At 54.8% G+C, this 57037-nt stretch carries 55 protein-coding genes (1 of these 55 only partly in view); 25 read left to right on the top strand and 30 right to left on the bottom strand.

All coding sequences use genetic code 11. The features are described from left to right. Positions 1 to 154 precede the first annotated feature (154 nt). The 9 genes from FIV00_RS19260 to FIV00_RS19220 all read left to right on the top strand — a co-directional run bounded on the left by FIV00_RS19260 (position 155) and on the right by FIV00_RS19220 (position 8771). Positions 155 to 1000 carry a metal ABC transporter ATP-binding protein gene (locus tag FIV00_RS19260; protein ID WP_152502275.1) on the top strand — a complete coding sequence of 282 codons (846 nt, stop codon included), beginning with the start codon at positions 155 to 157 and terminating at the stop codon, positions 998 to 1000. Next, positions 939 to 1817, top strand: coding sequence for a metal ABC transporter permease (locus FIV00_RS19255; RefSeq protein WP_371419539.1), 879 nt, complete (start codon positions 939 to 941; stop codon positions 1815 to 1817). The genes FIV00_RS19260 and FIV00_RS19255 overlap by 62 nt, the downstream gene beginning before the upstream one ends. After that, on the top strand, positions 1814 to 2221 hold the full coding sequence (locus tag FIV00_RS19250) for a Fur family transcriptional regulator (protein ID WP_152502273.1): 408 nt from the start codon (positions 1814 to 1816) through the stop codon (positions 2219 to 2221). Before FIV00_RS19255 ends, FIV00_RS19250 begins: the two co-directional genes overlap by 4 nt. A gap of 134 nt (positions 2222 to 2355) precedes the next feature. Continuing rightward, on the top strand, positions 2356 to 3489 hold the full coding sequence (locus FIV00_RS19245) for a Gfo/Idh/MocA family protein (protein ID WP_152502272.1): 1134 nt from the start codon (positions 2356 to 2358) through the stop codon (positions 3487 to 3489). A 103-nt stretch (positions 3490 to 3592) separates the two neighbouring features. Continuing rightward, a complete protein-coding gene (locus tag FIV00_RS19240) occupies positions 3593 to 4174 on the top strand; it encodes an NnrU family protein (RefSeq protein WP_152502271.1) in 582 nt (193 codons plus the stop codon). 201 nt (positions 4175 to 4375) lie between these two features. After that, positions 4376 to 5059, top strand: coding sequence for a tetratricopeptide repeat protein (locus FIV00_RS19235; protein WP_152502270.1), 684 nt, complete (start codon positions 4376 to 4378; stop codon positions 5057 to 5059). Continuing rightward, entirely contained in the window at positions 5056 to 6408 is a 1353-nt protein-coding gene (locus tag FIV00_RS19230) for a PQQ-binding-like beta-propeller repeat protein (RefSeq protein ID WP_209006620.1), read from the top strand. The genes FIV00_RS19235 and FIV00_RS19230 overlap by 4 nt, the downstream gene beginning before the upstream one ends. Positions 6409 to 6458: 50 nt before the next feature. Continuing rightward, the gene (gene der, locus FIV00_RS19225) at positions 6459 to 7886 is read left to right on the top strand and encodes a ribosome biogenesis GTPase Der (protein ID WP_152502269.1); all 1428 of its coding nucleotides are present in this window, start codon (positions 6459 to 6461) and stop codon (positions 7884 to 7886) included. Between the two features lie 87 nt (positions 7887 to 7973). Beyond that, on the top strand, positions 7974 to 8771 hold the full coding sequence (locus FIV00_RS19220; RefSeq protein WP_152502268.1) for an inositol monophosphatase family protein: 798 nt from the start codon (positions 7974 to 7976) through the stop codon (positions 8769 to 8771). A 77-nt stretch (positions 8772 to 8848) separates the two neighbouring features. On the opposite strand, the gene FIV00_RS19215 is transcribed toward FIV00_RS19220, so the two are convergent. The 12 genes from FIV00_RS19215 to rpsF all read right to left on the bottom strand — a co-directional run bounded on the left by FIV00_RS19215 (position 8849) and on the right by rpsF (position 19306). After that, positions 8849 to 9220 carry a VOC family protein gene (locus FIV00_RS19215; RefSeq protein WP_152502267.1) on the bottom strand — a complete coding sequence of 124 codons (372 nt, stop codon included), beginning with the start codon at positions 9218 to 9220 and terminating at the stop codon, positions 8849 to 8851. A 44-nt stretch (positions 9221 to 9264) separates the two neighbouring features. Then, complete coding sequence (locus tag FIV00_RS19210) at positions 9265 to 9879, bottom strand: HAD family hydrolase (RefSeq protein WP_152502266.1); 615 nt, start codon at positions 9877 to 9879, stop codon at positions 9265 to 9267. 75 nt (positions 9880 to 9954) lie between these two features. After that, on the bottom strand, positions 9955 to 10677 hold the full coding sequence (locus tag FIV00_RS19205) for an SDR family NAD(P)-dependent oxidoreductase (RefSeq protein WP_152502265.1): 723 nt from the start codon (positions 10675 to 10677) through the stop codon (positions 9955 to 9957). Positions 10678 to 10686: 9 nt separating this feature from the next. Next, complete coding sequence (gene purF / locus FIV00_RS19200) at positions 10687 to 12159, bottom strand: amidophosphoribosyltransferase (RefSeq protein WP_152502264.1); 1473 nt, start codon at positions 12157 to 12159, stop codon at positions 10687 to 10689. A gap of 76 nt (positions 12160 to 12235) precedes the next feature. Continuing rightward, positions 12236 to 12853: a CvpA family protein gene (locus FIV00_RS19195; RefSeq protein ID WP_152502263.1), complete on the bottom strand. Its 618-nt coding sequence runs from the start codon at positions 12851 to 12853 to the stop codon at positions 12236 to 12238. Between the two features lie 72 nt (positions 12854 to 12925). Then, on the bottom strand, positions 12926 to 14320 hold the full coding sequence (radA, locus tag FIV00_RS19190; protein WP_152502262.1) for a DNA repair protein RadA: 1395 nt from the start codon (positions 14318 to 14320) through the stop codon (positions 12926 to 12928). A gap of 20 nt (positions 14321 to 14340) precedes the next feature. Then, on the bottom strand, positions 14341 to 15483 hold the full coding sequence (alr, locus tag FIV00_RS19185; protein ID WP_209006619.1) for an alanine racemase: 1143 nt from the start codon (positions 15481 to 15483) through the stop codon (positions 14341 to 14343). A 109-nt stretch (positions 15484 to 15592) separates the two neighbouring features. Then, a complete protein-coding gene (locus FIV00_RS30570; protein ID WP_152502260.1) occupies positions 15593 to 15889 on the bottom strand; it encodes a PilZ domain-containing protein in 297 nt (98 codons plus the stop codon). Positions 15890 to 16067: 178 nt separating this feature from the next. Next, entirely contained in the window at positions 16068 to 17552 is a 1485-nt protein-coding gene (locus FIV00_RS19175) for a replicative DNA helicase (protein ID WP_152502259.1), read from the bottom strand. 367 nt (positions 17553 to 17919) lie between these two features. Further along, a complete protein-coding gene (rplI, locus tag FIV00_RS19170; RefSeq protein WP_152502258.1) occupies positions 17920 to 18513 on the bottom strand; it encodes a 50S ribosomal protein L9 in 594 nt (197 codons plus the stop codon). Between the two features lie 118 nt (positions 18514 to 18631). Further along, positions 18632 to 18880: a 30S ribosomal protein S18 gene (gene rpsR, locus FIV00_RS19165; RefSeq protein WP_029066450.1), complete on the bottom strand. Its 249-nt coding sequence runs from the start codon at positions 18878 to 18880 to the stop codon at positions 18632 to 18634. A 6-nt stretch (positions 18881 to 18886) separates the two neighbouring features. Then, positions 18887 to 19306, bottom strand: a complete 420-nt coding sequence (rpsF, locus tag FIV00_RS19160; RefSeq protein ID WP_152502257.1) for a 30S ribosomal protein S6 — start codon at positions 19304 to 19306, stop codon at positions 18887 to 18889. A 524-nt stretch (positions 19307 to 19830) separates the two neighbouring features. On the opposite strand from rpsF, the gene fabD reads away from it, so the two are divergent. From fabD to gmk, 7 genes are all read left to right on the top strand, one after another. Next, entirely contained in the window at positions 19831 to 20775 is a 945-nt protein-coding gene (gene fabD / locus FIV00_RS19155) for an ACP S-malonyltransferase (protein WP_152502256.1), read from the top strand. Positions 20776 to 20846: 71 nt separating this feature from the next. Next, complete coding sequence (gene fabG / locus FIV00_RS19150) at positions 20847 to 21584, top strand: 3-oxoacyl-[acyl-carrier-protein] reductase (RefSeq protein WP_152502255.1); 738 nt, start codon at positions 20847 to 20849, stop codon at positions 21582 to 21584. Positions 21585 to 21830: 246 nt separating this feature from the next. Next, complete coding sequence (locus FIV00_RS19145; RefSeq protein WP_008194310.1) at positions 21831 to 22064, top strand: acyl carrier protein; 234 nt, start codon at positions 21831 to 21833, stop codon at positions 22062 to 22064. 87 nt (positions 22065 to 22151) lie between these two features. Next, entirely contained in the window at positions 22152 to 23417 is a 1266-nt protein-coding gene (gene fabF, locus FIV00_RS19140) for a beta-ketoacyl-ACP synthase II (protein ID WP_152502254.1), read from the top strand. Between the two features lie 128 nt (positions 23418 to 23545). Then, positions 23546 to 24676, top strand: a complete 1131-nt coding sequence (mltG, locus tag FIV00_RS19135; RefSeq protein WP_152502253.1) for an endolytic transglycosylase MltG — start codon at positions 23546 to 23548, stop codon at positions 24674 to 24676. Positions 24677 to 24717: 41 nt separating this feature from the next. Then, complete coding sequence (locus tag FIV00_RS19130) at positions 24718 to 25611, top strand: YicC/YloC family endoribonuclease (RefSeq protein ID WP_152502252.1); 894 nt, start codon at positions 24718 to 24720, stop codon at positions 25609 to 25611. 5 nt (positions 25612 to 25616) lie between these two features. Further along, the gene (gmk, locus tag FIV00_RS19125) at positions 25617 to 26327 is read left to right on the top strand and encodes a guanylate kinase (protein WP_152502251.1); all 711 of its coding nucleotides are present in this window, start codon (positions 25617 to 25619) and stop codon (positions 26325 to 26327) included. A 12-nt stretch (positions 26328 to 26339) separates the two neighbouring features. On the opposite strand, the gene FIV00_RS19120 is transcribed toward gmk, so the two are convergent. The 7 genes from FIV00_RS19120 to lptF all read right to left on the bottom strand — a co-directional run bounded on the left by FIV00_RS19120 (position 26340) and on the right by lptF (position 35255). Next, positions 26340 to 27293, bottom strand: a complete 954-nt coding sequence (locus FIV00_RS19120; RefSeq protein WP_152502250.1) for a LysR family transcriptional regulator — start codon at positions 27291 to 27293, stop codon at positions 26340 to 26342. A gap of 264 nt (positions 27294 to 27557) precedes the next feature. Continuing rightward, positions 27558 to 28412 (bottom strand): 16S rRNA (adenine(1518)-N(6)/adenine(1519)-N(6))-dimethyltransferase RsmA, encoded by an 855-nt coding sequence (rsmA, locus tag FIV00_RS19115; RefSeq protein ID WP_152502249.1) that lies wholly within the window; start codon positions 28410 to 28412, stop codon positions 27558 to 27560. 17 nt (positions 28413 to 28429) lie between these two features. Next, positions 28430 to 29449: a 4-hydroxythreonine-4-phosphate dehydrogenase PdxA gene (gene pdxA, locus FIV00_RS19110; protein ID WP_152502248.1), complete on the bottom strand. Its 1020-nt coding sequence runs from the start codon at positions 29447 to 29449 to the stop codon at positions 28430 to 28432. A gap of 6 nt (positions 29450 to 29455) precedes the next feature. Next, on the bottom strand, positions 29456 to 30376 hold the full coding sequence (locus tag FIV00_RS19105; RefSeq protein WP_152502247.1) for a SurA N-terminal domain-containing protein: 921 nt from the start codon (positions 30374 to 30376) through the stop codon (positions 29456 to 29458). Positions 30377 to 30596: 220 nt separating this feature from the next. After that, on the bottom strand, positions 30597 to 32972 hold the full coding sequence (locus FIV00_RS19100) for an LPS-assembly protein LptD (protein ID WP_152502246.1): 2376 nt from the start codon (positions 32970 to 32972) through the stop codon (positions 30597 to 30599). A 4-nt stretch (positions 32973 to 32976) separates the two neighbouring features. Next, the gene (gene lptG / locus FIV00_RS19095; RefSeq protein ID WP_152502245.1) at positions 32977 to 34071 is read right to left on the bottom strand and encodes an LPS export ABC transporter permease LptG; all 1095 of its coding nucleotides are present in this window, start codon (positions 34069 to 34071) and stop codon (positions 32977 to 32979) included. Continuing rightward, positions 34068 to 35255, bottom strand: a complete 1188-nt coding sequence (lptF, locus tag FIV00_RS19090; RefSeq protein ID WP_152502244.1) for an LPS export ABC transporter permease LptF — start codon at positions 35253 to 35255, stop codon at positions 34068 to 34070. Before lptF ends, lptG begins: the two co-directional genes overlap by 4 nt. A gap of 256 nt (positions 35256 to 35511) precedes the next feature. On the opposite strand from lptF, the gene FIV00_RS19085 reads away from it, so the two are divergent. Beyond that, positions 35512 to 37011, top strand: coding sequence for a leucyl aminopeptidase (locus FIV00_RS19085; RefSeq protein WP_152502243.1), 1500 nt, complete (start codon positions 35512 to 35514; stop codon positions 37009 to 37011). A gap of 452 nt (positions 37012 to 37463) precedes the next feature. Next, positions 37464 to 37916 (top strand): DNA polymerase III subunit chi, encoded by a 453-nt coding sequence (locus FIV00_RS19080; protein ID WP_152502242.1) that lies wholly within the window; start codon positions 37464 to 37466, stop codon positions 37914 to 37916. Positions 37917 to 37952: 36 nt separating this feature from the next. Here FIV00_RS19080 and FIV00_RS19075 read toward each other — a convergent pair whose 3' ends face one another. The 3 genes from FIV00_RS19075 to FIV00_RS19065 form a co-directional block, all read right to left on the bottom strand. After that, complete coding sequence (locus tag FIV00_RS19075) at positions 37953 to 38651, bottom strand: HAD family hydrolase (protein WP_152502241.1); 699 nt, start codon at positions 38649 to 38651, stop codon at positions 37953 to 37955. Beyond that, positions 38651 to 40537: an ABC-F family ATP-binding cassette domain-containing protein gene (locus FIV00_RS19070; RefSeq protein ID WP_152502240.1), complete on the bottom strand. Its 1887-nt coding sequence runs from the start codon at positions 40535 to 40537 to the stop codon at positions 38651 to 38653. Before FIV00_RS19070 ends, FIV00_RS19075 begins: the two co-directional genes overlap by 1 nt. Positions 40538 to 40647: 110 nt before the next feature. Continuing rightward, on the bottom strand, positions 40648 to 41730 hold the full coding sequence (locus FIV00_RS19065; protein ID WP_152502239.1) for a prolyl oligopeptidase family serine peptidase: 1083 nt from the start codon (positions 41728 to 41730) through the stop codon (positions 40648 to 40650). A gap of 337 nt (positions 41731 to 42067) precedes the next feature. On the opposite strand from FIV00_RS19065, the gene FIV00_RS19060 reads away from it, so the two are divergent. Then, on the top strand, positions 42068 to 42481 hold the full coding sequence (locus tag FIV00_RS19060; RefSeq protein ID WP_173006056.1) for a hypothetical protein: 414 nt from the start codon (positions 42068 to 42070) through the stop codon (positions 42479 to 42481). 42 nt (positions 42482 to 42523) lie between these two features. Next, positions 42524 to 43117, top strand: coding sequence for an AraC family transcriptional regulator (locus tag FIV00_RS19055; protein ID WP_209006617.1), 594 nt, complete (start codon positions 42524 to 42526; stop codon positions 43115 to 43117). Here FIV00_RS19055 and FIV00_RS19050 read toward each other — a convergent pair. After that, a complete protein-coding gene (locus FIV00_RS19050; protein ID WP_152502236.1) occupies positions 43078 to 43986 on the bottom strand; it encodes a DUF4344 domain-containing metallopeptidase in 909 nt (302 codons plus the stop codon). The genes FIV00_RS19055 and FIV00_RS19050 overlap by 40 nt on opposite strands. 237 nt (positions 43987 to 44223) lie before the next feature. On the opposite strand from FIV00_RS19050, the gene ndk reads away from it, so the two are divergent. The 3 genes from ndk to FIV00_RS19035 all read left to right on the top strand — a co-directional run bounded on the left by ndk (position 44224) and on the right by FIV00_RS19035 (position 48147). After that, positions 44224 to 44646, top strand: coding sequence for a nucleoside-diphosphate kinase (gene ndk, locus FIV00_RS19045; RefSeq protein ID WP_152502235.1), 423 nt, complete (start codon positions 44224 to 44226; stop codon positions 44644 to 44646). Positions 44647 to 44820: 174 nt separating this feature from the next. Further along, positions 44821 to 45945 (top strand): YHYH protein, encoded by a 1125-nt coding sequence (locus FIV00_RS19040; RefSeq protein WP_152502234.1) that lies wholly within the window; start codon positions 44821 to 44823, stop codon positions 45943 to 45945. Positions 45946 to 46047: 102 nt separating this feature from the next. Beyond that, positions 46048 to 48147 carry a molybdopterin-dependent oxidoreductase gene (locus FIV00_RS19035; RefSeq protein ID WP_152502233.1) on the top strand — a complete coding sequence of 700 codons (2100 nt, stop codon included), beginning with the start codon at positions 46048 to 46050 and terminating at the stop codon, positions 48145 to 48147. A gap of 84 nt (positions 48148 to 48231) precedes the next feature. On the opposite strand, the gene FIV00_RS19030 is transcribed toward FIV00_RS19035, so the two are convergent. Beyond that, positions 48232 to 48639: a DUF983 domain-containing protein gene (locus tag FIV00_RS19030; RefSeq protein ID WP_152502232.1), complete on the bottom strand. Its 408-nt coding sequence runs from the start codon at positions 48637 to 48639 to the stop codon at positions 48232 to 48234. Positions 48640 to 48796: 157 nt separating this feature from the next. After that, complete coding sequence (locus tag FIV00_RS19025; protein ID WP_152502231.1) at positions 48797 to 50191, bottom strand: PLP-dependent aminotransferase family protein; 1395 nt, start codon at positions 50189 to 50191, stop codon at positions 48797 to 48799. A 204-nt stretch (positions 50192 to 50395) separates the two neighbouring features. Here FIV00_RS19025 and FIV00_RS19020 point away from each other — a divergent pair, with 204 nt between their 5' ends. After that, the gene (locus FIV00_RS19020) at positions 50396 to 51004 is read left to right on the top strand and encodes a nucleoside deaminase (protein WP_152502230.1); all 609 of its coding nucleotides are present in this window, start codon (positions 50396 to 50398) and stop codon (positions 51002 to 51004) included. 340 nt (positions 51005 to 51344) lie between these two features. Next, a complete protein-coding gene (hdcA, locus tag FIV00_RS19015) occupies positions 51345 to 52214 on the top strand; it encodes a histidine decarboxylase, pyruvoyl type (protein WP_152502229.1) in 870 nt (289 codons plus the stop codon). Between the two features lie 19 nt (positions 52215 to 52233). Here hdcA and FIV00_RS19010 read toward each other — a convergent pair whose 3' ends face one another. The 5 genes from FIV00_RS19010 to FIV00_RS18990 all read right to left on the bottom strand — a co-directional run. Beyond that, positions 52234 to 52905 carry an aspartate/glutamate racemase family protein gene (locus FIV00_RS19010; protein WP_152502228.1) on the bottom strand — a complete coding sequence of 224 codons (672 nt, stop codon included), beginning with the start codon at positions 52903 to 52905 and terminating at the stop codon, positions 52234 to 52236. Between the two features lie 7 nt (positions 52906 to 52912). After that, positions 52913 to 53752: an ABC transporter permease gene (locus FIV00_RS19005; protein ID WP_152502227.1), complete on the bottom strand. Its 840-nt coding sequence runs from the start codon at positions 53750 to 53752 to the stop codon at positions 52913 to 52915. A 4-nt stretch (positions 53753 to 53756) separates the two neighbouring features. Further along, on the bottom strand, positions 53757 to 54686 hold the full coding sequence (locus tag FIV00_RS19000; RefSeq protein WP_209006616.1) for an ABC transporter permease: 930 nt from the start codon (positions 54684 to 54686) through the stop codon (positions 53757 to 53759). 68 nt (positions 54687 to 54754) lie between these two features. Beyond that, positions 54755 to 56047, bottom strand: coding sequence for a PotD/PotF family extracellular solute-binding protein (locus FIV00_RS18995; RefSeq protein ID WP_152502226.1), 1293 nt, complete (start codon positions 56045 to 56047; stop codon positions 54755 to 54757). A gap of 67 nt (positions 56048 to 56114) precedes the next feature. Then, on the bottom strand, positions 56115 to 57037 hold the 3' portion of the coding sequence (locus FIV00_RS18990; protein ID WP_152502225.1) for an ABC transporter ATP-binding protein. 70 nt of this gene lie beyond the right edge of the window; 923 of the gene's 993 nt are visible here — the last part of the coding sequence; its start codon lies beyond the right edge, outside the window — the gene reads right to left on this strand; its stop codon occupies positions 56115 to 56117.

Genomic DNA, 57037 nt, shown 5'->3' with positions numbered 1-57037 from the left:
GGCCATGCCTTGGCTAATCACGGCAAATCATCAATTTGACTGGATTGTTAAACAGCGGAGGTTGAAGTTGCAAGCAATGGGGTTGACGGGTAATTGTGTTATAAAGTAACGCCCGAGGGCGATGCACCTATTGAGATGAACTGGCCTTCAAAACATGACAAAATCAGCAACCAGTCTTGTGAGGCTAGACCGTGCGGGGATTCGGAAGGGCACTGATTGGCTGGTAAGGGGTGTTGATCTGTCTGTTGAGCCAGGCGAGATCGTGACCCTGATCGGGCCAAACGGGTCAGGCAAGTCAACGACTGCCAAAATGGCGCTTGGCATTATGAAGCCGAGCGAAGGCAGCGCAGTGCGAAACCGCGGGCTTACGGTAGGGTATGTTCCGCAGAAGCTTTCAATTGACTGGACGTTGCCATTGAGCGTTCGCCGTTTTCTGCGCCTGACGAACCCTTTAACTGACGCAGAATGCGATGAAGCTCTTGAAAAAACTGGAGCGAAACGGCTCATCAATGCAGAGATGCGCTCATTGTCAGGCGGGGAGTTGCAACGAGTTATGCTGGCCCGCGCCATCGCCCGGGCGCCCGGTCTGCTTGTTCTCGATGAACCCGTACAAGGCGTCGACTATGTCGGCGAAATTGCAATCTATGATCTGATATCCGAAATCCGAAGCGCACTGGGGTGCGGCATCTTGATGATCTCGCACGATCTCCATGTGGTTATGGCGGCGGCAGACCAGGTCATTTGTCTGAACGGGCATGTCTGTTGCCGCGGAACGCCTTCCGATGTCAGTCAGAATGTCAATTACCAGGCCCTCTTCGGGGCGCGGTCTGGAACGGCGCTGGCCGTCTACGAACATCATCATGATCACGTGCATCTGCCAGACGGCAAGGTGCAGCACGACGACGGCTCACTTTGCTCTGACTGTCTGGGTGAGCATCATGAACACGATCATGGCAGCGATGGTGCTGAAGTGCAGTTGGAGCATCAAAATGCTCGATGATTTTTTCACAAGAGCGCTTGTGGCCGGAATAGGTGTCGCCCTTGTTGCTGGCCCGCTTGGCTGTTTCATAGTCTGGCGCCGGATGGCCTATTTTGGCGATACGCTCTCACATGCAGCTCTTCTGGGTGTGGCCCTGTCGTTGTTGCTCAATATCAACACAACACTTGCGGTGGGGGCGGTTTCTGTTGTGATCGCAACGCTCCTGGTATTATTGCGCCGAAACGACACCTTTTCATCGGACGCCCTGCTGGGTTTGCTCTCACATTCAGCCTTGGCACTCGGACTGGTTTGCCTAGCATTCATGACCTGGGTCAGGGTCGATCTGCTTGGATTGCTGTTTGGCGATATTCTGGCTGTTACACGCATCGACATTGCACTGATCTATGCAGGGGGCGGCATTGTGCTCTTGGTTCTGGCACTTATCTGGAGGCAACTATTTGCTGCGACCGTAAGCCCGGATCTTGCTGCCGGTGAGGGGCTGCGGCCCGAGCGTACGGAATTGATCTTCATGATCCTGACTGCAATCGTTATCGCTATTTCTCTCAAGATCATCGGAGCGTTGCTGATTACGGCGCTGTTGATCATTCCTGCGGCAGCAGCGCGCAGGCTCTCTACGTCGCCGGAGCAAATGGCGGCACTTGCGGCCATTATCGGAAGCGCATCGGTTGTGGGGGGGCTTTATGCCTCCCTTAATTATGACACACCTTCCGGCCCTTCGATCGTCGTGGCAGCAGTGGTCCTGTTTACACTAAGCCTTGTTCCTGGCGGGCTTCTTGTTAGGTGGATGAGAACAAATAGAAGTGGAGACCGGCCGTGAGTGCTGAAACGCATCCTGACTTGACCAAGAACCAGGCACTAGTCTTTGGATCTCTATCGGACGCAGGCGGTCCGTTAACAGCTTATGCCATTCTGGATCAGCTGCGCGGCGACGGGTTCCGCGCACCGCTTCAGGTTTACAGAGCGCTGGACAAGCTGGTCGAATACGGCATGGTACACAGGCTGGAAAGCCTCAACGCATTTGTGGCCTGTGCTCATACAGGATGCGCGGCCCACGGGGCTGCAGCGTTCGCTATTTGCGAAAACTGTGGTGATGTGTCTGAATTTACACCGGAAAAAGCAATGGACCTGCTGCGCACCTGGACGGAGCAGCAGGGGTTCCAATTGTCTCGAACCACGATTGAACTGCGCGGCACCTGCAAAGGATGCGCTTCAAACAATTGAACCGCATCTTTGGTTTTCAACCAGAAGTATGGCCAACCGGATTAGTCGAAATTTCAACTTAAACGGTTGATGCTTGTCAGATACACGGCGTACTCTCTTTCGCGACAGTCAATCGCGGAAAGTGAGAGGCACCTGTGACTGACCGAATTGGTATTGGCATCATCGGCTGCGGAACTATCTCAAAAACCTATTTTGAGTTGGCTCCTAAATTTGCCGGGCTCGATATACGGGCATGTGCCGATCTGAGCAGGGAAGCTGCCGAGATCAAGGCGGACGATTACGGTATACGTGCTTTGACGGTGCACGATTTGTTGCTGGCTGACGACATCGATCTGATAGTCAATCTCACCGTGCCCGACGCACATTATCTTGTCTCTCATGAGATACTGGTTCACGACAAACACGTTTATTCCGAAAAGCCCTTGGCGCTGACCATCAAGGATGGAAAGGCTTTGGGAGACTTGGCAAAGAAGAAACGCCTGAAAGTTGGATGTGCACCCGACACATTCCTTGGCGGGGCGCAACAAATAGCCAGAAAGGCACTGGACGACGGGTTGATCGGAGATGTGATTGGCGGCACTTGTCACGTTCTCAGTCATGGCAAGGAAAGCTGGCATCCCAATCCTGACTTTTTCTATAAATCTGGTAGTGGACCCTTAGTTGATCTCGGGCCCTATTATATTGCGGCACTGGTCAATCTAATCGGTCCCGTGAAGCGTGTTGGGGCACTTTCGTCCTCCGCCTTCAACATGCGAACCATCGAAACCGGACCGAGGTCTGGCGAACGCATTCGAGTGGAAACACCCACCACTGTCCATTCTCTTCTCGAATTTGAAAATGAAGCATCGGTGACACTGTCGGTCAGTTGGGATGTCTGGGCCCATCGTCACCCTCCCATCGAAATATATGGCACAAAGGGTTCACTCTTTTTGCCGGATCCAAACCGTTTTGGCGGAGAAGTTGAATGGGCAGGGCCCGATGGCCAGATCAGACGTCTGGACCAAACCGGACATCCATTCGCAGTGGCCAACGTGCAGCAAAACAGAACCGAATATGCCAATTATCGGTCAGCCGGCCTTGCCGACATGGTTCAATCCATTCTTCACGGGGGTGACTTCCGTTGCTCCTTAGACCGCGCTTTGCACGCGGTCGATGTCATGGCCTCAATTCTAAAATCCGGGGAAACGGGTGCTTTCGTTGACATTGAGCACTCGGCCAAACGTCCCGACCCTCTGTCCGCCGCGGCTGCAAACCAACTCTTGCAATAGCGGCGGTTGCAGTGGCTATGCGGTGCTCTTATGTTCCGCCAGAGGTCCTGTCACTTTTGCCGATCGGACCAGCCAATTGCCGGTGGTTCGAGGGAGAGAATTTATGGCGATCTTGATAACAGGACTCGTTCTGTTTTTCGCAATACACGTGTTGCCAATGGTTCCTGCCACGCGGGCGGGATTGATCTCGAAACTCGGCGAAAATGCCTACAAGGGCCTCTTCACGCTAATCTCGATTGCCGGCTTCGCACTGATAATTTACGGCTATGGCGTTGCCAGGTTTGAAGGTCCGCCGCTGCTATATGATCCGCCGCTCTGGTTGCGTCATGTGACCATGCTGCTCATGGTGCCGGTCTTCATTTTTCTGGTGGCAGCGTACGTGCCGTGCAGGATCAGACGCGCCTTGAAGCACCCGATGCTTGTTGCGATCAAACTCTGGGCGCTCTCACACCTACTCGCAAATGGTGATCTGGCCTCGGTTCTTCTGTTTGGCACTTTCTTTCTCTGGGCAGTCGCAGACCGGATCTCCGTGAAACGTCGCGGGCCTGGTGCGGGGCAAATTGCCGGTGCGACGGCCGAGCCGGGTAGACACACCGACATCGTGGTGATTCTGATCGGCATTGTTCTCTACGGACTTTTTGTCTGGAAGTTGCACGGTTGGCTTTTCGGCGTCCCGATAGTCTGATAAACGCGGGCAGCTGATGAAAAACCTCTGCGGATTTGTCAATTCATCGAGGTTTGCCCCACTTGCGCCACGAAAAGAATGTTAAGCGCGTCCTGGGAATTGCCCGAGACGGATCAAATGGATAATGTGCGCCCCGCGCAATGGGGTGTTGATCCGGTCATGGCGCCGGGCCGGTAGAGTGAATGCAGGAACACGACACGTATGTCTGATATTTTTCGTGAAGTCGATGAAGATATCCGCCAGGAGAAATACCGTCGGCTTTGGGATCGGTTTGGCCCGTGGGTAATCGGTGTCGCAGTTCTGATTGTTGTTGGTACTGGTGGCTATCGCGGTTGGCTCTATTGGCAGGAAACGCAGGCCCAAAGTGCTGGCGACAAGTTCTTTGAAGCCGTTCGGTTGTCCGAGGCCGAAAATTACCAGGAAGCCGCAGCGCTCTATGGAGAACTGGAATCGGCTCTTGGCGGGTATCCGGCTCTTGCAAAACTGCGTAAGGCGACCGACTTGGCAAATTCCGGACAGGCAGCTGATGCTCTGGCGCAATTTGATGCGCTTTCCAGGGATGCCGGCTTGACCGATGCCTTGAAGGATGTTGCTGCTCTGCGAGCAGGTTACATTGCCGTCGACAGCGAAGATTATACCGGTGTCGCAGATAGGGTTGAGAGACTGACATCCGACACAGGCCCTTTTCGGGCTGCCGCACGCGAACTTCTCGCGCTAAGCGCCTGGAAAAGCGGCGAGATTGAAACAGCACAACAATGGATTACTGCGCTTGAGGACGACCCGGAGACACCGGCTGAAGTCAGTCAGCGGGTTTCTTTGTTGAGCGATGTCATTCGTGCCAGCGGTGGCGCTGCATCCCCTGAAAGTGAAGGAACTGGCCAGTGACACGAGCAGTCGTTTCTTCAATGGGGCGCGGGCCGCTGGCTGTTATCGCACTGTCTCTTGCGTTGACAGGATGCGGTTCGGTGAGCGATTTCACGCAGAACGTAAACCCGTTCAACCGCGAGAAAATACTGTCTGGCGACCGTCAGCCGGTGTTTGACGGTGCTGATCCTGCATCTGAAGCCCTTGGACAATCTGCGAAAGTCGGGCCTGCAACCGGCGGGCAGAGCTGGACCACCGCCGGTGGCGGGCTGACAAATGATCCGGGCAACATCGCTATTTCCGTTTCCGGAAACAGAGCCTGGCGGACGCAAGTCGGCACTTCAGGTCGCGGACTCACCTCGTCCGCCCTCAGGATCTCTTCAAGACCTGTGAGCGATGGCAGCAGAATCTATCTTTATAAGCCGAACGGCGAGGTCGTCGCGCTCTCAACCGGGGGCGGCCGGCAGTGGACAGCGAATCTGCGCCCGGAGGGCGAGCGTGACGTTGGACCCGGTGGTGGCGTGACGGTTGCCGGCGGCATTGTTTATGCCGCTACGAGTTACCGCCAGCTGGTTGCACTGGAAGCCGGCTCGGGCCGCGAAATCTGGCGTGCGGATCTGGATACACCGGCACGTGGTGCTCCCGTTGCGGGGGCAGGACACGTCTTTGTCGTTTCCCAGTCAAACGAAGTCTATGCGCTGTCTCAGTCCGACGGTTCGGTTGCGTGGAGCTATGCCGGGGTTGAGGAAACAGCAGGCTTGTTGTCTGCAGCAAATCCCGCAATCTCCGGAAACAAGGTCATTGTCCCGTTCTCATCGGGCGAGATCATGGCAATTGATATCAAGAGCGGTGAACCAGAGTGGATCGACGGGGTTTCCCGAGGGTTCAGGACGCTCGCGTTGTCTGGCCTTGCCGATGTTTCGGCGAGCCCGGTAATCGCAGGCAATACTGTTTATGCGACCGGCGTTGCCGGACGCACTGTAGCTGTTGATGCCCGCTCAGGGCAACGCCGCTGGGAACAGGATCTTGGCAGTGTGCATACACCTGTCGTTTCTGGGAACGCGCTCTTCATGGTGGATCTCGACGATCGCATGGTGGCGCTGGATCTCAAAAGTGGCGAACCGCTTTGGGCAACATCGCTGCCACGTCCGGAGAAAAAGAAGCGCCGTCGCAATTGGGCTGGGCCGATTCTGGCAAACGGTGCGCTTGTAGCGTTCTCCAGCGATGGTCAGATTGCCGTTGTTGACGCGGCATCCGGGAATACCATGCTGACGCAACGCACAAACGCGGATGTCTACGTGACACCCATTGTTGCAGGTGGCCGCGTTGTGGTGCTGACCGGAAATGACGGCGTCGCTGCCTACAACTAGCAATTAAGGGATGGGCTCACGAAGAGGCCCACCCGTCAGGAGTTACTGCTGTGGGCGCAACTGTCGCCATTATTGGACGGCCGAATGTCGGTAAGTCCACGCTATTCAATCGCCTGGTCGGCAAGCGGCTGGCGCTGGTCGACGACACGCCCGGCGTCACACGCGACCGGCGTCCGGGTGACGCACGGCTCGGTGATTTGCGCTTTACGATTATCGACACTGCCGGTCTGGAGGACGCAGATCGCCGTTCGCTTGAAGGACGCATGCGTCGACAAACGGAAGAGGCGATCGAAACCGCGGATGCCGTACTCTTTGTCATAGATGCCAGAGCCGGCATCACTCCGCTTGATTCTCATTTTGCCGAAGTCGCCCGCAAGACCACGCGACCTGTTATTCTTCTGGCCAACAAGGCGGAAGGCAGAGCGGGTGAAAGTGGACTCTACGAGTCCTTTTCGCTCGGCCTGGGGGATCCAATCGCCATTTCCGCCGAGCACGGCGAAGGCCTTGCCGATCTTTATGACGCGCTGAAACCTCATGTTGATCGGGTCACCGAGGAAGAGGAAGCCCGGCGCGAGGAAGCAGTTACCAACGTCGATGTCGATGAAGACGGAGAAATCGTCGACGAGGAAGATCCTGTCGGCACGATTGAGAGACCTCTTCGGGTTGCCATAGTCGGCAGGCCGAATGCCGGCAAGTCCACCTTGATAAACAAGATGCTCGGTGAAGACCGGATGTTGACCGGGCCTGAGGCTGGTATCACGCGGGATTCCATCTCGGTTGATTGGAGTTGGCGCGATCGGCACATCAAGTTGTTCGACACGGCTGGCATTCGCAAGAAGGCGCGTGTTCAGGAGAAACTTGAAAAGCTCTCGGTTGCCGATGCACTTCGAGCGATCAAGTTTGCCGAAGTGGTCGTTGTGACCCTCGATGCAACGATGTCCTTTGAAAAGCAGGATCTGCAGATCATTGATCTGGTCGCGAGAGAGGGCCGGGCCCTCGTCATCGCGATCAACAAATGGGATCTTGTCGAAGATCGAGAAGCGGCTTGGAAAAAGATCCGCGACGCCAATGAGCGCTACTTTAACCAGATCCGTGGCGTGCAGATCGCGACACTCTCAGGATTGCAGGGACAGGGCATCGATCGGCTGGTTGAGAGCGTCTTTACCGCTTATGAGGCCTGGAACTCGCGCGTGTCGACATCCATGCTGAACCGCTGGCTTGACCGTGTGACGATCAATCACCCGCCTCCTGCTGTTGCGGGGCGACGGGTCCGGTTGCGTTACATGACGCAACCCAAAACAAGGCCGCCGCATTTCATCGCATTTTGTTCGCGGCCCGAACAGCTTCCCGAAAGCTACACCCGGTATCTGGTGAATTCGTTGCGCGAGAAGTTCAACATTCACGGTACACCTATTCGCCTTTCTTACCGCAAAGGTGAAAATCCGTACGCGACCAAGAAAAAACGAAAGATTCAGTAGCCGGGGTGTGCTCCGGCCATTTCCAGCATGCCTTGCCCCGGAAATGAAGGGCAGGCGTGGTGCCTTATTTTTGAAGGAGACGTGTTGATGTCGAATGAGCGGCTTGATTTTGCCGTGGCGCTTGCTGAGAAGGCAGGTGTCCTGGGGCTGGATTATTTTCGCAAGCTGGACACTCTGACGATTACTCAGAAAGGGCACCAGGATCTCGTTTCCGAGGCAGACCGGAATGTGGAAACGCTTATCCGTGACGAGCTCGCAAAGGCATATCCCGACGATGCCATCCTGGGTGAAGAGCACGGCATGGAAGAAGGGTCGTCCGGATACACCTGGGTGACGGATCCGATCGATGGAACAGCAAATTTCGTAACCGGTATCCCACAATGGTGCGTCATTATTGCCTGTGTGTATCAGGGCAAGGTGATCGTGGGTGTTATTCATGACCCCGTGGCGAAGGAAACATTCAAGGCTGCTGCAGGGGGCGGTGCATTTTTGAATGACAAGCCGATCAAAATTTCCGACAGCCAAAGCCTTTCCGTTGGTTCCGTCGGTGTTGGCTTTAATGGCAGAACTGCAATAACCGATGCGGTCAATGTTGTTGGTGCCGTTGTGTCCAAGGGCGGCGTTTTCTTTCGCAATGCCTCAGGCGGCTTGATGCTTGCCTATGCGGCCTCGGGAAGGCTGATCGGCTATGTGGAATCGCACATGAACGCCTGGGATTGCCTCGCAGGTATGCTCCTGACAATTGAAGCTGGCGGTGTTGTAATGGAGCAGGACATCAACCATGCGCTCCACCACGGAGCTCGGGTCGTTGTCGGGGCTCCTGGCGTCTTTGAAGATTTGCGGGCAATCGCAGAGAGCTCATTCGCTCCACTGGAAGCCGCCTAACATTGGGTCAAATGGAGTGACGGCATGATTTTGCGCATGCCGTCGTCTTCGACTTTCATCCGGTCGGAAACTCTCGTTCAAACGTGCTGATCAACAAGCACTGGGTTTCCGTCCGGATCGACAAGGGTAAAACTGGTCGGCCCGGACGTTGTCTCATCTGCTTCAGTCACAAAGGTATAGCCCTTGCCTTTGAGTTCTTTCTGAAGTTCGCGAATATCCTGAAAACTGTCCAGTTTCTGCGCGTTCTGATCCCAACCGGGATTGAATGTCAGAATGTTCTTGTCGAACATGCCCTGAAATAGCCCGATGACAGTATCGCCGTTTTTCATGATGAGCCAGTTGTCGGCACCGGATCCACCAAGATCTGAAAATCCAAGACCTTCATAAAAGGCCTTCGATTTTTTGATGTCCTTCACGGTCAGGCTGATTGAAAATGCACCAAGTTTCATCCGCTCGTCCTCCTAGCCCACATTTTGGGGCAGCCGTGATGCTGTCAAAGGCCGAGAAAGGTTGCAAGACCCGCTCGTGATGCATCTGTAAAGTGATAGGCATGCCAGCCGATCGCTTTCGCAGCTGCCACATTGGCCGCGCTGTCGTCGATCAATAGCAACTCCTGCGGCGCAAGGTCGAGCGTGTCGCTTACATGCTCGAAAAACGCGGTTTCAGGTTTGGCGTGACCGATGCGACCGGATGAAAAGACCTGACTGACCCGATCGCCAAAACCCGACACATGCTCGATATAGTTGGCACGGTGATGTTCATTGTTGGTTGCAATCACTTGCTGCAATCCTTCAGCGGTCAATCTGTCCAGCAATTCGCAGGTAAAAGGGTCTTTCAGATCGTCTTTCCGAAACCAGTATTCCAGCAGTGCCTCGACGCTGAGTTCGTGATTGCTCGCTTCCAGCCAGCGCTGAACGTGAGCTTTGAGATCGATCTTGCCCGAAATCACATCCGGGAATTTGTCATCAAAAATGCCCTTTTGAAGATCGTGCAACGAAATGCCGAAATCGTCTTGAAGGCTATCAGCCCAGACAAAGCGGCCATCAATGATGTTTCGGTTCAAAACACCGTCGAAGTCCCAGGCAATCGCTTTGAGCTTGTGATGCATTGTTTCAAAGTTCGATGATCAGTCTGGAGCAAGGTTTTCGAAGTCTGGCGGATGGGACGGATCTATGCAGCCAGACTACACCCACTCTTGACTGACGCGATCGTAAAGTCTGCCTGTTTCCAAGACATCTGGTTTGACCAGCGCAAGAAGGTCTTCCGCGACAAGCTCAGGTGTTGCGAGATTGTCGGGAATTTCTCCCGGCATCGCCTTGGCGCGAAGCCCTGTGCGTGTCGGACCCGGGTCAGCCATGTTGATCTTCATAGAAGTTTGCAGGCTCTCATTGGCCCAGGTCTTTGTCATGGCTTCAACGGCAGCCTTGCTAATGGCGTGAAGACCCCAGAATGCAGTGCAGGTCTGGGCCTGTACCGCCGTCAGGAAAAGCGCACGTCCGGCATCGGATTGACGCAGCAACGGATCCAGCGACCTGATCAAACGCCAGTTCGCAGTGACGTTCGTTGACATGACTTTCTCAAAGTCCTTTGGACTGATGTGTCCGATTGGGGACAAGACACCCAGCATGCCGGCATTGCCGATCAGAATGTCGAGTTTCTTCCAGCGTTCGAACAGAGCAGCACCGAGCCTGTCGAGAGCGTCAAAATCCATCAGATCGAGCGGCACGAGAGTGGTTTGCCCGCCAGCTGATTTGATTTCGTCGTCCAGATCCTCCAGGCCACCCACTGTGCGGGCAAGGGCAATCACGTGGGCTCCGCGTTCGCCAAGCTTCTTTGCGATCTGATAGCCAATACCGCGGGATGCGCCGGTTACAAGCGCTACCCGGCCGTCGAAGTCTTTTTCCATAATGTACTCTTAGCCGACTTCTACCAGGCGAGGGGCTGACACGAAGTCCTGGTCTTCGGACAGGTCTGTCAAAGGCGTCGGGTAGTCACCGGTGAAGCAATGGTCGGTGAACTGCGGGTTCGCGTCGTCTCTTCCGTCAAAGCCCATGGACTTGTAGATGCCATCAACTGACAGGAAGGCCAGGCTGTCCGCACCGATATATGCGCGCATTTCCTCAAGACCATATTTGGCCGCCAGCAGTTTTTCGCGCATTGGCGTATCAATCCCGTAGTAGTCCGAGTATTTGATAGGCGGGCTGGCGAGACGGAAATGCACTTCGCGCGCACCCGCTTCACGGATCATCTGAACGATTTTGACTGAGGTGGTGCCCCGGACAAGGCTGTCGTCAACCAGAACGACCCGCTTCCCTTCGATCTGGGACCGGTTGGCGGAATGTTTCATTTTCACGCCAAGCGCACGGATCTGTTGGGTCGGTTCGATGAATGTACGCCCTACATAGTGGTTTCGGATAATTCCAAGCTCGAACGGAATGCCGCTTTCCTGGCTATAGCCGATCGCCGCCGGAACACCGCTGTCGGGTACGGGTACAATCACATCCGCATCGGCCGGCGTTTCCTTGGCAAGCTGCTTGCCCATTTCCCGGCGAACGTCATAAACACTCCGCCCGCCGACAACCGAATCCGGCCTGGAGAAGTAGATGTATTCAAAAATACAGGGGCGGGCCGGGCACTTGCCGAAAGGAAAGTAGGATTGGATGCCGGTGGACGTGCACACAATCACTTCGCCGTTTTCGACTTCACGAATGAATTTGGCACCGATGATATCAAGTGCACATGTTTCCGATGCCAGGATGGGCGCTCCGTTCAGGTCTCCCAGAACGAGTGGGCGGATACCGAGAGGGTCGCGTGCGCCGATCAGTTTTTTGGACGTCAGGGCAACGAGGGAATAAGCCCCTTCCATTTGCGTGATGGCCTCGATGAAACGATCGACGATCTTTCCCTTCCGAGACCGGGCGACAAGCTGCAGCACCACTTCTGAATCCGACGTGGACTGACAAATCGCCCCATCGCGGATCAGTTGAGCGCGCAAAGTCAGTGCATTGGTGAAGTTGCCGTTATGACAGACCGCAATACCGCCGCCGTCGAGCTCGGCAAAGAGTGGCTGGACATTACGGAGGATTGTTTCACCGGTCGTCGAGTAGCGGACGTGACCGATGGCAGCCTTGCCGGTCAGCCGTCCAATCGTGTCCGCGTCGGAAAAGTGGTCACCAACAAGTCCCAGATGCCGTTCTGCCCGGAACTGGTCATTGTCGAAGGTGACGATGCCGGCCGCCTCTTGACCGCGATGCTGAAGGGCATGAAGGCCGAGAGCCGTCAGAGCACTGGCATCCTCATGTCCCAAAATGCCAAACACACCGCACTCTTCGCGCAGTGTGTCGTCATTGATGTCAAACGGCTCGTGAATCTCAGTTCCGCCAGTCATGGCGAACTCTCCTTGAGTTCGGCCGGTTTGTCGAAACCGGTCCGTCTATGGTCAAGATCGGCGCCGTCCGGCGGCGTCAGTTGTTACTGTCCGTAGTCAGCTGTTCGAGACCTTGGGTCTCGGACTCGCTGTAAGTCGGTTCTTCTGAAGGCGTGCTGGCATTGCCGCCACCACTCAGATTGTTCTCGCGGATCTTGTCGAGAATTGCCTTCTCGGGATCCTCCGGCAGCACGGCTACCAGGCGTTCTCCGATCGACAAGAGAATAGGTGTCGATTTCGCATCAAGCACCCATTGCGGCTGCTGGTCCGGCTGGACAAACCAGTTGAAGAACATCATTGCGACGACAACCAGCAACAAGCCGCGAACAGCACCAAAGACAAAGCCAAGCGTGCGGTCGAGCGCGCCGATGCGACTGTCCAGAACGAAGTCCGATATCCGCATTGTTATGTAGCTGACGACGAGAAGCGTCACGAGGAAGACAGCGGCAGCGGAAACACCCATGGCGACGATGTCATGGGAGATATACTGCTTGGCGTAAGGCACGACCCGCTCGTAAAGCAGGAATGCCGCTGCTGCGGCTGCCACCCAGGACACGATGGAAAGAACTTCCCGAACAAATCCGCGGATCATCGCGAGGATCGCCGAAATGAACATGATGGCCAAAAGCAGTCCGTCCAGCAGCGTTATCGGCATGATCCTTGAAATTCCTCTGTCTGGCGCTCCGGCAAGAGCCTAAACCTTTTCTCAAACCCGGCGCATAATGCGTCAGGTCCGCCCTGAAGCACTAGCCTCTGCCGAAAGTTTGGCAACAAAGTCCCCAAGTTCCGGCAGTCCTGTGGCTTTGAAAGCCGATGCGGCATTGTCCTTCAGGTTTCCTTCCGGACAATAAGCCTGATCGAAGCCGAGTTTTTCCGCTTCTTTCAGCCTGGATTGGGCCTGGGCGACTGGCCGGATGGCTCCTGACAGGCTGACTTCGCCGAAATAGACGCAATTGGCCGGAAGGGCAAGCCCGCTGAGTGAAGAGATCAGAGCTGCCGCGACAGCCAGGTCAGCACCGGGCTCACTGATTTTGAGTCCGCCTGCAACATTCAGGTAAACGTCATGCTGCGAAAAACGCACGCCGCATCGTGCCTCCAGCACTGCAAGGATCATCGACAAGCGCGCGCTGTCCCAACCGATAACCGCTCTGCGCGGTGTTCCAAGTGAGGATTGTGCGACAAGCGCCTGGATTTCGATCAGCAGGGGACGTGAGCCTTCTAAACCCGCAAAAACCGCTGCTCCCGGGGCTGAAGTGTTGCGGTCTCCAAGGAACAAGGCAGAAGGATTTGGCACTTCCACCAGACCTTTGCCGGTCATTTCGAAGACGCCGATTTCGTCTGTAGCGCCGAAGCGGTTCTTCACAGAACGCAATATCCGGTATTGGTGCGCACCATCGCCTTCGAAATAGAGGACCGCGTCGACCATGTGTTCCACGACCCTCGGGCCAGCAATCTGACCGTCCTTGGTCACGTGACCGACCAGCACCAGTGTCGTTCCGTTCTTTTTGGCGTAACGAACCATGGCCTGAGCCGATGCGCGCACCTGGGTGACCGTGCCGGGAGGAGAATCAACCTGGTCGGTCCAGAGCGTTTGTACGGAATCCAGAATCAGAAGAGCGGGAGCGGTATCGGCCTCAAGCGTCGCAAGAATATCTTCAACACTTGTCTCTGCAGCCAGGGCAACAGGAGCATCGGCCAGACCAAGTCTTTCGGCTCTGAGCCTTACCTGACCAATGGCTTCTTCGCCGGAAATATAGATTGTCTTGTGACCGAGATGCGCCAGTTGGGCTGCTGCCTGGATCAGGAGTGTCGATTTTCCAATGCCCGGATCACCACCGACAAGCAGTGCCGACCCGCGCACAAATCCGCCACCGGTGACCCGGTCAAGTTCCGCAACCTTGGTCTCGCATCGTGGCGCTTCCTTGCTGTCTCCGGACAGACCGACCAGCGGAACCACCCGGCCTTTGCTCCGGGAGGCTCGTCCGGGTCCGCCGCCCACTCCGCCTCCGGTCTGTTCTTCAACAATCGTGTTCCAATCCCCGCAGGATTCGCAGCGACCGACCCACTTTGCGGTAACTGCGCCGCAGGATTGGCAAACAAAGGAAGTCGAGCGACGCGCCATTGCCGTTTATCAAGCTCCGATCAGGAGAGAGGCCCGTAGACGCGTTCAAAACGACGCCCAAGGCTGGTCAGGTATTCGTAATCGATGGTCTCCGCATAAGCTGCAATCTCCGCCGCCGCAACATTGGGACCGAGCATTTCCACAAAGGCACCGCGTCGCAGAAGGTGTTCGGGCACATCCGTGACATCCAGAGTAATCATGTCCATGGAAATACGCCCGAGGATCGGTGCCTTGTAGCCGCCGATCATGCCGAACCCACCCGGTCGATCATCGCTGGAGCTGGCGCGCCGCAACATGCCATCTGCATATCCGGCGGCGATGACGGCATTCTTCAAGGGGCGATGTGCCGTCTGTTTCGCTCCATAGCCTATTGTGTCGCCTTGGGGTACATCGCGCACGATCATGATCTTCGCTTCAACCTTGGCAACTGGCTTCATCGGATTGGGAGCCGTTTCGATCGCCATCCCACCGTAAAGCGCGATGCCGGGCCGGACGAGATCGAAGTGATATTCCGAACCCATCAAGATGCCGGCAGAGTTTGCCAAAGACTTTGGAATGGACGGGAAGGGGGCGGTGAGCTCACGAAAGCGATCCAGCTGTTCCCGGTTCATGGGATGGTCTGGCACCGAACCGCAGGCCAGATGGCTCATGATGAGCGATGGTACAAACGGACCAAGCAGTTCCTTGTCCTGCATGGAGGCTTGAAACTCTTGCGGCGAGAGACCGAGACGATGAATACCTGTGTCAACGTGAACCGCGGCAGCAAAACTTTTGCCTGCTGACCGGCAGATCCCGGCCCATTCTTCCAGCTCTTCCAGAGACCCGAGAACCGGACGAATATTCTGGCCCAGAAAATGCTCAGCAGTGCCGGGAAGCAACCCGTCGAGGACGTATATGGTTGCCTCAGGCAAGATCTGCCGAAGCTCAACCGCTTCGGTTGGAACGGCGGTAAAAAAAGTTCGGCAACCGGCTTCAAAGAGATGAGGACCGACTTTGGCCTGGCCAGTGCCATATGCGTCGGCCTTGATGGCGGCTGCGCATTCCGTTTCGCCGATGAGCCTTTTGTTGAGATCTGACCAGTTAGCCGCAATGGCATTCAGATCGATTGTCAACCGGCCGCCATAAAGTTCGGCTGGGAATGTTGAATGCTGATACGGCGACACGATGCGCTTTGGTCTCCAGCCAGAATCGGTGAGTGCTCAATGGGCGGGAGTTTAGCGCATCAAAGATAGGGAATGCCAATGCTGAGATCGGCGGATGACGAAATTGAGATCAATCCATATAGAGGAATTCGACCCCGGTCTCGCCACTTCGAATCCAGCGAATTTCAGCGTAGAAACGCAGTCTACGGCTTTCAACCTCAATTGTGACCCGCTGCCCGGGCTCCAGCCCCTTGGTATTCGTGGCAAGGCGGCACCCTCCAACGCTGATATCTTCCACAACGCAAGGACGATGCGCTCCTTCCTGCTTGAGCAACCCGGGCCACTTGCACCTTTTTCGCGGGAAAATCCTCGCTTCTTCCAGAAGTTTTTGTTTCGAAGAATACAAGTGGTTTCGCCTGAAATGCATTGTTAGAAATAGTCAGGGTCAAACCATATCTAAAGTTGTTTAACAGCGCTTTAAGTTCGCTACTCGCTCTTTCTAGTTGCGGATATTTCCAGGGGAGGCCTAATTGCACCGTTTCTTGTTGCAAAGGTGATGGTTTTCAGGTGCCAACTACCCGTCGACTTTGGCATTTGTGTCGCGGCTATTCGTACCTTTGCGGCAAGTGATCGTCCTCTGCAAGATCGGAGAAACGGGTAAATTCGCCCTGGAAGTGCAGGTTGGCTGTGCCCGTGGGTCCGTGACGCTGCTTGGCGATGATTACTTCAGCCTTGCCTTTGGCCGCATCGTGCTTGGCTTCCCACGCGGCATATTCCGGTGATCCGACCTCTGGTTCGGTCTTCGACAGGTAGTATTCTTCACGATACACGAACAGCACCACATCGGCGTCCTGCTCGATGGATCCCGATTCACGCAGATCCGACATCATCGGACGTTTATCGTCTCGCGATTCAACCTGACGGGACAGCTGTGACAGCGCGATGATCGGTACGTTGAGTTCCTTTGCCAGCGCCTTCAAACCCGTGGTGATCTCGGTGATCTCCTGAACGCGGTTACCGGAGTTCTTGGCGGATCCCGAAAGAAGCTGGATATAGTCGACTACCAGAAGATCCAGTCCGCGCTGGCGTTTCAGGCGCCGCGCCTTGGCAACGAGTGACGCGATGGAAATGCCGCCGGTCTGGTCGACGTGAAGTGGCACAGCTTGCATTGTCTGAGCACAAGCGGCGAGCTTTTCAAACTCCGCTTCCGTGATATCCCCTCGTCGGATTTTGGAAGACGATATTTCAGCTTGCTCGGAAATAATACGCGTTGCGAGCTGTTCGGCCGACATTTCAAGCGAGAAGAAGCCGACCACACCGCCATTCACGGTTTTGATCGAACCATCCTGCTGCTCTTCCGACTTATAGGACTGAGCAATGTTGTAAGCGATGTTGGTGGCAAGCGATGTTTTGCCCATGGCTGGCCGGCCGGCAAGAACAATGAGATCCGAATGCTGCAAACCGCCCATCAGTCGGTCGAGTTCACGCATGCCGGTGGAAATGCCCGAGAGTGCACCCTCACGATTATAGGCCGCATGCGCCATTTCAATGGTTTCAGACAACGCATCGCCAAAGGCGACGAACCCACCTTCTGAGCGTCCGGTCTCCGCCAGTTCGAACAATCGGCGCTCGGCGTCGTCGATTTGTTGCCCAGGTGGTACGTCGATCGGAGCGTCAAAAGCGATGTTGACCATGTCTTCGCCGATCCGGATCAGATTCCGGCGAATGGCAAGGTCATATATCGTGCGACCATAGTCTTCGGCATTGATGATGGAGGCCGCGTCTCCGGCAAGCCTCAGCAAAAACTGTGTTGCAGACAGATCCGCGATTTTGGCATCTGCAGGATAGAAGGTCTTGAGTGTTATCGGAGAGGCGGTTTTGCCGGCTCTGATAAGGTGGCCGATCTTTTCGTAGATATCCTGATGTGACGGGACAAAGAAGTGGTGCGGTTCCAGAAAGTCGGAAACCCTGTAGAAAGTTTCGTTGTTCACGAGAATTGCACCCAGCAGCTGCCGTTCGGCTTCCGCGTTATGCGGCGCCAGGCGTTGGATGTCTTCTTCTGTTTCGACCTTCTGCAACGTGCCCTTCATTTCGTCCCCCGATGACCCAAGTTCATTCGGAATACTCTCTGTTGAAGGGCCGCTCAAGCACCAACAAGAGCAGTTTTTGATTCTTGCTGAGATCCACAGATCAACGGGGAAAGAATCGAATCTCGCTTGACTCTAAAGTCGATTGAAGACTCAAGGCTGTAGCTCTTAGTGTTTGAAATCAAACAATTTTTTGTAAAGGTAAATGGAAACTTAATAAATTTGTCATGAGTTTCAAGGCCTTGAATGAGACTCTGAATTCACCGAATGAAGTGCCGCGTAGATGATGGGAAATAAATAACTGGCAAAAGAAAAACGGCGCTGAAAACAGCGCCGTTGATCTTTAGCCGGTAAAGTTGAATTCAGGCCCTTAGGCTTCTTCTTCAGCAGCAGCTTCTTCGGTTGCTTCAGCGCCTTCTTCGGTGCTTTCTTCTTCTGCTTCTTCGTCTTCTTCAAATTCGAAGACATCCTGTTCAGGAGTGGTGAGGTCTTCACCAGCAGCCTGGCGGACAGCTTCGTCTTCAGAACGGGCAACATTTACAGAGATGCTGACCTCGACTTCCGGATGAAGCTGAATTAGCACCGAGTGCAGGCCGATGGTTTTGATCGGTGTGCGCAGTTCAACCTGGCTGCGAGCAACGCTGAAGCCGCTTTCGGTGAGGCCTTCAGCAATGTCGCGCGTAGACACGGAACCGTAAAGCTGTCCGGTCTCACCCGCAGAGCGGATCATGACAAGGGATTCGCCGTCGAGTTTGGAAGCAACTGCTTCTGCCTCGGACTTGCGCTCAAGGTTACGTGCTTCAAGCTGGGCGCGTTCACGTTCGAAACGCTCAAGATTGGCTTTGTTGGCGCGCAGTGCCTTGCCTTGCGGCAGAAGGTAGTTGCGGGCGTAGCCGTCGCGTACACGAACCTTGTCGCCCATCTGGCCGAGCCTGGCGATACGCTCAAGAAGGATAACTTGCATGTTTATCTCCTACTGTCCCATTGGTGAGCCCAATGGTTAGAGACCGTTTGCCCGCAGTCCCAATACGGGTCTCCCGGGAAGAACCCGGGAGAGGGGTGTTTCTGAAAGCCAGAAACGCTTAGCTGATCACGAAAGGCAGCAGGCCGAGAAGGCGGGCGCGTTTGATTGCGCGGGCCAGTTCACGCTGCTTCTTCGCCGAAACCGCGGTGATACGGCTCGGGACGATCTTGCCGCGCTCGGAAATATAGCGCTGCAGCAGACGGATGTCCTTGTAGTCGATCTTCGGTGCGTTTGAACCGGAGAACGGGCAAGTCTTCCGACGACGGAAGAAGGGACGGCGGCTCGGAAGCTGTGCAATATCAACCATTGTCTCTTACTCCTCTTCGGTCCGGCGCGGCGGACGGCCACCACCAGAACGCTCACCTCGGTCACCGCGGTCGCCACGTCCGCCACCACGGCGATCGTCACGGTCGCGCTTCTGCATCATTGCGGAAAGCTCTTCATCCAGTTCGTCGACACGGAATGTCATGTGACGCAGGACGTCTTCGCTCAGACCCATCTGGCGTTCCATCTCGGCAACAGCGGCGTGCGGTGCCTCGATGTTCATCAAAGTGTAGTGAGCCTTGCGGTTCTTCTTGATGCGGTAAGCGAGAGTCCGAAGACCCCAGTTTTCGATTTTTCCGACTTTACCGCCGGCGCCTTCGATCAGGCCCTTGTACTGTTCGACAAGTTGTTCGACCTGTTGGGCCGAAACGTCCTGGCGTGCCAGGAACACGTGCTCATAAAGAGGCATGGAAACAAGCCTTTCCTCAAGTTGACAACACGAGATCTGGCGCAGAGCCTCCTCGCAACCCCGGAAAGGCACGAGAAATCTAACGAGAGCGGGAACACGGGAAGTCGGGTCTTTTGAGAAAACCCTGGCTAGCGCCCTTCCGTTCAGCCCCCGGCCAAACCTCGGATGAAGCGCGCTCTATACTCCTTTCGGGAGAAAATGCAAGACTTGGTGAGCGAAAACTGCGGACAGTTGATCCTCCACAGCGCGCAACAGTCCTTGGCAACGATCGCGCTGGCTTCTAGCTTGTTCGGCATGCTTGGTAGGACGGCGCATGTGTATGGGGCTAACAAGTCGCGCAAAATCGACTGAAATTGAGAAATCCTGGCGCAGGGCCTTGACAGTTAGGTCAAGAGCGTATCATAGCCTCGCGCCAAGTTCGACTTCAGCCCATCCCCGGGTTGGTATGCCGCTTTCTAATTAAAGCCGGGCGCAGAACGCGAAAGCATTCCGGTCCCGCGCACGTGTCTCGGAGGCGATTTCAGATGACGATTGCATTCACATTTCCCGGTCAGGGCAGCCAGAGTGTAGGCATGGGCAAGGCACTTGCGGATGCCTTTCCGGAAGCAAGAGCAGTCTTTGACGAAGTCGATGAGGCCTTGGGCCAGAAACTGTCCGACATTATGTGGAATGGGCCTGAGGATGCCCTGACACTCACCGCGAACGCCCAGCCTGCGTTGATGGCGGTCAGTCTGGCAACAATGCGCGTTCTGGAAGCAAAAGGTCTTGATCTCAAATCGACCGCTGCTTTTGTCGCTGGTCACTCGCTGGGAGAGTATTCGGCGCTTGCGGCAGCCGGCAGCTTCGATGTTGCTACCGCGGCAAGGCTTTTGCGGGTAAGAGGCGATGCCATGCAAAACGCCGTTCCTGTGGGACAGGGGGCTATGGCGGCTCTTCTCGGTCTTGATTTCGAAACCGCTGTGGAAGTTGCTGAAGATGCCGCCCAGGGCGAAGTCTGCCAGGCAGCGAATGACAACGCACCTGGACAAGTGGTCGTCTCCGGTCATCTCGCAGCTGTTGAGCGCGCAGTGGAGATTGCCAAGGCCAAGGGCGCGCGTCGTGCGGTGATGTTGCCTGTCAGTGCACCGTTTCATTGTTCCCTGATGGCGCCGGCAGCAGATGCTATGGCAGCAGCGCTTGCGAGTGCCGACATCAAGGCGCCAACAGTACCGCTGGTGGCCAATGTTCTTGCTGCACCTGTTTCAGATCCGGCTGATATTCGCGATCGCCTCGTTGAGCAGGTAACCGGAACCGTCCGCTGGCGTGAGAGCATCACCTGGCTAGCTGAAAACGGAGTTGAGACCTTTGTGGAAGCCGGGACCGGCAAGGTTCTGACGGGAATGGTCCGTCGGATCGCAAAGGAAGCAACCGGTATTGCCGTCAACACACCTGAAGACATCGATGCGCTACTGGAAAAGCTTTCCGGATAGGCCGCTTTTTCTGTAGGTTTCACCATCAAAAGCCCCGAACGGGGCAAGGACCGACGAGGGAAGGACCCCTAATGTTCAGTTTGGAAGGGAAAAACGCACTTGTCACGGGTGCGACCGGCGGCATCGGTGAGGCAATCGCCCGTGCGCTGCATGCTCAAGGTGCGACGGTTTCTCTGTCTGGAACAAGGGCCGAAAAACTGGAGGCACTTGCCGCCGACCTCGGCGAACGTGCGTTCGTAACTCCAGCCAACCTGTCTGACCGCGAGGCCGTAGATGCTCTTCTTCCCCAGGCGGAAGAAAAGATGGGTTCGGTCGACATTCTGGTCAACAACGCAGGTATTACCCGGGACAATATCTTCATGCGTATGAAGGATGACGAGTGGGACCAGGTTCTGGAAGTCAATTTGACGTCCGGTTTCCGTCTCTGTCGTGCAGCGATCAAGGGCATGATGAAACGCCGTTCTGGGCGCATTGTTGGTATCACGTCGGTTGTCGGTGTGACCGGAAATCCGGGCCAGGTGAACTACGCTGCGGCAAAGGCCGGCATGATTGGCATGTACAAATCTCTTGCCAGAGAAGTTGCCAGCCGGAACATCACCGTCAATACGATCGCCCCTGGTTTCATCGAAACGGCGATGACCGACGCGCTGAATGACAAGCAAAAAGAATCGATTTTGACCAGCGTCCCTGCCGGGCGTTTGGGCACTTCGGCTGAAATCGCTTCAGCCGCCCTTTATCTTGCCAGTGACGAAGCCGCCTATGTGACAGGACAGACCCTGCACGTAAATGGTGGCATGGCAATGATTTAAAAGGAAAATTTGCCGGGAAGGCAAAACGAATCCGGGCCGTTGACAAGCGTTCTGGACCGGCTGGTAAAGGTCAACAAAGTGTGTTACCAACCCGCCGATTGTTACGAAATGCGCATTCAAGTCCGGTTTTCCGGTTTGGATGCGTATTGGCATCTTGAAGACCGCGATGTCGCGCCTCCGCTTTTTGGAAAACCGGTCAGGGGCAGGTCGCGAGATATGATTAGAAGAAAACTAAGGAAGTGAAAGATGAGCGATATCGCGGATCGGGTAAAGAAGATCGTCGTGGAACACCTCGGTGTTGACGCAGAAAAAGTTGTCGAAGGCGCAAGCTTCATCGACGACCTGGGTGCGGACAGCCTTGACACCGTTGAGCTGGTCATGGCCTTCGAAGAAGAATTCGGCGTAGAAATCCCGGACACAGCGGCAGAAACCATTCTCACTGTGGGCGACGCTGTCAAATTCCTGGAAGCCAACAAGTAAGGGCATTGCCCTTCTTTTTGTGAGTGTATGAAGATCGGGCCGGCGGGGATATGCTCCGCCAGGCCCTTCAACAGTAAGTGCGGGTGTATGAGGCGAGTAGTCGTAACTGGGTTGGGCATGGTCACGCCGCTTGGCAGCGGTGTCGATGTCACTTGGAAAAAGATCCTCGAAGGTAAAAGCGGGGCCAACAAGGTCGACAATTTCAAGGTTGACGATCTGGCCTGCCAGATTGCCTGTCAGATCCCGCGCGATTCTGCTAAAGAAGGCGCGTTCAATCCGGATGACTGGATGGACGTCAAGGAACAGCGCAAAGTCGACGACTTCATTGTCTATGCAATGGCCGCTGCCGATCAAGCCATGGCGGACTCCGGTTTCAAGGCCGAAACGTATGAGCAACAAGCCAGATCAGGCGTGTTGATCGGGTCCGGTATCGGGGGGCTTCAGGGAATTGAACAAGGTGCCCATCTGCTGGCCGAAAAAGGCCCGCGCAGGGTTAGCCCGTTCTTTATTCCCGGTCGACTGATCAACCTGGCCGGCGGTTACGTTTCAATTCGCCACAGCCTGAAAGGCCCGAACCATGCAGTTGTGACTGCTTGTTCGACGGGTGCTCATGCTATTGGCGATGCTTCACGCTTGATTGCCTTCGGTGATGCCGATGTGATGGTTGCCGGTGGCACTGAGTCTCCGGTTTGCCGATTGGCTCTCGCCGGTTTTGCAGCTTGCCGTGCGTTGTCCACCGCATTTAACGACACTCCGGAAAAAGGCTCGCGGCCATATGATGTAGCCCGTGACGGGTTCGTCATGGGTGAAGGAGCCGGTGTTGTCGTTCTGGAAGAATACGAACATGCGGTCAAACGCGGCGCAAACATCTATGCCGAGGTCATTGGATATGGCCTCTCCGGAGACGCCTACCACATAACAGCGCCTTCTTCGGATGGTGATGGTGCCTACCGCTGCATGGAAGCTGCGCTGAAGCGTGCCGAGGTAACTCCTGCGGATGTCGACTATGTGAATGCTCATGGGACTTCAACGCCGCTCGGCGATGAAATTGAGCTCGGCGCCGTCACACGCCTTGCAGGCGAACATGCTTCGGGTCTGACCATGTCGTCGACCAAGTCTTCAATAGGCCATTTGCTGGGGGCCGCTGGCGCTGTGGAATCCATATTCTCTGTGCTGGCCATTCGTGACGGAATGGCTCCGCCAACGATCAACCTTGACAATCCGTCCGTTGAAACGGAAATCGATCTGGTTGCGCACAAGCCGAAGAAGTTGGACATCAATGTTGCCTTGTCGAATTCATTCGGCTTTGGTGGCACAAATGCTTCCCTCGTCTTCCGTAAAGTTGCCGCATAACTCATTCAATTTCTCTCCAGCCGGGCACGATTCGTTAAAAGTCCGGCTCGGGAAATTGACTGTGACAACTGATCCGATTGGGCTCATTATCCCGGATGTGAGGCTCAATCCTGGAGGTGCCGCTAAATATGCGCATTAAGCCGAAAAGCCCGCGTGAAGCCCTGCAGCCTGAACCTGCGCCAGAGCCGCCGCAGCGGTCAAGGCATGTCCGCAATCCTCTGGTAATCTTGATCAATCTCGTGATCACGCTGGCGGTCTTCGGTCTCGCAGCGGTTGGTGGTGCACTGTACTTCGGAAAGGAAAAGTTCGAAGAGGATGGCCCACTTCAACAGGAAGCCACCGTCGTCATATCATCCGGTGCTGGCCTCACGGGCATCACCAACCGACTTTCCGGCCAGGGTGTCATCGGGGACAGCCTCATCGATGAATGGATCTTCAATCTCGGAATTCGGTTTTACAAGAACGCGACCAAGTTGAAGGCCGGCGAATATGCATTTGCACCAGGCGTGTCGATGCAGAAGGTGATGACAGATCTTGTCGAAGGCAACGCGGTTGTTCACTCGGTGACCATTCCGGAAGGCTGGACAACGGCGCAGATCCTTGAGCGAGTGCGTGAACATCCGATCCTCACCGGCGAAATCACGGAAGTGCCCATCGAAGGCGAATTGCTTCCCAATACCTACACATTTGCTCGTGGAGCTGCCCGTCAGGACGTATTGAATCAGATGAAGGCGGCACAGGAAAAACTGCTTGCCGAGGTTTGGGAACGCAGAACCGAAGGCCTTCCCGTCGAAACACCTGAAGAACTGGTGATCCTTGCTTCTATCGTTGAGAAGGAAACAGCCTTGGCGGATGAGCGTCCGCGCGTGGCAGGTGTCTTTGTAAACCGCTTGAACAAAAACATGCGTTTGCAGTCCGACCCGACGATACTTTATGGCCTTTATGGCGGTGAGGCATGGTTGAAGGATCGTTCGGCGATCAAGCAATCAGAATTGCGTGCCGAGAACGACTACAACACCTATCAGATCGACGGTCTGCCGCCTGGTCCGATTGGCAATCCCGGTCGCGCTGCCATGGAAGCGGTGGCAAATCCATCGCGAACGCAGGATCTCTTCTTTGTGGCCGATGGTACAGGCGGACATGTTTTTGCCGAGACGTATGAGCAGCATCAGGCGAATGTTCGCAAATGGCGAGAGATCGAGCGTGAACGCCGGCAGGCAGAACAAGAACAGACGACTCAGCCGGAAACATCGAATTAACCGGGAGTGCGGGCCCGATCACAACAGATCCGGAGGGGGTAATGGCGCTAGCCAGCATGACAGGGTTTGCCAGGTCGATTGGAGAATCCGGTCCGGTTCGTTGGACCTGGGAACTCAGATCCGTCAACGGCAAGTCTCTGGATCTTCGGATCAGAATCCCAACCGGTCTGGAAACTCTCGAACCAAAGATCAGAGAACGTTGCGCGAAGGTGCTGAGACGAGGCAACGTCTCTATTGGTCTGTCCATGAACCGGGACCAGTCCGAGCAACAGTTGCAGGTGAACGAATCCGCGTTGGAAGCGGTTCTGGTAACCATCGAGTTGTTAAAAAATCGCGTTCCTGAACTGGCACCTCCGTCGGTCGATGGAATTCTGTCTCAGAAAGGTGTGTTCGAACTCAAGGAGCCGGAAGACGACGAAGTTGCGCAGTTGGCCTTGCACAACGCGCTTTTGACTTCACTGGACGCTGCCTTGATCGACCTGGTGGACATGCGCCACACGGAAGGAAAGGCAATCGGGTCTGTTGTTCGTGACCAGATCGACAGGATCGCGGACCTGACACAGGCAGCCGAAGTTTTGCCGGCACGCAAGCCTGAGGCAATCAAGGCGAGGCTGAAAAAGCAGCTGACCGATTTGCTGGAGGCGGCCGACGGTCAACTGGATCCGCAGCGACTTCATCAAGAAGCAGTCTTTCTTGCCACCAAAGTGGACATACGCGAAGAACTCGACAGGTTGCATGCTCATGTGACTGCCGTCAGAGAACTCATGGATAGCGGGGGCGCCATCGGCAGACGCCTGGATTTCCTGGCGCAAGAATTTAATCGCGAAGCGAACACTCTGTGTTCCAAGTCGAACGACGTTGATCTGACCGCAATCGGACTGGACTTGAAAGCGGTCATCGATCAGATGCGCGAGCAGATACAAAACCTGGAGTGAGCCAAATGACCGACGCAGCTGTTGGTACAACCAGCGGGACCACCGTCAGTGCTGAACAGGCGGAGCAACAGCGCCGGGGCCTGATGCTTGTTTTGTCGTCTCCTTCCGGCGCTGGCAAATCGACGATTGCCCGCCTGCTTTTGGAGAAAGAGGATAATCTTGCCCTGTCGATCTCCGTAACGACGCGTGCGCGGCGTTCAAGCGAAGTTGACGGTGTTCACTACCACTTTCTGGACGGCAAGCGTTTTGAGCAAATGCGTGATTCCGATGAGCTGCTGGAATGGGCCGAGGTACACGGGAACCACTACGCCACGCCAAGAGGACCGGTTGAAAACGCGATTGAGAACGGGCGCGACATTCTCTTCGATATCGATATTCAGGGAACATTTCAGCTGTTCGACAAAATGCGCAACGATGTCGTTTCAGTTTTCATTCTGCCGCCGTCGATTGCCGAGATGAAGTCGCGATTGAAACGGCGTGCAGAAGATTCTGACGAGATTATCGCTAAACGCATGAAAACAGCGGTCGGAGAAATGCGCCACTGGTCGAAATACGACTATGTGGTTGTCAACGACGATCTGGAGCGCGCCTATGAGAATGTCCGCGCCATCTTGAAAGCAGAACGACTGAAGCAGTTCCGGTCGCCCAAAATCGGCCCGCTCATTCAAGGCATGGTCGATGATCTGGAGACGGAACTCGGCGAAAACAAAGCCTGAAGCGTCTCTCTATCATTCTGGTTCATGGGATGTCTCAAGGCTTTGAGAGGTTTCGGCATATCGTTGTCGATACAGAGCTGCGATCCGGTCTTTGACTTTGGCAAGATCGGGGTGTAGCCGCAATCTTTCATGGAAGCTCATCCAGGAGTTTCCAAGCGCGAGTGGCTCTCGGTTCAAGCGTCGTAAGTCTTCATGTTCGCCAATCCAGTCCGGCAAGATCCCCATCGCTTCACCTGTTCGCAGAATATCCAATAAGGCTCGAGAATTGTTGACGGCATATCTGCAGGGCGATCCATCCAATATGCCAGCCAGCAATTGGGAAGAACGCAGCTTGGCTCTTGCTCCGCAGTATCCGGCCCAGATCTGAGTTGACCAGGATGTAGGGTCGTAGGCATCTGCGTGCTTTTTGAGATAGTCGGAAGATGCGTAGACATAAAAGCCGCGCTCACCCAGCTTTTGCGCAATCAGATGAGATTGGGTAGGGGCCTGGTTTCCGACCGCGATGTCTGCAGAGTTTCGACTGAGATCCCAAAAGGTGTCATCTGCATAAAGTTCGATGCGGACATTTCCAAGGCCGTCGACGAGCACTGGAACATGATGTGACAGAAAGTGTTGACCCCATTCTCCCAGAGTGATCCGGCAAACTTGCTCAACACTTCCAGCCTTTTCAAAATCCACAGCTCTTTGGAAGTCAGCAGCGCCCCGCGCCATGGACCTGGCAACCTTGACGAGCCGCATTCCGCCTTCTGTCAGCACATAACCTGTTTGCCGTCTGTCAAACAGTTGCACTCCGAGCCGATCTTCCAGTCGTGCAATGTGCCGTCCAACGGTTGGTTGCGATAACGCAAGCGTTTCCGCTGCACGGCTGAGGCTCTCGTTCTCAGCAACTGCCAGAAATACACGAATGGTATCCCAGTCGAAATCGAAGTCATTCATATTTGAATGATAGCATGCAATATCATTCAATTACATTGGCCTCATTGTCTGACACTTTGCCATTGTCGCAATGGAGGCCACTCATGCTTTACACTTGGCTCGCATCGCTTGGACACCGGCAACCCAGGCAACTTCGCGCCTCGTATGCGCTGCACAGATTTGGGAATGGTCTGTCGGCCCATTTGCAAAAAGATATTGGCCTGAACGACCCTGAAACGTTCAGAAAGAGGCTTGAATGCGGCTCTCAATTGCAGCCAGTTGAGCGCTCTCCAATTTCCAGGTCGGCTGGCTGGCTCATACGGAAGTGGCGGCGTCCCTAAAGACATTGCTGAGTGCAACAAAACCTTCAATGTCGATTTCTTCGGCCCGGGCTGTTGGCCTTAAACCAGCGTCTTCGATAAGGCTCTCAGTGTTTGGTGCAAGGGACTTAAGGCTAGCACGCAGCATTTTACGTCTCTGTCCGAATGCAGCGGCCGTTACTCTCTCCAGAGATTTCAGATCGCAGGGAAGAGGTTTATTGTTTGGTGTGAGATGCACAACAGCCGACGTCACCTTTGGCGGAGGTGTAAAAGCTTTGGGGCTGATGTCAAAGAGGATACCGCCTTTGCAGCGCCATCCAGCCAATACACCAAGGCGGCCATATGCCTTGGATCCGGGTACGGCGGCAATCCGTTCTCCCACTTCCTTTTGAAACATCAAGGTAAGTGAAGACCAGAAGGGTGGCCAGGTCTCAGTGGTAATCCAGTTGATCAGAAGCTGGGTACCAACGTTATAGGGAAGATTGGCCGCAATGCGGACTTTGTCGTCACCAGTTATTGAAACCGGGTCTATCTGAAGTGCGTCACCTTCTATCACTTCAAGTCGTCCGGGATAATGATCGGCTATCTGCGCGAGGGCAGGCAGACAACGGCTGTCTTTTTCGATTGCAACAACCTTTTTTGCGCCTGATGCAAGCAGAGCTCGTGTCAGTCCGCCTGGGCCGGGTCCAATCTCAAGGACCGTGCAGTCCTCGAGGCTTCCTGCAGAGCGTGCAATTCGCGATGTCAGGTTGAGGTCGAGCAAAAAGTTCTGACCCAATGACTTTTTGGCATTGAGACCGTGATTAGCGATCACTTCGCGAAGCGGCGGCAGGTCGTCGATTTGAGCCATCAGATCCTGTCAGCGATTTAGAGGCGTTCTGGATTGGCAAGCACCGATGCCATGCGCAGCGAGGCCGCAAAGCTGTCGATCCGAACCGAACCTGTGCCGGCAAGGCTGTAGGCAGTGCCGTGGTCCGGAGAGGTACGAACAAAAGGCAGTCCAAGCGTGATATTGACGCTGTCATCAAAGCCAATTGTTTTGGCGGGCACCAGAACCTGATCGTGATACATGCCCAGGACACAGTCATAGGTCTTGCGCGCTGCCGCGTGAAACAGGGTGTCCGCTGAATGGGGCCCAGTGGCGGTGATGCCCATCTCGACCAGTTTTTTAATTGCCGGTTCGACGACGTCGCGGTCCTCAGTTCCCATTGTCGCATTTTCGCCTGCATGTGGATTAAGACCGCAAACCGCCAAGCGCGGATCTGAATAGCCAAATCTGGTTTTGAGGTCGTCAGCGGTAATGCGCGCAGTTTCGATGATCAAGTCGGTTTCGAGCGTGTCCGGAACGTCTTTCAACGGGATATGAATGGTGACTGGGACCACCATGAGTTCCGGTCCGGCAATCATCATCACTGGATTTGCATGTTGGTCCGGCCAGTGTTTCTTCGCCAGGTCCCCGAGAAATTCGGTGTGTCCTGGAAAGCTGAAGCCGGTTTTATAGAGCGCTGCCTTGTTGATCGGGTTGGTAACAATTGCTGCTGCCAAACCGTTGGCAATGTCTTCCACGCAGTTCTCGATTGACATCACAACCGAGCGTGCGGCTGCTTCCTGCTCTTCACCTGGCTTGTCTTCAATTGCTGGACCCGTCTGCACGATTGGAAGAGACTTGGTGAAAACCTGTACAGCCTCTTCAGGACTGATATCAGCCATGCGCACATTCAGACCCAGTCGCGCCGCGCGGCTCTCAAAAAGGGTGCGATCACCACGAATGTAGAATGGTGGCAGCTGGAGCGACTTCCGGTTTTTCCAGGCAAGCAGGACCAAATCCGGGCCGATGCCAGCAGGTTCACCCATGCTGACCGCAAGCGGTAAAGGCGTGGGTTTCATGTCAGATCAACGATAAATGATTGTGGCGCGGCGGCGGACTTCAAGCAGATACCGACGGGACTGACGTTGGCTTTCTTCGCTGCGGATTTCGTTTTCGAGTTTGGTTCTGACTGCAATGTCAGAAGCTATTTCCCGTTTCCCGCAGACCGCAATCATTTCGTAGCCAACAGGCGAGTTCGACGGTTTCGTCAATTTGCCCGGTTTCAGAGCCGATATTTCATCCTTGAGACCTTCCGGCAATTCTGTTTCCAACCTGCGGCCAATGGGTTGCACAACGACTTCGCTGTATTTCCCGAGCAGGGCGCCGGCATTGTCGCAGCCGTCGAAGGAGGCGCGGATCTGATTGCTTTCGCGTTTGCGTTTGGATTTAAATCCACCAGAAGAGCTCTTCGGAACGACAACGATGACGCGCTTGAGATCATATTCGACAGACGTCCTGCGCTCTTCCTCATCGGTTTTCTGGAGTGCTGCGATAATGTCAGATTCATCGACTTCAACACGTCCACTGAATTTACGCCGCAACAGCTGATTCCAGGCCAATTGTGCCTTCAGGCGTTTTTTCAGTGTGTCGGGTTGAACACCACCCTGACGCAGGGCCGAAGACAGCTTTGATGGTGTCATTTTGACACCGCGAGCGATGTTGTTGAATGCACCGTCGACTTCGCTTTGCGAGACTTCGATGCCGACACGATCTGCTTCTGCCAGCTTGACTTGATCGTCTACGAGCTCTTCTGCGGCCTGACGCTTAGCGACAGAAGCCGATTTCCGCTGTGTGAGCGTAATCAGGCGCGCACGCTGCGTAATGTCGTAGTCGGTAATCGGAACGTCGTTGACGATCACCTTGATAGCTGCATGTGCTGGCATCGCCAACGGCGTTGCCAGGATCAGACCTAGACTGAGGAAAATTGGGGCAAGACGAAGTCGCATTGATGAACCATCCGTGCTGGCCTTTGGCCAAACCGAAGTTTTAAGCATTTCGACGATTTCAACAAACCGCCTATCGCTTTGTTTTCTAGTGCCATGATGTTTCGCACATCATGACTTTAATTTCAAAATTTCAGCAAATGTGGTCAAAATTCGTGGCGGTAAGATGACCCAACGCATTTGTGATGGTCAAAACCCAACCGTTTCTAGCGCGAAACGTGTATCAGTTAAGAGCACCGCTTGATACTTGTGTATTGCCGATGGTTCTCAACCCAATCCGGAAATAAAGTGTTCTGTTCACTTCATCGCCATCATTCCGGCTGCGGTCTTCAGCGTAGGAAACCGAGAAGGAGAACCCTTCATCGTCATAGCCAATGCCGAATCCATCCTGAACGATATTGCTGTTCTGAAGATCATAGCGCATGGAGCCGAAAACGCGCCAGTTTTCCTCAAGGCGCAAGCTGGCCGAACCAAGCAATTCCTCTCGAGGATCGTCGATTCCGATGTCGGGTTGTGCGTTCAGGAAGGCATAGGCCAGAGACGAAACGACGGGACCATAGATCGCGCTTGCCTGAGCCTGCATGCGGTTGATGGTCAGGTCTTCCTTGTCGAGCCGAGCCTGGGCACCGACCTTCACGCCATAGCGTGTATCGATATAAAGACTGCCGACATAGTCGGACAGGTCTGTCTCAAGGCCGGAATCCTGCGTAGCGCCAAGGATGTCAGGTGTCGCGTAAGAGTTTTCGCCGGCAATGTGATAGGACCGGCCGAAGAGACCGCTGACGTAGTAGCCGCTATCAAGCTGCAGTTTGTAATTCAGGCCAACATTCACGCGCGTACCGCCTTCAGCACGGTCGAAGCCAGAGAATTTATCGTAGTCGAAAAGAGTTGTGGTGTCGAAGACGATGCTTTGAGCATCATCGTTCGGCAATTCTCCGATCCGCTGTTCATTCGGGCGCGCGACGATTTGGGCAACCGGCTCAAGTATCTGATTGCCGCCGTTAAAGGTTGCGACAAATGGATATCGGTATTCCATGCCGACCGCAGGCATGGCACGACCGACAAAACTCTCGCCGCTCAACGCCGTCACATCTGAATCAGGCGAAGCAAGGAAGAACAGGTCGCCGCGCATATAGGCAAATGGCGTAAAGGTCTGCCCGAGGGGGTCGATAAACGTCTTGCGCCAGTTTCCTTTTAAGGAAAGACGCGAAAAAGTTCCGTCAACGCCGCGGAACTTGGGCGTTGTGCCGCCGTCCACCGAGAACGCATCGGTCTCATCGCGTGTCAGCGACGTGAAGTTCGCCGTTAACGCCAGTTCGCCGGCAAGGATTGGATCGGCGAACACATAATCATAATCGATCACCGGAAGAACCAGCGGTTGCTTGTCCTGAAGCGAACTGCCGACAGGAGAGAAGCCGTTCGCATTAAACTGACTGTCGGTGTAGTCCTCCTGGGAGATTTGGTAGGCATAGCCCCTGACGGTCAGCGCATTGCTGTCTGTTCTGCCTTCCAGATAGATCTCCGAGGTGTCGCCGTTTCCGCTAAAGCTTGTGAAGGAATAATCCTGGAAGAACTGGCGATCGCTTTTGTAGGTCAGGTTCCAACCAAGGGTCCAGTCTTTCGCAAGACTGAAAGAACCCTTTGAGTTGATCGCACCACGCCAGCGCTCGTCTGCGCGAGACGTGGTGAAGTTGTTCGGCTGCGCCTGATAAAGTCCAGCACCCGACACACTGATTTGGCCCGATGAAAACCGATAGCGTGCTTCAACGTCACCAAAGACACCCTGTTTGGTCAAAGGGGTCAAAATGGTGGTGACGTCATAATTCGGGGCGAGGGCCCAGTAATAGGGAATCGTAACGCCGTAGCCGAGCTTGTCGTTGATGACACCTTCCGGCATCAGGAAGCCCGATTTTCTCTTGACCGTCGGATCCGGCATTGACAGGTAGGGCAGATAAGCAATCGGTTGGCCATACACCTCGAAAGCTGCGTTCTCGAACCGGATCACCTTTTCCTGCTGGTTGTGGATGATCTTTTCAGCTCTCACGCGCCACAGAGGTGGCTTGTTCGGCGGGTTGGTTGGTTTCGTATAAACCGTATAGAGGCCGTTATCGATCGTTGTGACGTTACTGCCTTCGCGCCGCGCCTGTTCGGCAATGAAACGCGTACGCTTGGTCGTGTCGATCTGCAGCGCTCTGGCAAAGCCCTCTGAGAAATCTTCCGACAACACCATTTCTTCAGTGCGAACAACGGTACCGTTCGCTTCGATGAAAATAACATTGCCAGCTGCGCGCAGTTGCTGACTTTTGCGGTCGAACACAATCTGCTGTGCCTGAACGGTGTTGCCGTCGTAATAAACCTGAACGTTTCCTGTCGCGACGATCAGGTCACGGTCGAAGTCGTAGGTGATCTCACTGGATTCAAGCAGAAGATCTGCATCCGGATTCACATCATCGGCAAGCCCGGACACGAGATCCTGCGCCTTGGCAGTATCAGTTATCGGAAAAGAGACAGCAACGGTTATGGCGACTGCGCTTACCGCCGCCAGCAGGTTGCCCTTCTTGGACCAAATCTCTGTGTTCAGGAATGCTGCAAAAGACATCGCTTTAGCCATCTTCCTGATGCAAGAGAATAGTCAACCCCATAAGTACTCCAAATATTCCAGGCGCCCACGCAGCAAGAAGGGGCGGGACGATTCCCGCACCTCCAAAGTCTTTCGCAAGCTCGGTTAGAACGTAAAGCACGAACCCGGACAGGATTCCACCCAGAATCATACTTCCCAATCCACCAAACCGCGAAACTTTAAGGGAAACTGCGGCTGCAATCAGAATCATAGCGACAAGAAGAAGCGGGCGGGCGAGAAGAGTCTGGTACTGCAAATTGTACCGATAGGCCGGTAATCCTGCATTTCTTGCCAATTCGATGAAGCGCGGCAAATTCCAGAACGAAATTGATTCGGGCGAGCCGATGCTTTCGCGAACTTCGGTGGCAGTCAGGAAGGTGCTGACTTCGTAACGTCCATAAGTCTGCGGATCCTGCTCGGTGGTGTAGACGATCGCATCGCTCAAATACCAGATTTCATCACCAAGACGGGCTTCATCGGCCTCAATCCGTTCTCTGAATGTGCCGTCTTTGTCAAAAGTGAAAATCGTGACACCTACGAGCAAAGTCCCGCCTTCAAGAAGCTTTTTGGCCAGAAGCACTGATTCCCCGTCAAGTCCGTCCTGGCGGACCCAGACGTCTGAAGAGGTTTGCAAAAGAAAGTTTTGTTCGGATCCAAAGAGGCCCGTGGCGACTTCATCGGACTTTTGCTGAAACCAGACGGCCGCCGGATTGTAGACCGTGATGGAAAGAATGCCGAGCACGATTCCCACGACGATTGCCGGCATGGAAAACTGCCAGACACTGATACCTGAAGCGCGGGCAACAACCAGTTCAAGTGCACGGCTCAAAGTCACGAAGGCAGCAATCGCACCGAACAGCACAGTGAAGGGGATAACTTGTTCCAGCAGAAGCGGCACTCGCAAAAGCGAAATCAGCGCAACCCGCAGGACGGAAAAACCTTCCCGGTCGCCGCCGCGCCGGACCAGCTCCAAAACGTCAAACAGGAAGATCAGAACTGCAGCAAACAGGAACAGCCCAAGAATAGCCTTCAGGAATCTGCCTGAAAAATAGAGCGAAAGAGTGTGGCCCAGGATCATGCTGCGCCTCCGGTCCGACGGCCATTGAGGCGGTCACTAAGGCCATCGATCAGATCCTGGATCTTCAGCTGCAGATTGGTGAGCCATTTCGGTTCTGCCGAACTCTGTTCCCTGAAGATCGATATCAAGGCAAGAGCAGCCCCGGTGATCGGCACGACATAGAGCAGCGCCAGAACTGCGGAAGAAGCACCGGCTATTGCCGTGACACCGAAGCCTGTCGTTCTGAGCAGCACACAGGAGCAGATTGCACCGAGCACAGCCGCACCGCGCCCTTGCCGAGTTGTGCGTGCCTTGCCGAGGAACGCAAACACAATGAGACCGAATGCGATGCAATAGAGCGGCTGGCTGAAACGCTCGTGCAGCTCCTGGGCCAGCTTGTCGGGGTTTTTGAGGGCATAGGCGTCGTTTCGGCCAGGCACCATCAGGTTGGCCGTTGTGCGCTCGCTTGCCTTGAACACCGGTTCACCGGCTTCAGGAATAAGATTGGAAAGGTCGAACGCATAGGACTGAAAGCGCACGATAGATATGTCACCGTCCTGTTTCGGACGCCGCTGAATAGTGCCATTCTGCATCACCAGAAGCGTTCGCTCGGACGCTTCAACGATCTGACCCGTTTCAGCCTGGTAGGTGAAGGCAGTTTCTTCATCGCGCGTGTCGTGCAGGAGAAGGCCATCCAGGGTACCGTTGCCCGAACGGTTTCGTATGTGAAATGTGAGCCCGTTTTCGACGGTGATGAAACGGCCCGGTTTGACGATGTTGGCAACTAGGTCGGCGCGAACGCGGGTAATTTCCGTTCTGAGTTGGGCCAGGCCCAAGGGTGCGACGTAAAGCGCCATCGTGCCCGTCAGCGCCAAAACAACGACGGAAAAAATCATGACGGGCTTGAGCACAAGAAAGCGCGAGCCGCCGCTTGCGTCGATCACGATCAGTTCGCTGTCGCCGGAAAGCGCGTTGAGAACAAGGATCAGCGCAATCATGAGTGCAAAGGGAGCAACGATCACGATCAGGAAGGGCAGAGCCAGCATGGTGATGCCGATAAACTGCACGATGGTCTGACCTTTGGACGTGACGAGATCGAGCTGTCGCAGTGCCTGCGTTGCCCAGACAACACCTGTCATGGCCGCAATGGTCAGGGTGAAAGCATAGACCGTCCGGCGGATAATGTACCGTTCAAGCGTCTTCATAGCTGCCGGAGCTTGTCCCTTGTAAAATTGACGATCTTTCAGCCCACGTCCGAATAACACGAAATGTGGTGAACGGCCCATGAAGAAGAATGGTAAATATACATTAATTTTTGCAGCACTTGCCGAAAAGCTGTTGAAACCCCATGATTTGGAGAGAATTCAGCAATCCAGGGGATAGGGTGCCTTCAGTCGATGGCAACTCCAGATATGCCTCCTTATCAATCCGCAGCAAAACAAAAAATTACAGGACCGTCGCATGAGCAAACTTGCAAAAATCACCTTTACAAAAGCAGCCGCCCCAAAGGGTGGAGTGGCCGTTGTCCTTGCCGGCGAAGATCTGAGCTTTGGACAGATCGCCAATGAACTCCTGTCCGGTCTTGAGGGAGGCTTTGCTCGTGTCGCGGAGATAGCCGGCTTTGAAGGCAAGAAAAAAACCACATTGGATCTTGTCGCGCCTGCCGGCCTTGCCGTTGATCGACTGATCGTCCTCGGTATCGGCAAACCTGATGACCTGACCCGGGATGATTGGCGTGCGTTTGGAGGTACGGTTCTGGCGAGCCTTCGAACTGCAAAAGCGAGCGCTGCAACTGTGCTTTTGGACGCACCTGAGGGCAGTGACCTTACGGCGGACCTGGAAGCTGAATTTGCCATGGGTGCAAAGCTGCGTGCCTATGCGTTCGATGTCTATAAGACCGCTAAAAAAGACGGCGAAAAGGCAAAGGACCTGAAACTCGCGCTGTCAGTTGCTGATCAGAAGGCCGCCAAAAAAGCTTGGGGATCGGCCGAAGCGATCGCTGATGGTGTGATCCTCGCCCGCAATCTCGTCAATGAACCTGCCAATGTGCTTGGTCCGGTTGAATTCGCCAAGAAGGCCCAGGAGCTTGAAAAGCTCGGAGTTGAAGTTGAAGTCCTTGGCGAAAAAGAAATGAAAAAGCTGAAGATGGGCGCTCTTCTTGGTGTGGCTCAAGGCTCTGTCCGGCCCCCGCAACTGGCCGTAATGCGCTGGAACGGCGGCAAGAAGGGGACTGCACCGGTTGCTTTGATCGGCAAGGGTGTTGTTTTCGACACTGGCGGCATCTCGATCAAACCGGCAGGCGGCATGGAAGACATGAAGGGCGACATGGGTGGCGCTGCTGCTGTCGTTGGCGCTATGCATGCCGTCGCGGGCCGGAAAGCCAAAGCCAATGTGATCGGTGTTATCGCTCTTGTTGAAAACATGCCAGATGGCAACGCTCAGCGGCCGGGAGACATTGTTACAGCCATGTCCGGTACCACGATCGAGGTCTTGAACACGGACGCCGAAGGACGTCTGGTGTTGGCCGATGCGCTCTGGTACACGCAGGAAAAATATAAGCCTTCGATCATGATCGACCTCGCGACATTGACAGGCGCTGTTCTGGTCGCACTTGGCAATCTGAATGCGGGACTTTTTTCCAACAGCGATGAACTTGCAGACAATCTTCTGGCGGCTGGCAAGGCCAGTGGTGAGCCGCTCTGGCGGCTGCCGCTTTCCAAAGGCTATGACAAGATGATCGATACGCCTAACGCCGACGTAAAAAACATTGGCGGTCGCTGGGCTGGCTCCATTACCGCCGCACAGTTTTTACAGCGCTTTGCCAATGATGTGCCATGGGCGCACCTGGATATTGCCGGCACGGCGTTCGGGGCTCCCAAGGACGAAATCTGTCAGAGCTGGGCCTCAGGCTACGGTGTCCGGCTTTTGAACCAGTTGGTAGCCGATCACTACGAAAACTGAGCGCACTGTCCAGAAAAAGAAAAACCCGCCAATCGGCGGGTTTTTTTAATTCCTGGCGTTTGCTTTAGCAGGTCTTGTAAGCTTGGCAGGCCGTAGCCGGTTCAACCAAAAGCCCCATTCCAACTGTGGCACCTGCGACTACTGCTACCAACGCAAAAAACACAACTACTCGTGCAAGCATTCACCAAACCCCTATGTGAGCTGGTTCGGGAAAACCGTTCACCAGCCAAATCAAAAATGATCATTGGATCGTCCCCGGGGACGAACCCTAGTCAATCGACATTTGCGAAGGGTTAATGATACGAGTCTTGTGGCCTGTCTATGTCGGTTTTGTTGTTCTGGCAATTTGAAGGCGATGCTGTTGCAAGCCTGCATCACTCCTGCGACGGCAATACCCTGGGTCGCTGGAATATGAGCCGCACAATCAATGTGGCGTAGCAGTGGAATGCCCTATGAGCGTTGAAGTTGTATTTTATCACCTGTTGCACAAGCCGCTTGAAGTGGCCTTGCCGCAGTTGCTTTTAAAATGCCTGGAGAGAGACTGGAAAGTTGTGGTGCAAACCGGAAGCGATGAGCGCTGCAATGCACTTGACGCTCATCTGTGGACGTTCGCAGACGACAGCTTTCTGCCACATGGTACGAAGGCTGATGGGTATGCTGAACATCAGCCGATCTTCCTGACTTCAGGACCGGACAATCCAAATGAAGCAGATGTTCGCTTCCTGGTCGATAGAGCGGAACCACCTCCACTGGCTGCTTATAAACGTGCAATCTACATGTTTGACGGCAATGACGGCGATGCAGTTCAGGAAGCTCGAAACCGGTGGAAGGAAGCCAAGGCGGAGGGGTTTGAAATTGCCTATTGGCAGCAAACCCCGGCCGGGGGCTGGGAGCGCAAGGCTTAGGGAAGCGTTTCCGCATCTGGTGCGGTAACTTGCAGTTTATGCAATTCTGGCCAGGAGCAAAGGTACCTTCCCGATGTGATCGAGCCGATGGTAGCGATCGTTTCCAAGAGGTGCTTCCGCTTCCTCCAGAGCCCAGGTGATCTGGTAAGGCACATGGACCCCGTAGGAGCCTGCTTCCAATGCAGGCACAACGTCCGACTTTAAAGAGTTGCCGATCATCATGGCATTTTCAGAACCAGACCCGTGTCGGGCAAAGAGCGTTCGGTAGGTCGACGCCGACTTCTCCGATACAATTTCGACGGCATCGAAAAAGACATCCAGGCCCGACGCTGTGACTTTGCGCTCCTGATCGAACAGGTCGCCCTTGGTGATCAGCACCAGCCGATATTGACCTTTCAGAGTCTTCAAAGTTTCTTCGACATGAGGCAAGGGATCCACAGGGTGTTTCAACATATCCCTGCCGGCTTCAAGGATTTCAGAAATCACGTCGGCATGGACCCGTCCGTCGGTGACTTCGATCGCTGTTTCAATCATGGACAACGTGAAGCCTTTCACGCCGTAGCCGTAATGCAACACATTGCGTCGTTCGGCAGCCAGCAATCGGTCGGAGAGGTGGGTCTTTTCCGTGAACTCGGCAAGCAGCGCAGCGAAACGGTCTTGCGTCAAACGAAACACACGTTCGTTGTGCCAAAGCGTGTCGTCGGCATCAAAGCCGAGCGTGGTGATGCCGGCCATCAGCTTGCTTCCTCGTATTCTGCGGAAAGTTCCAACCAGTCTTCTTCGGTCTTGACCAGCTTCTTTTCGCAGTAGGCTCGCTCCTTGGCGAATTTGGCAGCACGCTCAGGCTCTTTGGTAAAAAATGCGGGATCGGCAAGGGCCTCGTCCAGCTTGCCAATCTTGTCCTGCAGCCGTGCCATCTCCTTTTCAGCAGCATCGATTTTCTGCTTCAGGGGTTTCAGCTGGCTGCGTTTTTGAGCAGCCTCTCGGCGTTTGTCCTGTGCGGACGCTTTTTCGGCTTCAGAGGCAATTGCCCTGTCCCTGGCTTTTTGCGCTGCTTCCGGGCCCTGTAGAATGAGGCGGCGGTAATCATCCATATCGCCGTCATAGGGTTCGACCTTGCCACCTGCGACAAGCCAAAGCCGGTCGGCGCAAGCTTCTATCAGGTGCCGGTCGTGACTGATCAGCACCACCGCACCCTCGAAGTCATTCAATGCCATCACCAGGGCTTCACGGCTGTCGATGTCCAGGTGGTTGGTGGGTTCGTCGAGGATAAGCAGGTGAGGACCGTCGAACGTTGCCAACCCGAGCAGCAGGCGAGCCTTTTCACCGCCTGAAAGATCTTTTGCAGGCGTGTCCATTCGATCGGTCGGCAACCCGAACCTGGCCACTCGTGCCCGTACTTTAGCTTCAGGAGCGTCCGGCATGAGCGTGCGCACGTGTGCGACGGCGTTCTCCGCTGGTTTCAATTCATCCAGCTGGTGCTGAGCAAAAAAGGCAATCTTCAGTTTTGAAGCCTTGGTCACGTCACCGGCCATCGCAGCCAAGCGTCCTGAAATCAGTTTCGCAAAAGTAGACTTGCCGTTGCCGTTGGCTCCAAGAAGCGCAATCCTGTCGTCCGTGTCGATATTCAACGTCAGTTGCCGGAGGATTTTGGTTTCACCATAGCCCGTCGCAACATCCTCAAGTTTAAGGATTGGAGGGGCCAATTGGTTTTCCGGGTCAGGAAATTGGATCGGTCTGCTGCTTTCTTCCGTCAGGGCGGCGATCGGTTGCATTTTTTCAAGCATTTTCAGCCGCGATTGAGCCTGCCGTGCCTTGCTTGCCTTGTAGCGGAACCGATCCACAAACGCCTGCATGTGCTTTCGTTGCGCATCCTGTTTTTCCTTTGCCTTTTCGGCAAGGATCATGGCTTCGCGTCGCTGGCGGTCAAAACTGTCGTAGCCACCTGAATAAAAGGTCAGCTTACCGCGGTCCAAATGCACGATACTGTCGACTGAATTGTTGAGAAGGTCCCGGTCATGGGAGATCAGGAGAACCTGATGCGGATACCTGGAGACATAGTTTTCGAGCCACAAGGTGCCTTCCAGATCCAGGTAGTTGGTCGGTTCATCGAGCAGCAACAAATCCGGTTCAGAAAATAGAACGGCAGCAAGGGCAACGCGCATGCGCCAACCGCCGGAAAAGGATGAACACGGCCTCAGCTGCGCTTCCGCATTGAAGCCAAGACCGGACAGGATAGCGCCAGCGCGCGCTTCCGCGGTGTGTGCACCAATATCAGCGAGCCTGGTGTGAATTTCCGCGATCTTGTCAGGTGACGTTTCGCTCTCGGCATCTTCAAGCAATTTTGTGCGTTCTGTGTCGGCCGCGAGCACGACTTCCATCAGAGTATCTTCGGTTCCGGGCGCTTCCTGTGCCACCTGGCCGATCCGGGCCCTCTTGGGAACCTGCACATGGCCTGTCTCGGTGGAAAGGTCTCCGGTAATGATCTTGAAGAGCGTTGACTTGCCCGCACCATTGCGCCCGACGAGGCCGGTCTTGGCCTTGCCGGGCAGGGTTACGCTGGCCTTGTCGATCAGGAGACGGTCCCCGATCCGGTAAGTAAGATCAGAAATTTGCAACATGGGCCGGATGTTTGGCGAACCTGTGTCCCGGATGCAAGGAGAAAGCGAGCCTTTTTTTCAACGAATATCCGCCTGTGGCCGTGATGCACATGACAAGGCAGGTCAGTCGATCATTGTTCCAGGAAATTGACAATTTCCCGGACAATGCGTCGATGCTGCTTTTCCCGCTCGGCACCGCCTTTGATACATACCATTTCATCGCCGGGCTCATGTTCTTTCAATATGTCAAACCCCGACGGTTTACAGACGCCCATGAAGTCGAAGTGACCGGCATCCTTCAATTCGACATGACGATGGAGGTTCTTCGGTAGTGCCGACGAAAGGGCGCGCGACTCGATGGTTTGATCGAGCATGTCCGCTCTTCCGGAACCAAGGACAAGAACCGGCTTATCGATGGCCGCGAGGCTGTCGCGAGAAAGGACAGGTGTTCCTCCAAGGTCCAGGCTGATGAACTTGGCAACACGTTCGTCCTTGCGCCGCGTTTCCATTTCCTGCTGATCTCTTTGTGTCTCTGCAATGGACCAACCCTTGAGGACGCTGCAGGCAACGGGTGTGGCGTCATCCGCACAGACCGAACGGTATTGGGCGGTATCGAACTGGGCGCCGGCGAGTAGCATTGTCGTGAAACCACCGAGCGAGTGGCCAGCCGCATAGATGCGATCGGCGTCGATGCGTGACTTGAAAGGGCTGGTTCCAATCAGATAGCTGATCAGGCGGCTCAGGTCGACGGGACGCTCCCAGAGCTCTCTGGCCTGATCAGCGTCACGTTTGAATGTACTGGTTCCAGGATGATTGACCATGGCGACGATGTAACCTCGCCGCGCCATATCCGACGCCAGCCAGGCTTGATTGAATGTGTTGCCGTACATTCCATGAGAAATGACGAGGAGAGGGAAGGGACCTTCCGCAGGCGCACCTTCCGGATCGGCATTCGCCATTTTCCAGACTTTGCTCTTGTCAGACCGCTGAAAGATGTTGGGGGTTCGTGTCGGATACCATAGATCTCCCCCGAGCTGTCGATCATCTCGATTGTCCTGAACCTCCAATTTGGTGACGCCGGGTCCAAATGGCAGTTGGGATGCCGTTTCGGATCGCGTTAGGGTGGTGGTCACCGCCAAGAGTGCGGCCGCTGCAAAGAATGCCGAAAGAAGGCTCGTGACTGTCTTCCGTGGGGTGGGTCTATTCTGGAACATTTGGGGTCCGCTGGTTGATTGCAATAGCAGTCAGTTGGCGCTGCTCCCTACGTGTTGACAATCGGTCAGGGGTACATGTCCTGTCCTTGATCGCGATAAAGGACAGGACTGGCGCCGTGAACTGCTGTCTAGAGCACATGCATTGAATGATGGGCTGTTTGTCAGGTGCGCATCTTTTGGTGGTCAGGCAGTCTGAGCTTCACCGATAGCCAGCGACAAGCGTGCAAAAACGCAGTCAGTGGAAGGACAAGTTCGGCCTTGCGCGACACGACTTGCCGAATGAACTGCTTTCCGGCATCAAACACCCAACGTTTATTGGAACCGCTCCTGGGTGCCTATGATCAGCATTCCCATCTCGTTTTTACTCGCCAGTGTCTTTCTCGGCCTGGGTGTCCTGGCTTTTTCCTGGAGGGTTCTTCCAACGCTCACCAGGTGCCTTTTCCTTGCGCTTTTTTGCGTGATGTCCCTGGAGGCGGTGCTGGTCGGCTTGCGGTTTGCGTTTGCAAACTACACTTTCCTGCCGCTACAGCGTGTTCTCCCGGTTTGGATTGCGCCACTCGTATTCTTGTCGTTTGCCTCGCTGGCAGTCTCCCAAGCAACACTTGGTAAATGGCTACTGGTCAATGGCGTGATTTCGGCTGGCTTGTCCGTTGCCTTGTTTTTGCCGGTTCCCTTTGTTGGCTATATCGACGCGGTGATCGCGCTGAGCTTTACTGTCTATGCGGTGGCTTTAATACGTTTGTGGAGCTAGGGAAGGGATGTCTTTACCCAATCTCCGATAGAACTTGGCGCGTTGCTGTCAAAACTCCTCTTGGCCGCAATCGCAGTGATGATCGCAACGTTGATCATAGATGGTCTGGTCGCGATCCTTTTTGCCCAAAACAGACCGGATGCAGCAGCCATTGCGATTTCGGTCGCCAGTCTTTTCTTCCTGATTGCGTCGGTCGCACTGATTGCAGTTGGCGCAAAGTGGAAACCTGGACGATCAAGGTCAGACGACCCTTATGTTGCAGATGAGGCAAAAAGCCGTGCGCTCGTTGACGAAGCTCGCGGCCTGCTCAAGGGCCGCGGATTTGCAAAGGATCCACAGTTGTCTCTGACACGCCTCGCCAGGCGATTGGGAGTTCCTGAACGGGATCTCTCCCAAGCAGTCAATCGCACGCTTGGCATGAATGTAAGTCAGTTCGTCAACAGTATCAGGCTGGAGGAAGCTGCCGACCGGCTGAAGGTATCAGATGAGCCTGTGTCTTCCATACTGGAAGAGGTCGGTTTTCTGACACGCTCCAATTTCTATCGCGAATTTCAAAACAAATTCGGTGAAGCACCAGGAACATTTCGAAAAAAGGCTCAGTCCGAGCTTTCGAGGTCAGCCCGATCTTCTTCATAGGCAAGATCGGCGAGATATACGGCCGCAAATCCCGCGACCAACTCATGACAAAGAATGACTTCCCGGCTCCCAGGATCCCAGAAGGCGTTTTCCTCTTCACAGACGGCAGCTCGAAACGTTACGTTTTCCGGGAGTTCATAAAGACTGTCGAGTTCCTTGGCGACCCTTTCCATCAACTCGGTTTCCTTCAGAAAAAGCGCAAAAGGCTTTAACTCATCAGGAGCCTTTTCATGAACGACCGAGATTTTGCCACCGGGCCCAACATTTTCATCACGCCAAAACGGTTCTGTAGAGTATTCCCAGGAATCGGCAACCTGCTCGTATTCGTCGACGCAGGTTTCAATGCGGTCTTCGGGCATACCAAGATCGTTGGCGAGTTCCAGGAACGTTTCTTCATCCGCCCCAACCATGAGGCAAAGCATCTGGTAGCCGCGCTGAACATTGAGATCATGTTCATCGTAGAAAACCATGCTCTCAACATCTTGCTCGGCGATCATGAACCACCCAACCATCGCACTGATCAGCAGAATGTCGGTGTCTTCGGTATCGTCCGCCAGCATGGAGACCGTGGCCAGATTGTCGACCGCGTTTTCTTCCTGTGCAAGAACGGGCAGCTCGAGTTCGGAAACGAGCATGTGTCCGCCCTCGTGATACAGCGTATGAAGGACATTGCCCGCTACGAAGACGAACAGTTCTTCCCGATCCTCGGGGGAAAGGGCGGCAATTTCCTGTTCAAGGGAGCTGGCGGCCACATCGCTGACGTTCCGGAGTGTCGGCGCGTCTCCCAGGAACGTGCTGAAACCGAAGGCAGCAATGGCAGTGCTCAAAAGGGACGGTAGTGCAGCGGCCGCTGATGCGATGAATGACATTGGAGAATAGCCTTTGCCGGGTCCCTGGACAGCCGTTGAGTTCTTTGAACTGGGCAGAGTAAGCTTGAACAAAGTCCTTTTCCAGCGTCTTTCGCGCTGCGGCAAGTGTTTGACTTGGAAATGTCATACACCCGCCCCCTTGCGGGCGAGGCAGCGCCCCGTTATTAAGGCCGCGAAATTCAGATATTCGGGACCTGGCATTTTGCCGGTCTGCAATTGAACAAGAAAGACGACACAATGGCGATTGAACGCACGTTTTCCATGATCAAACCGGACGCCACCAAGCGCAACCTGACCGGTGCCATCACCGCCAAGCTGGAAGAAGCCGGCCTGCGCGTGGTTGCTTCCCGTCGCGTATGGATGTCCTTGCGCGAAGCTGAAGCCTTCTACGCCGTTCACAAAGAGCGTCCCTTCTTTGGCGAACTCACCGAATTCATGTCGTCCGGCCCGACCGTTGTTCAGGTTCTTGAAGGTGAAGGCGCGATTGCGAAGAACCGTGAAGTCATGGGCGCAACCAACCCAGCTGAAGCAGCCGAAGGCACCATCCGCAAGGAATTTGCGCTTTCCATCGGCGAAAACTCCGTACACGGTTCTGACGCACCTGAAACAGCTGCTGAGGAAATTGCCTACTGGTTCTCCGGCACTGAAATTGTTGGCTGAAAAGAGCAATAATTCTCGTTGAAATCTGAAAGGGTCGGCTCATTGCGCCGGCCCTTTTTACGTCTGTTAGGTGTATTTGATACATCCCGTTACACATTCATACGAAGTGAAGACAGCGTTCAAAGCACGAATGACTCATAGTTGTCCTGTCTGGGCGACAACTTGGAGACAAACATGCGACTATGTCTTGCGTTGGCCGGTGTGCTGATAGCCGTGCCGGCAACCGCCCATGACAGCACCACGCCACTTCACGGTGAAGAAGCAGTTGAACACACCCACATTGGCGATGAGATCTGGGACCTGCTGTTACCTGAAGCCGAAGCGCACGCGGATATCACTATCGACGGTGCCTATCGGCGCATTCGCGCAAACGGTTACCCCGACAAGGCTCCTGGCCAGTTTCCCAATCGCAACAACCCGCATTCGATTTCAAAAAAGAATTACAATCTGAAAATTCCTGTCAAACCGCATCGGACCGGAAAGGCAACATCTTCTCAGGGAGCAGTTTTCGGCATTGCTATCAACGGTGTCGTGATGGATCCGGGCACAGCAGAATTTTGGCAAAACGATCGGAGTTCAGGATGGAACTATGAAGCGCTGGGCGGCGCGTGCAAGCTTGGCCTGGATCGTTACAACGCGCATGTTCAACCCAACGGCACCTACCACTACCACGGCATACCGACTGGTGTTCTGGCCGCCAATGGCGGTGATGCTGTTCCGGCAATGATCGGCTACGCTGCCGATGGTTTTCCGATCTATGGGCCATTCGGATATTCCGATCCCGGGGAGGAGACTGCCGTCCGTAGATTGAAGTCCAGTTATCGTATCAAAAACGGGACGAGACCAGACGGCCCGGGCGGACGTTACAATGGAAAATTCACGCAGGACTGGGCATTTGTATCAGGTTCAGGCGATCTGGATCAGTGCAACGGAAGATTTGCGATAACGCCGGAATACCCGCAAGGCATCTACCATTATGTTCTCACGGACGCGTTTCCATTCATTCCGCGCTGCTGGATGGGAACACCGGATGGCAGTTTCTTGCGCCTGAAGGGACGGCGCAGTGACCTTGAGACGCAAGGGGTGGAGCCGACGGTCGATTTTGCAGCGATGAGTGACAACTTTGACACGGCTCTGACGCTCATCCAGGCTCAGGGGGGACATCCACCCCGATTGCGCCGTGGCGGACGAACGCCGCCTCCCGGGCTGGGTCCGCGGGAGGGCCGGGGACCGCGACAGGGCGGAATGCCACCACCCGGTGGACGGCCAGGTGGCAGAGGGCCCTGCAGCGGCAGCTGATCAGACAGGTTCAATTCCCGGAAGAGGCGCTTGACGGCGCCTCTTTTTGTTTTTCATAAGGCTAGTTCGCCTTTGCGAAACCTGCGCGCCAAATAGGTCCATATGAACCAGCAACCACCCAAAAGCACCTTCTCTGTCTGTCCGCATGATTGTCCGTCGACATGTGCGCTGGACGTTCATTTTGATCCGCATGGGGATGTTCGGCGGCTGAACGGAGCCAGGGACAACGCTTATACTGCGGGTGTTATCTGCGCTAAGGTCGCCCGATATGCGGAACGCCTTTATCATCCCGACCGCCTGACCAAACCCTTGCTGCGCGACGGCAAAAAAGGGGAAGGCCGTTTCAGGGAAGTGTCCTGGGAGGAAGCCCTTGATCTCACTGCCGAAAGGTTTCTAAAGGCGGAAGCTGAGTTCGGAGCGCAAAGCGTCTGGCCGTATCATTATGCGGGCACCATGGGCCTGGTTCAGCGAGACAGCATACATCGTCTTCGGCACGCAAAAGGGTATTCGCGCCAGTTCGACACGTTCTGCACCAATATGGCCTGGACAGGATATATTGCCGGAACCGGGCGTCTCGCCGGACCGGATCCACGCGAAATGGCATTGTCAGACCAGGTTGTCATCTGGGGAACGAACCCGGTCGCAACACAGGTCAACGTGATGACCCATGCCGTAGCTGCCCGAAAGAAACGCGGTGCGCGCATCATTGTTGTGGATGTCTATGAGACGGAAACGATGAAGCAGGCAGACCTGGGTTTGATCTTGAAACCTGGAACAGACGCAGCATTGGCTTGCGCTATCATGCATGTGCTCTTTCGCGATGGCCTGGCAGATCGGGCATATCTGGAAAAATACACCGACTGTCCGGACGAGCTGGAAACACATCTGAAAGACAGATCTCCGGAATGGGCTTCGGGCGTCACAGGTCTCAAAACAGCGCAGATCGAAGAAGTTGCCCGGCTGATCGGACAGGTGAAAAGAACCTATTTTCGCCTTGGTTACGGCTTTACCCGCTCACGGAACGGTGTTGTCGGAATGCATGCGGCTTGCTCGATTGCATCGGTTACAGGGGCCTGGCAGCTGGAAGGTGGCGGCGCCTTTCACAACAACGGCGCGATTTATCAACTCAACAAGGAAATGATCGAAGCCGGATCATTAAAGGACCCTTCGGTTCGCGTGCTCGACCAAAGCCTGATCGGTCGCATCCTGACGGGTGAAAAAGAAGCGCTGCAAGGTGGGCCGCCCGTCAAGGCATTGCTTGTTCAAAACACCAACCCGGTGTCGGTTGCACCTGAACAGGAACTGGTGAAACAAGGCTTCGCACGCGAAGATCTGTTTACCGTCGTGCACGAGCAGTTTTTGACCGAGACGGCGCAGATGGCGGATATCGTCCTGCCGGCCACCCAGTTCCTGGAACATGACGACATCTATAAAGGTGGTGGTCATCAGTATCTCATGTTTGGTCCAAAGGCGGTCGATCCGCCCTTGGGGCCAAAAGAAAACCTCTTTGTTATCAGTGAGATCGCAAAGCGCGTTGACTCAAAACCTCACGCCGGATTCGATATGAGCGCGCGCGATCATATTGACTGGATGTTGCAGCATTCAGGCTATGGCACCCTGGATGAACTGGAAGCTGGAAAGTGGCGGGACCTGCAGCCGGATTTTGAAACCGCGCACTATTTGAACGGGTTCGCATATGCAGACGGTAAGTTCCGGTTCAAACCCGATTGGGGCCGGTTTGCAGCACCGAACAAACCGGACGGGAACACGGTTTTCGGACCGGTGGCGGAGATGCCTGGACTGCCGGATCAATGGGACATCATCGAGCGAGCTGATGAGGAACATCCATTACGGCTTGTGACCGCTCCGGCGAGGTCCTTCCTGAACTCGACATTCAACGAAACCGACAGTTCACGCAAAAAAGAAGGGCGGCCCGAAGTCTGGCTAAGACCGGACGACGCAGCAAGGTTTGGGATCGAGGATGGTGCCAAGGTGAAGATGGGCAATGGCAGAGGTGCTGTCATGCTTCACGTTCGCCTGAAGGACAGCATTGCACCCGGCACGGTTGTCTCGGAGGGGCTTTGGCCCAACGATGCCTTTGAAGACGGTAGAGGCATTAACACACTGACCAGTGCAGACCCGGTCGCCCCCTATGGCGGCGCAGCCTTTCACGACACAGCGGTCTGGGTGAAAAGAGTTTAAAGAGAAAAGCGGCGCATCGGTCTTACGATGGCGCCGCCCTCTTGCAAAAAGCCAAACCCAAGTCAGGTTTGGGGCTCCCGGTAATCAGGTCTGACTTTCTGAACTTGTGGTTTCCGGCGTGACGAGCTTGCCTTCTTCGGCCTTGTAAAAATACTGACTGGCAACCAGCCATCCCTTAAGTGGCCGCAATATGGGAATGCAGGTTAGAAGGATTAGAGGCAGAGTTGTCACAAGATGGACCCAATAGGGGGCGGTAAAGGCGATTTCCAGCCAGATGGCAAAGGCAACAGCCGGAACGCAGCCAAAGCAGATGACAAAGAATGCCGGGCCGTCGGCCGGGTCGGCAAAGCTGTAGTCAAGGCCACAATGGGTACAGCCGCTTTTCAGCTTCAAGAAACCGTCGAAAATGCTGCCTTCACCACATCGTGGACATCTGCCCTTGATGCCGGTCTGGATCGGAGGAAGTTTCGGCCAACTCTCTGACGTGCTCATCGGGTGCTCTTTCTGCAGGCGCATCCTTGTGCGTATCTGCCCTGCCACTAAAACCAGTCACTTTGCAAATTTGACTGCAAGTGAATGCAGTCAAAGATATGCCAATTTCTCACGATTGCAAGATGTTTGCCTGCGACGGATTGCCATGGGGCGCAGGTTAGAAATAGGTGGTGACGTCTTTGGGTTCATTGGACAGCGTTTCGGCAATGACGCTGAGCGCCGTATCAATTTGTGAGCGCGTGTGAGGGCCACCCAGACAAAGCCGCACGGCTTCGGGTGATTGACCCGATACAACAAAGGCATCGCTCTCTGCCAAACCGATCGCCTGGTTTCGAACCTGGCTGACAAATGCAGCTGAGGTCCAGCCATTGCCGAGTTGCAGCCATAGGTGAAACCCGTCCGGATCGGCTTGGAAGGACAGATCTTTCAGATGCTGTGCAGCAAGTCTCTGGCGTGCGGCGCTCTCGTTTCGAATATGCCAAAGCATTTCATTTGCAGTGCCGTCTTCGATCCAACGGCTCGCGAGCGCCATCATGAGCGGGGAGACCATTATGCTTTGCGAGCGCAGGACGCGGGACAATCGCATGGATGCGTTTCGCTCCGGTGCAACAACATGGGCAAGGCGAAGACCGGCCCCAACGCATTTGGAAAGAGACCCGACATACCAAGTCGTCTCGGGCGCAAGCGTTGCAAAGGCCTGCGGTTTCGATTGGCAAAGCTGGCCGTAGGCATCGTCTTCCAGAATGGGAACACCGTGCCGGGTTGAGATCGCAGCAAGTTCCTTCCGCCGTTGCAGCGAAAGGGTGCGTGTTGTCGGATTGTGAAGTGTCGGGTTGAGATATAGCGCCTTGATCTTGCTGTCTTTGCAGGCAGCTTCAAAGGCTGCTGGGTCGAGCCCGTGTTCATCTTCTTCAAGCCCTATGAGCCCGAGATTGAGCTGGCTGCAAAGCGAGCGGATGCCAGGGTAGGTCAGGGCTTCGCACGCAATCGTGTCGTCAGGTGTTGAGAGTGTCGACAAGATGCCTGCGAGCGCAGCTTGTGCACCTGATGCAAACTGAATCCGGTCCGCGGCAGGCGTAAGTCCGACACCTTTGAGCCAAAGCAAAGCCGTTTCCCGATCAGGGCCGTCAGGGGGAAATGTTTGGTAGCGCAACAAGGACAAAAGATCTTGAGACAAGGCATCAGTACCGGCGCGCAGTCGGGCCAGCAAAGTTTCATCATCGGGCTCCGGGGGCAGGTTCATTGAAAAGTCAGCGGGGCCGTTGCGGCGTGTGTCCGACTTTACAGGCCTGGTACGTTCGGCGTTTCCTGGGTCCGTGACGTAGGTGCCGCTTCCGACTTGTGAAGCCAAAAGACCACGACGTTGCGCTTCCGCATATCCCCTGGCAACGGTGGTGAAATCGAGCCCAAGTTCACCTGCAAGCCTGCGCTGCGCAGGCAACCGGTCCCCCGGTGTCAGCCTTCCTGCAGCAAGATCAGCTGCAATTGCGTCAGCAATGGCCATGTAGCGTGGTGTATTTGTGGTCGAAAGGTCTGGGATCCAGTTTGTCACGATCGTGCACTTCTAAAATGACTGCATAATGACTGTATATACGATTTAAAAAATGTAGTCATTCAGTAAATGGAGTCCCCTTGATGTTTTAGGCCCGGGATTTGGTCGGGAATCATGGATGCCTTTCGCGCTTGCTCAGCTTGATCACCTCAATCGGTGCGCCTAGGCTTACGTCATGAGGTATCGACAGGTGAGGAGCTGACCATGATCTGTGGACGTAGGCATGTATTGACCGCATCGCTGGCCGCCCTGTTTTTCAGGCCAAAACACGTGTCAGCCTCAAGTCGAGAGATAAAGGTGATTTCGGCAGACGACCTGACTACTGAAGCGAGAGCGAGTCACGAGCGTTACATGCAAATGGCCATAGACGCCCTTGGTGGGGGCGCGCCATTTGGTGCCGTCATTGTCGATCAGGAAAGCGGTGAGGTGATGTGCCACGGCGTGAATCGGGGCAGCGTCAACCGAATTTATCACGGCGAAATGGACGCCATGATCAACTGCACCAACCTGCATCCGGATATAGATTGGTCCAAGATGGCGCTTTATACGACCGGTGAACCTTGCCCAATGTGCATGAGCGCAATCGTTTGGAACCGTATTCCCAAAGTCGTCTATGCGACTTCGATCAGGAAATTGAAAAACATTGGCCTTAACCAGATCGGTCTTGAATCCCCGACGGTGGCTGGTGCCGCGCCGTTTTACAGCGGAGAGATCATCAGCGGTGTTCTAGAAGATCGCACCAACGCAATGTTCGAAAAGTGGTGGGTTGCAAGGCAGGCACGTTTCCAAAGCGAGCAGAATACGGCCAATTGAAGAAGCCAGGCCTGACAGTTTTAATCCTTAGTGAAACAATCAGGTCCGGTCCATCACTTCGACGGATAAGACCGTTGGCAAATGTATAGAAACGCTCCCTTTGTTGTCCCAACCAGAACAGTCAATTCGTTCGTCGTCATCCCCGACCTCCCTGGCTTACTGGTAATTCGATCATGCAAAGGGCGTGAAGTGTGTGTGCGGCTGAAATGTCGGCTAACTCAAAAGTGGCAACACGAAAAAAATAAACAATAAATTGCAGGTGAGGGGCTGCGGGTGTTAAATGTCGAGACTGAGTTGATGTCACCTCAAGGGTGTATCGGTGGCTTTTTTGGAGGGGCAAATGCGCAAGACAGTTTCCATGATAGACCGGACCGCTATCAGCGGCTACCCGACCTATTGCGACGGATATGCCCGCCCCGGGAACAACGGCAATGGGTATGTCTCGGTTGTGAAGGTTGCAACGGGTGTCGTTGAAAAAACAGACGATTTTCTTCTGGACGGGATCGTCGCATATGACCGTGCTGAGGCCAATGATGCCTATATCGGCCAGATCAACATGGAAACGGCATCCTCGTTTTGCGGCATTGCCGGCAATGTCTGGGGATATGATCTTGCATACAATTCAGCCATCGACACGCTTCAGCCGATGTTCAATGCGCAGCAATATGACGGATCTGACCTGCCGGTCTACGATGCCGGCCCCTTGATTGATGCTGGCATTGCACTCTTCGGTACCGAGCAATCAAGGCGCTTTCCACCAGCGCCAGGTGCACATGTGATCTGTGCCAACAAGAGCACAACAAACCTTCGCCCCAGGGCCGGTGTGCCGGACCTAGCCAAAGGCGAAGCCTACGGCGTCTGGTGTTACATCGCGTTGTCGATCACGCGGGACAGAGAGAACTCAGCTGACCTTTTCATCGAAGATGCCGGAACCTGGACTGAAAATGACAATCCGAAGGATCTTCAGGCATTTCTTGATCAGCACCAGAGATCGGTTGCCTGGAGCATCGTTGCCTGCGGCAAGGACCAGTCAGTGCTCTACGACCGGACTTTCATGGCCTATGCCTACACAATCATGGAGCCAGGTTTTGTCGGAACAGCTCTAACAGTGGCTCCTTATGTGACGCTTGCCCAAAGAGCCGTTCCCCAAGCTGGCTTTAACGCCCTCTACGACGTGACGCTTTCAGAGTGGGAGCAATCCGTCAGCTGAAACTGACGCAGATTTGGCGTCAGTGGTTTCTCAAAGGCAGTGCGTGCGCAAGGCGCACGGCCGATGCGACACCGTCTACGACCGGTATCTGAAACTTTCTGGAGAGGTCATCCGCCAGATCCGCCATGCCAGCGCATCCCAGAGCGACAGCGCCGATGCCGTCTTCCGCCAGGGCTGCTTCAATCTCTTTTTCTATTTTGTGACGCGCGTTGCTTTTGGGATCTTCAAGCTCCAACACAGGTACGTCAGATGCACGAACCCTGGCACAGCGCGGCGCCAGACCGTTCAGGACCAGATTGTGCTCCAGCACAGGCACTGAAACGGACAATGTCGTCACCACCGAAAATTTGGGCGCTGCGACCGATGCGATGTGATACGCCGCTTCGCCGATGCCGATCACCGGGATCGTCGATCTTTCCTTCAGCTCAAACAGGCCCGTATCGTCGAAGCAGGCGATGATGACTGCGTCGATGCTCGCGTCGTTGTTCAAGTGTTGGTCAAACACATCAAAAAGACCAGGAAGTGCGGCTGCGCCATCCTCAGGACCCTGGATGGCGGCAGGGCCGCCGGTTGGATTTACAGCTGTTATCCGACTGGTGGAACCTGCAGCCTTTTTTGCTGCTATCGCGATTTTCTCCGTCATGGATGCGGTCGAATTCGGATTGATGACGAGAATATGCGTGTCTGTCATATCCGCCTCAAACGAGACCCTGTCCGGCATCCGATCCATGTTTGGAGCGTCGCCGGTTCAGTGTGATGACGATTGCCAGAAACAGACCGATGATCAGAAAGGAAAATGCGGTTGTCAGTGTTCCAAGGGCGAAGATGACGGGCGTCGTGACATTCGTGGTCATGCCGTAAATTTCAAGGGGCAGGGTGTTGTAGCTGCCGGACGTCAGAAGTGTGCGAGCGAACTCGTCATAAGACAGGGTGAAGCCGAATAGGGCGACGCCGATCAGCATCGGCGCAATAATCGGCAAGACAACATATCGGATGGTTTGCCATGCACTCGCACCTTGGTCGCGCGCGGCTTCTTCATAGGATTTATCGAAGCGATTGAAGACGGCAAACATGATCAACAGACCAAAGGGAAGGGTCCAGGTCAGCTGCGCACCAAAACCGGATGTCGACCAATGTACCGACAGGCCCGATTGCGAAAATATCAGTCCGACACCAAGCGATATCAGGATCGATGGGATCACGAGTGAGGTGATGATCAGGTAAAAGATCACACTTGAGCCGGGAAACCGTTTGCGAAAGGCGAGACCACCCATTACCGACACGACGACTGTCGTGAACATTACCATCAGACCGAGCGTGAGCGAGCGAGCAAAGCTTCCCCAGATGTCGCCGACAGCCTGTTGCCGGAAGAGATCCTCAAACCAGTGAAACGAGACACCGCGCATCGGAAATGTCAGTCCACCCTGTGGTCCCTGGAAAGAGAGGATCGCAATCGTGATGGTTGGCCCATAAAGGAACACCAGAAAAACTGCGAAGACGGTTGCAAGCACATAGAAGGTCCGGGAGCGTTTTTCCATCTCTTTAAAGCTCCTTCCGGATGTCGACGAACCTCAGGAGAATTGCGATCACGAGTATCACCGTGATCAGCAGGATCACGGCGGTAGCTGCCGCCGAAGGGTACTGAAGCAGCGCGATGTCGTTCGAAATCAAGCGTCCGACATTGGCCTTCTGGCTGCCAGACATGAAGCGCACGGTTATGAAGTCACCCATGACAAGGGTGACCACGAAGATCGACCCGATCATGATGCCTGGTTTGGTGAGAGGAATGATAACATTGGTGAGTGTTTGAAATCCGCTTGCGCCATTGTCATAGGCAGCTTCGATCAGGGATTTGTCGATGCGCATCATCGTGTTGAAAATCGGCACCACCATGAAAAGCGTGTAGAGATGCACGAAGGCCAGGATTACCGAAAAATCGGAGAACAAAAGCCATTCAAGCGGCTCATCGATGACCCCCATGGAAATCAGTGTGGAATTCGCAATGCCATTCCGGCCCAGAAACGGGATCCAGGAGATCATGCGAATGATGTTGGAGGTCCAAAACGGGATTGTGCAGAGCAGAAACAACACGATCTGCCATGTCAGTGAGCGGACATGGAAGGCCAGGAAATAGGCAATCGTGAACCCCAAAACCAGTGTTATGGCCCAGGTGATCAGAGCGTATTTCACGGTGTTGAGGAAAACCTGGTAGGTGACGGGCGAGGTCAGCAGAAACTGGTAATTGTCAAACTGGAATGCCGGGTAGATTGAAAACTCGGTAGCACCCCAGAAACTGACCACCACGATCATTGCGATAGGCAGTACAAGGAAAAACAGAAGGACCAGCGCAAGCGGCAAGGACAATAGCCAGCCGGATACCGCATCAGGCAGACCTTTCAGCCGGCCGGTGCTCTTGGGCAACGTCTTGTCGGTGTTGTCAGCGGGAATGAAGAGATGCGTCTGGTCTGTCATTAAGCCCAGGTCCGATTGTGGGAGATTGCGCCGGGGCCGTAGCCCCGTGCGCATTTGCCGGTTCGATGTCAAGCAGCGATGAATTCGTTCCACTTGCGAACCATGTACTGGTTCTCGTCCATGACCGCGTTCCAGCAGGCAACAGCCCCCATACGCTCAAGGAAGGAGCCGCCATCGCGGGTTTCGCCGGCTTTTGCCAGAACATCGCCGAAGGGATTGGTAATGTCGCCTGTGGCTTCCTTGCCCTCGAACCAGTAGCCCCACTCGTTTTCGTCCATGTGGTTCTTGGAGGTTTCCGGAACAGCGGAATAATAGCCTTGGCGCATGAGGAAGCCGCCGACCCAGCCATCCAGGTACCAGTTGATATATTCATAGGCAGCTTCCAGCTCGAGGCCGGACAGGCTCTTCGAAAGTCCGATGCCACCACCCCAGGAACGATAGCCTTCCTTCAGCGGTTGGTAGACACATGGAATACCGCGTGATTTCACGGCTGTTATTGCAGGCGACCACATGGATTGAATGATCACTTCGCCTGACGCCATTAAGTTGACGCTTTCGTCAAATGTTTTCCAGAACGCACGGAACTGGCCGTTCTTCTTGGCTTCGGTGAAGATCGCCATGGTCTTGTCGATCTCTTCACGCGTCATGTTGCCCTTGTCGCCGTACTGGATTTCACCCATGGCTTCGCAAACCATCGCAGCGTCCATGATGCCGATGGACGAGATGTCCAGGATCGACGCCTTGCCCTTGAATTCCGGGTTGAGCAGTTCAGTCCAGCTTTCGATCGGGCGTCCGATCAGATCGGGCCGAATGCCGAGCGTGTCAGCATTGTAGATCGTCGGGATGAGGGTCATCCATCCCGTTTCTTCAGTGGCAAAGGTCTTGCCGTCGGGACCATCGACAAATCCGACCGTATGCGGGGCAGTACCTTGTGCAATGGTCGATTCCGGCGTCAGCTTTCCGCTTTTGAAAATGCCGACGATCTTGTCGTAGTTCTTGATCTTGGTGGTATCCATGGCTTGGAGGTTGCCTGTCGGCCAAACCTTTTTGCAGATCCAGTATTCGATGTCGGCAATATCGAAACTGTCCGGCTGGGTGGCTGCGCGCTGTGTGACCGCGTCTGAATCGAGGGCCGTCATTTCAAGCGTGAAACCGAGGTCTTCTTTCACTTTCTGGGCAACCTCGTTGAGGTTGGAGACCCCGGTGCCAAACTGGCGCAGCGTCACGTCTTTGATGTTCTGCGCCCAAATGGTTGGAAAGCCTGTGATGGCTCCGGAGCCAAGAGCTGCACCGGTCGCAGCCGCCCCACCTTTCAATATGCTACGCCGGCTAATGCCTTTTTCCGTCAGTTTCTTAGTCATCTGTCCTACTCCTGTTCCCCTCTGGAGTTTTGTTCGGCTCCGTCGAAAAGAGCCGTGATTGGTGGCTTTACGCCGCCAGCTCGTGAGCATCTTCCGGCTTCCAGGTCAGAAAGACGGTTGTGCCGATTTCGATTGGATCTTTGAAAAAAGTGTCGTCGGTGAGCGCAGCCGTCAGCTCACCGGCACCGCCTGCGTCCAGAGCAAGGTTCACGCTTGAACCCAAGTATTCGACATCCTTGACAAATGCGCTGAGGAGCGTGCTTTCGCTCTCGGCTGACCTGTTTACCAGCAGCCTGTCAGCGCGCAGGGCTATTGGTTTGCCTTGCTGTTTCAGTACGTTGTGACCACCAATAAAGCGTGCGACAAACTCTGTCGCCGGCGTATTGAAAACGACTTGGGGCGGTCCGGCTTGCTCAATCTTTCCGCCGTTCATTACGATGATGTCGTCGGCGAGTGCCAGAGCTTCATCCTGGCTGTGTGTCACATGAATGAATGAGATATTCAGCTCGCGTTGAAGCCGTTTGAGTTCGAGGCGCATCTTGATGCGCAAGAATGGATCGAGCGCGGACAGCGGTTCATCAAGCAGCAAAACCGTCGGCTCGGTTATGAGTGCTCGGGCAAGTGCGACACGCTGTTGCTGACCGCCTGAAAGTTGCGCGGGCAGGCGCTCCGCATAGGCTTCCATATCCACCAGCTCGAGCATTTCAAGTGCCTTTTTAAGCCGCACCGGCTTGTCGATACCTTTCATCTTCTGGGAAAAGGCCACGTTGTCGATGACGCTGAGATGCGGAAACAGCGCGTAGTTCTGGAACATCATCGCTGTGCCGCGACGCGCCGGCGGCAAGTCGGTGATGTTGGTGCCGGCCAAAAGAATGTCGCCTGACGAGACGCTTTCATGCCCGGCAATCATGCGCAGTGTGGAGGATTTACCGCAGCCGGAAGGGCCAAGCAGACAGGAATATGATCCCGCTTCGAACTTGTGATCGAGGG

Origin of the sequence: Labrenzia sp. THAF82 (assembly GCF_009363435.1) — a bacterium.
Lineage (GTDB): Bacteria > Pseudomonadota > Alphaproteobacteria > Rhizobiales > Stappiaceae > Roseibium > Roseibium porphyridii.
This window is presented reverse-complemented; position numbering and strand designations above follow the sequence as displayed.

Bases quoted from the DNA above. Each gene is read 5' to 3' on its own strand.
- rpsF (WP_152502257.1), bottom strand. From the start codon at position 19,306: ATGCCTCTTTATGAGCACGTGTTCCTGGCACGCCAGGACGTTTCGGCC.
- mltG (WP_152502253.1), top strand. From the start codon at position 23,546: ATGCGCATTAAGCCGAAAAGCCCGCGTGAAGCCCTGCAGCCTGAACCT.
- FIV00_RS19195 (WP_152502263.1), bottom strand. From the start codon at position 12,853: ATGCCGATAACGCTGCTGGACGGACTGCTTTTGGCCATCATGTTCATT.
- lptG (WP_152502245.1), bottom strand. From the start codon at position 34,071: ATGATCCTGGGCCACACTCTTTCGCTCTATTTTTCAGGCAGATTCCTG.
- hdcA (WP_152502229.1), top strand. From the start codon at position 51,345: ATGCGCAAGACAGTTTCCATGATAGACCGGACCGCTATCAGCGGCTAC.
- FIV00_RS19010 (WP_152502228.1), bottom strand. From the start codon at position 52,905: ATGACAGACACGCATATTCTCGTCATCAATCCGAATTCGACCGCATCC.
- FIV00_RS19040 (WP_152502234.1), top strand. From the start codon at position 44,821: ATGCGACTATGTCTTGCGTTGGCCGGTGTGCTGATAGCCGTGCCGGCA.
- FIV00_RS19075 (WP_152502241.1), bottom strand. From the start codon at position 38,651: ATGGCCGGCATCACCACGCTCGGCTTTGATGCCGACGACACGCTTTGG.
- FIV00_RS19060 (WP_173006056.1), top strand. From the start codon at position 42,068: ATGATCAGCATTCCCATCTCGTTTTTACTCGCCAGTGTCTTTCTCGGC.
- rsmA (WP_152502249.1), bottom strand. From the start codon at position 28,412: ATGGCTCAAATCGACGACCTGCCGCCGCTTCGCGAAGTGATCGCTAAT.
- pdxA (WP_152502248.1), bottom strand. From the start codon at position 29,449: ATGAAACCCACGCCTTTACCGCTTGCGGTCAGCATGGGTGAACCTGCT.
- FIV00_RS19215 (WP_152502267.1), bottom strand. From the start codon at position 9,220: ATGAAACTTGGTGCATTTTCAATCAGCCTGACCGTGAAGGACATCAAA.
- FIV00_RS19105 (WP_152502247.1), bottom strand. From the start codon at position 30,376: ATGCGACTTCGTCTTGCCCCAATTTTCCTCAGTCTAGGTCTGATCCTG.
- FIV00_RS19220 (WP_152502268.1), top strand. From the start codon at position 7,974: ATGTCGAATGAGCGGCTTGATTTTGCCGTGGCGCTTGCTGAGAAGGCA.
- FIV00_RS19145 (WP_008194310.1), top strand. From the start codon at position 21,831: ATGAGCGATATCGCGGATCGGGTAAAGAAGATCGTCGTGGAACACCTC.
- FIV00_RS19050 (WP_152502236.1), bottom strand. From the start codon at position 43,986: ATGTCATTCATCGCATCAGCGGCCGCTGCACTACCGTCCCTTTTGAGC.
- rpsR (WP_029066450.1), bottom strand. From the start codon at position 18,880: ATGGTTGATATTGCACAGCTTCCGAGCCGCCGTCCCTTCTTCCGTCGT.
- FIV00_RS19085 (WP_152502243.1), top strand. From the start codon at position 35,512: ATGAGCAAACTTGCAAAAATCACCTTTACAAAAGCAGCCGCCCCAAAG.
- FIV00_RS19255 (WP_371419539.1), top strand. From the start codon at position 939: ATGAACACGATCATGGCAGCGATGGTGCTGAAGTGCAGTTGGAGCATC.
- FIV00_RS19065 (WP_152502239.1), bottom strand. From the start codon at position 41,730: ATGTTCCAGAATAGACCCACCCCACGGAAGACAGTCACGAGCCTTCTT.
- FIV00_RS19240 (WP_152502271.1), top strand. From the start codon at position 3,593: ATGGCGATCTTGATAACAGGACTCGTTCTGTTTTTCGCAATACACGTG.
- FIV00_RS19030 (WP_152502232.1), bottom strand. From the start codon at position 48,639: ATGAGCACGTCAGAGAGTTGGCCGAAACTTCCTCCGATCCAGACCGGC.
- FIV00_RS19080 (WP_152502242.1), top strand. From the start codon at position 37,464: ATGAGCGTTGAAGTTGTATTTTATCACCTGTTGCACAAGCCGCTTGAA.
- gmk (WP_152502251.1), top strand. From the start codon at position 25,617: ATGACCGACGCAGCTGTTGGTACAACCAGCGGGACCACCGTCAGTGCT.
- purF (WP_152502264.1), bottom strand. From the start codon at position 12,159: ATGACTGGCGGAACTGAGATTCACGAGCCGTTTGACATCAATGACGAC.
- FIV00_RS30570 (WP_152502260.1), bottom strand. From the start codon at position 15,889: ATGCATTTCAGGCGAAACCACTTGTATTCTTCGAAACAAAAACTTCTG.
- radA (WP_152502262.1), bottom strand. From the start codon at position 14,320: ATGGCGCGTCGCTCGACTTCCTTTGTTTGCCAATCCTGCGGCGCAGTT.
- fabG (WP_152502255.1), top strand. From the start codon at position 20,847: ATGTTCAGTTTGGAAGGGAAAAACGCACTTGTCACGGGTGCGACCGGC.
- fabF (WP_152502254.1), top strand. From the start codon at position 22,152: ATGAGGCGAGTAGTCGTAACTGGGTTGGGCATGGTCACGCCGCTTGGC.
- FIV00_RS19035 (WP_152502233.1), top strand. From the start codon at position 46,048: ATGAACCAGCAACCACCCAAAAGCACCTTCTCTGTCTGTCCGCATGAT.
- FIV00_RS18995 (WP_152502226.1), bottom strand. From the start codon at position 56,047: ATGACTAAGAAACTGACGGAAAAAGGCATTAGCCGGCGTAGCATATTG.
- FIV00_RS19100 (WP_152502246.1), bottom strand. From the start codon at position 32,972: ATGTCTTTTGCAGCATTCCTGAACACAGAGATTTGGTCCAAGAAGGGC.
- FIV00_RS19260 (WP_152502275.1), top strand. From the start codon at position 155: ATGACAAAATCAGCAACCAGTCTTGTGAGGCTAGACCGTGCGGGGATT.
- lptF (WP_152502244.1), bottom strand. From the start codon at position 35,255: ATGAAGACGCTTGAACGGTACATTATCCGCCGGACGGTCTATGCTTTC.
- ndk (WP_152502235.1), top strand. From the start codon at position 44,224: ATGGCGATTGAACGCACGTTTTCCATGATCAAACCGGACGCCACCAAG.
- FIV00_RS19020 (WP_152502230.1), top strand. From the start codon at position 50,396: ATGATCTGTGGACGTAGGCATGTATTGACCGCATCGCTGGCCGCCCTG.
- FIV00_RS19205 (WP_152502265.1), bottom strand. From the start codon at position 10,677: ATGGAAAAAGACTTCGACGGCCGGGTAGCGCTTGTAACCGGCGCATCC.
- FIV00_RS19235 (WP_152502270.1), top strand. From the start codon at position 4,376: ATGTCTGATATTTTTCGTGAAGTCGATGAAGATATCCGCCAGGAGAAA.
- FIV00_RS19130 (WP_152502252.1), top strand. From the start codon at position 24,718: ATGGCGCTAGCCAGCATGACAGGGTTTGCCAGGTCGATTGGAGAATCC.
- fabD (WP_152502256.1), top strand. From the start codon at position 19,831: ATGACGATTGCATTCACATTTCCCGGTCAGGGCAGCCAGAGTGTAGGC.
- FIV00_RS19210 (WP_152502266.1), bottom strand. From the start codon at position 9,879: ATGCATCACAAGCTCAAAGCGATTGCCTGGGACTTCGACGGTGTTTTG.
- FIV00_RS19005 (WP_152502227.1), bottom strand. From the start codon at position 53,752: ATGGAAAAACGCTCCCGGACCTTCTATGTGCTTGCAACCGTCTTCGCA.
- FIV00_RS19000 (WP_209006616.1), bottom strand. From the start codon at position 54,686: ATGACAGACCAGACGCATCTCTTCATTCCCGCTGACAACACCGACAAG.
- FIV00_RS19175 (WP_152502259.1), bottom strand. From the start codon at position 17,552: ATGAAGGGCACGTTGCAGAAGGTCGAAACAGAAGAAGACATCCAACGC.
- rplI (WP_152502258.1), bottom strand. From the start codon at position 18,513: ATGCAAGTTATCCTTCTTGAGCGTATCGCCAGGCTCGGCCAGATGGGC.
- FIV00_RS19070 (WP_152502240.1), bottom strand. From the start codon at position 40,537: ATGTTGCAAATTTCTGATCTTACTTACCGGATCGGGGACCGTCTCCTG.